This is a genomic window from Parabacteroides sp. HGS0025, assembly GCF_000969845.1.
In the GTDB taxonomy this organism is placed as follows: Bacteria; Bacteroidota; Bacteroidia; order Bacteroidales; family Tannerellaceae; genus Parabacteroides; species Parabacteroides gordonii.
In genome coordinates this window covers 1,102,428-1,160,098 of record NZ_KQ033902.1, presented here as the reverse complement: position 1 = coordinate 1,160,098, position 57,671 = coordinate 1,102,428, and the positions used below count along the sequence as shown (strand labels likewise).

The following is a 57,671-nucleotide window of genomic DNA, read 5'->3' as shown; positions in this document are numbered from 1 at the left end:
GAAGTGGATGTCGAAGAAGACGGTTCGGCCATGTTTACCATCCCAGCCAATACGGCCGTATTCGTACAACCGCTGGATGCAGAAGGAAAAGCATTGCAAATCATGAGAAGCTGGTTCACCGGCATGCCAGGCGAAACAGTCTCTTGTATCGGTTGCCATGAAGAAAAATCGACTATCGCCATTCCGAAGCGGACAAAAGCATCCTTGCAAAAACCGCAGGATATCAAAGAATGGTATGGAAAAGAAAGAGGATTCAGCTACCGCCACGAAGTACAGCCCGTTCTAGACAAATATTGCATCTCTTGCCACAATCAGGACAAACCCGGAAAGCCTTACCTGAAAGGGGACAAATGGATCGATGACTGGACTTCGAACATATCGGGAAGAGCCTGGAAGAACGGCGGACACTTTACACTCTCGTATGCCAACCTGCACCGTTACGTACGCCGGCCGGGTATCGAAAGTGATATGCACATGCTCGTTCCGATGGACGTGCATGCCGATCAGACCGAACTGATGCAGATTCTCCAGAAAGGCCACTACGGTGTCAAGCTGGACAAAGAATCTGTGGAAAAGCTCTCCTGCTGGATAGACTTCAACGCTCCTTTCCACGGACGTCGTTCCGACATTCCAAAGTTTGAAGATGCAGAACAGAGCAACGAACTGCGGAAACTATACCGCGAAATGTTCGGTGCTCCTAAGTCGACTACCGAATGGTTGCCGGAAATCCCGCAGAATATCGAACCGGTCCGGTTTGAAAAGGAACAAAAAGCAATAGGCGATACCTTACTGGAGAAATGGCCGATCTACAACCCGACAGAAAAGCCTTACGACCAATGGAACGACACCCAATGGAAGCAACTGGCTCTGGGTAACTTCCAGAAAAGCATCCCATTGGGTAACGGCCTGACACTCGAACTGGTAAAAGTACCGGCCGGCTCCTTTATCATGGGTAGCGACCGTCACCCGGACGAATTGCCACAGACCATCGTACAGGTGGACAAACCGTTCTGGATGGGACGTTTTGAAGTCACCAACGCACAATTCAGAGCCTACGACCCGGAACACGACAGCCGCGACGAACACCGTCATGGTTACCAGTTCGGACGCAAAGGCTACTCGATGAACCATCCCGACCAGCCGGCTGTCCGTATCTCCTGGCAGGAAGCGATGGATTATTGCAAGTGGCTGTCGGAAAAGACAGGTATGAAGTTCTCGCTCCCCACCGAAGCACAGTGGGAATGGGCTTGCCGCGCCGGAAGCGATACGCCGTTCTGGTATGGTAATATGTCCGCCGACTTCTCCGGCTATGCCAACCTGGGCGATATCAAGCTGAAAGAGTTTGCCGCCTGTACCGCTTATAAGTTCTACGAGAGCGCGATGGTCATCGAAAACCCGAATAAGTATGACGACTGGATTCCGCGCGACACCACGTACAACGACGGCGGCTTTATCTCCGAACCGGTGGGACGCTACATCCGTAACCCGTGGGATCTGTTCGATATGCACGGAAACGTATGGGAGTGGACATTATCGAGCTACCAACCTTATCCGTACAACGAGAACGACGGCCGCAACGGGATCACCTCCGAAAACGGCAAGCGTGTCGTACGCGGCAGTTCCTGGTACGACCGCCCTTACTGGGCGACCTCTTCTTTCCGTCTGCCCTATCGCGAATACCAGAAAGTATATAATGTAGGATTCCGTGTAGTAATGACTGAAGAATGACAAAGTGCTGTTTAAAATATTTGTTTTGTATAGTAGTAGTAATTAGCACCTGTTGCTCGTGCAGCAACACCAGAGAGAAGTTACTTGTTTCCGGCTGCGGCTGGAAACAGGTAGCGATCCTGGACAAAGCGACAGGCACGATCGAGTGGAGCCATCCGCTCACCCCCGGGGAAGATTGCAACGACGTAGAGATTACACCGGATGGTCATATCCTCTATGCCTATACTTCCGGCGCCCGTCTCATCACCCGCGACCAGCAAACCGTCTGGGACTTCAAAGCTCAAAAAGGTGAAGAACTGTTTACCGCCACGCATCTGCCTTCCGGCAATTACATGCTGGCAATCTGCGGCAACCCTTCCCGTATCGTGGAACTCGATGCCAGCGGCCAGCCGGTAGACGAACTGCAATTCGACACCAGCATCACCGGTGTGCACGACCAGTTCCGGCAGATCGTGAAGACTCCGCAAAATACCTACCTGATACCGCTTATGGGGAAAGGGGAAGTCGTTGAAATGAACAAAAACAAGGAAATAGTCAACCGGGCCGAATGCGGTGGCAATCCGTTTGCCATCCAGATACTGCCTAACGGAAACTGGCTGGTATCCTGTGGCGACGCGCATAACTTCGTGGAGATCGATCCCGCCGGAAAACAAATCATCCGGAATGTCGGTGACGACGACCTGCCGGATATCTCCCTCCTGTTCGTGGCCGAACTCGTCCGTTACAAAAACGGCAACACATTGATAAGCAACTGGAACGGACACAGCCAGGATAAATCGCAACCGCTATTGGTAGAGGTAGATCCCGACAACCGGGTCGTATGGACGCTTCCCCTGCATCCGGATATAGTCAATATCTCGACGGTCTATTCATTTCAGGAATAACAGGCCTTAACTACCATACTTTTACACTATAGTGCTGACAGCCTTAACACTACTATGCTAATACAGTTAACACTATAGTATGAGTTGTACTGACACTACTATTCAAAAAGGATACGGAAACGGGTCAACCCGTCTGCATACGTACGCAGGGAGAAAGAGCAGTTCTGTTTCTGCAAGACTTCGCGGATAAAGATCAGGCCGATCCCCTGCCCGTTCGGTTTGGTGGAGAAGAAAGGGCTGAATAGCTTGGCTTCGGTTTCCTTGTCTATCCCTTTACCTGTATCGGCTATTTCCAGGCAGACCGGATGATGCGAAGTGCGGATGTAAATCTGCCCGTCATGGTCGATCGACTCCGCTGCATTCTTTATGATATTGACCAGCACCTGCTCGAAGAGGGCACTGTCGAGCTTTACGACAGGCGAAACGTCGTCGAGTTCCATGATGATCCGGATATTACGGTTCCGGCAAATCGTCTCCATAAACCGCTTGCAGGAAGTAACGACCGCATTCAGTTTATGGTTTATCGCCTGCGGCTCGGGAATACGCACCACATCCGCAAAGTTCGTAATGAAATGGCTCATGCTGTAACAACGTTCGATGGAGACACGCAAGACCTCGCATATATCTTCCGTATTTTCCAGTTCGCTGAAGGTCGATTCGAGCGTATCCAGAGTAGAAGTTATGCCGGCTGTCGTATTATTCACTTCATGGGCGATCATGCGGATCACCTTTTCATACGCCTTCTTTTCTGCCTTGAATACTTCCTGCGTCAGCACTTCCACCAGGTAGAAAGAATGATGAAACCCACGGTCTACGAAAGAGGAATGGGTACATTTATAGATATTGGCATCATTCAGGCGGATGGTCTGCGACTCGTACAAAGGGATATTCACCAGTTCCGCTGCCAACGGCGAGTCTATATCGGTCAGGGATTTACCGGCAAAACCGACGGTGGACGGCTGTCCGAACATTTTATGTGCCGCCGGATTGACAGACAGGATCACATTATCCAGATTCAGCATGATAACGCCCATCGGAGAAGCATTGATCAGCAGATCGAGGAAATGGTTCTGCTCCCTCAGATGCAGACGCTCGTTCTTAAGCTGCTCCATCATCTTATTGAAGATGTCGACAATACGGTCGGCCTCTTTCTGCCCTACCCGGCTCAGGCGGGAACTGAAGTCCTGCTCCTTCAGAAGCTCCATACCGTTTCCGATAATATCCAGCGGTTTGATGATACGGCGGTAGAAAAGGATCAGATAAAGAACGGAAATGAACACCAGTCCCTCCACGACAAAAAACATGACGGAGGAGTAATTGTAGAATACGTGATAGGTCATCACCCCCATCACGGTCAGCAACAACCCGGTCAATATCCAGAACAGTCCTTTTACCCTCATCCGTCTGTCATTTATTTATCTGTGGGAATATCATATTTCTCCAAACGGCGGTACAGGGCAGCCCGGCTGATACCGAGCGCAGAGGCCACATGCGATAGGTTGCCGTTATGCGTTTCAAGCGCCTGAAGGATCGTTTGCCGTTCTATTTCATCCAGCGTCATGCCTTCAAAGCTGGGAGCACTTCCTTTCGTAACTGCCTGGGTATTTCCCAGGTTCAGGCACTGGCTTTCAAAATCAGCCACGTCCAGCAACGATTTGCCGGAGACGAGCATCGTCCTTTCCACCAGGTTCTTCAGTTCGCGGATATTGCCCGGATAAGGAAGACGTTGCAAGAAAGCCTTTGCATCGGCAGAGAAATCGACACGAGGCAAACCGTTCACCTCCGATTGCTTATCCGCAAAATAACGCGCCAGCAAAGGGATATCGTCTTTCCGTTCCCGCAAAGCAGGCAGATGGATCGTGATCAGGTTAATACGATAGAACAAATCTTCGCGGAACGTACGGGTGGCTACCATTTCCGGCAGGTTACAGTTCGTAGCGCTCACCACACGGATATCCACCTTCCGGGGGCGACTGTCGCCCAATACCTCGAAAGTCTGATCCTGCAATACACGCAACAGTTTCACCTGGCAGGACAATTCCAGATCGCCTATCTCGTCCAGAAAGATCGTACCTTTGTTAGCCATCTCGAAACGCCCGGTACGGTCGATATAGGCATCCGTAAAGGCACCCTTCTTATGTCCGAACATTTCACTTTCAAAAAGGCTTTGGGACAATCCGCCCAGGTTGACCTTCACAAAAGCCTCCTTCACACGCGGGCTGTTTGCATGGATAGCTTCAGCAATCAGTTCCTTCCCGGTTCCGCTTTCGCCGGTGATCAGTACCGAAGCATTGGTCGGGGCTATCCGTGAAACCGTGCCCAGCACGTCCATCAGTGCGTCGCTCTGTCCGATGATCTTGGCAAAATGGAATTTATTATCCGCATCGTTCCGGTTGAGCGGAGCCTTCTCTATTTTCTTCTGCTCGTTCAGTTCGAGAGCCGTACGGATCGATTTGAGCAGTACCAGGTTGTTCCAGGGCTTGGTTATAAAATCGAAAGCGCCGGCTTGCATACCCTGCACAGCCAGCGAAATTGAACCCCAGGCAGTCATCAGGATAACCGGCACATCGGGTTGAAATATCTTTACCTGTTTCAATAATTGAATTCCTTCTTCTCCCGTCGTAGTCAAGGTAAAGTTCATATCCATAAGGATCAGCTGCGGCGTCTCTTTGCGCACGATCGCCAACGCTTCTTCAGGCCCCGGAACAGCTTCCGGTTCAAAGCCTGCCCGCTTCAGCAAAAAGGATAGCGAAGAACGAACAACTGCATCATCATCTACAATTAATATCATATCGGTGTCTTTTTGGGTTTGTAAAGATACGAATTATCTCCTTACTATTTCTTCAAAATCGGCATCCAGATTACGATCATTGAGGAAATCATAGAGGGTGACGCTGCGCACATTATAGAAATAATTCCAGAAACCGTACAACTCGCGGATATGCTTTTGCTTGGCATCGTCTTTGGATTGCTGGGCGTCGTTCAGGTCGAGGATATTGATCTTACCGATCATAAAGGTTTCTATCGAAGTCTGATAACGCTTCTGTGCAATCTCGTCGGCTTCGGCTGCAATCTCCAGCTGGGCGGCCTGGTTGTTGAAGTTCTCCACCAGCAGGAAGATATTCTGGTTGAATGTCATCTGGTTCTGGCGGTTTTTGGAAAGTACCACTTCGCGGTTCGACTCAGCCACTTTTACCTTCCCTTTCCGTTTGCCCCAGTCGAGGAGCGGGATACTGAAACCAACCTCTACCACCTGGTTATCCTTCAGCGGATTGTAAGCTCCGGCAAAATCATAGTCTTTTCCAGTATACCCCACGGAAGCAAACAGGTTTATATCGCGACGCTTCCCTTTGGCGGTGGCAACGGCATAATCGGCTTCCAGTTGTTCGCGCAGGATACGTTTCGCAAACGAGTTATTTTCCTGCGCCTTTTCCAATACATCCTGGTAAACCAGACGCATATCGGGTACAGACTCGGGGATAACCGGCTCTATCACATCTTCTTCGCTCAACCCCAGGAAAGAACGGAGCTGGAACATATTTGCGTTCAGGTTCGACTGTGCTTCCGTTAGTTTGCCTTTCGCCTGCAAAGCGGATAGTTTGAGTTGCATCAACTCACTTTCGGAGATATGACCGATCTTACGTTTAGCGACAGCTATCTCATATAGTTTATTGGCATTCTCGAGGTTTTGCTCCGAAGTGAGCAGGTTCTCTTTTGCCAGCAGAAGGTTAAAGAAATAGGCGATCGTGGAGATGGTAACCTCTTCCACACTCTCGATATAGGCGGCTTTCGCCTCCTGATAACGTACGGGCTCGATACGGCGTTTCCATTTCTGGTCGTTCACCCCGAAGATAGGCTGTGTCAGGGTCAGCCCGATCGGGACGCTCATAAATTCATTGTAGGCACCGTGTCCGAGCTGACGCGAGAAGTTGAGCGACGTATTCAGCGAGATCTTACCTCCGGTTAGCGCAATGTTCTGATCGATGGAGATAGCCCCGTCCATAGATAGGTTATTGTCCTGCACGAACGCATAGGTACCATCTGGCTGTTGGTTACGGCTGTATTGCTTGCTGTAGCTGGGGATCGTTCCTTTGAAATTCATTTCCGGCAACTGGTCTGCTATGTGGGTGCGGTATTCCCAGTAAGACGTTTTCAGTTCGTTGAGGGCTACAGCGGCATCCACCGACTGGAGTTGTGCCAGGCTAATCGCCTCTTTCAGGGTCAGTTTCACTATATTCTCCTGTCCTTCCGCATGCAAGCCGGATACGGTCAGCAACAAAGATGCGATAGCTATATATATCTTTTTCATTGTTATAAATGTTTTTGCCTTTCCACAGGCAAAAGCTATGCCAAAAAGATATACAACTGATTTACTGAATCATAGCCACCTTCGATAGTGTCCGATAATGAACAGTGTGTCCGATATCGTTTCTTCTCCTTTCGTATACCTATTATATTTCGATATATTCTGCTGCGATTGATCTGTATGAAATACAGATTTATTACCTTTGGTGGTCTTAGAAAACAACTTACACTTATGTGAAACCATAACAAAGATAAAATGAAAAGCTTATTGGTATTTTTGATGATCGGTGTATCATCCGTAATGGCCCAGACTGAAAAGATCGACCTGACTGTCGCCCAAAAGATCAAGCAGGAAGAACAACTGAATTCCGACATAGAGCGGTTATCTTACCGTTTGCTGGATTATGCCGGCCCCCGCCTGACTGGGTCTGACGGGATGGAGAGAGGTTATAAAGTAGCCAAAGAAATGATGGAGGAATACAAGCTGTCTAATCCCCGCATCGAATTTGCCCGTGACTGGCCGCGTGGCGGATGGGATATCGAAAAGGCTTACGCCGCAATGACGTTACCTTATTATATACCCATCTTTCCGGCTCCGGTAGCCTGGACAAACGGCACAAACGGGCCGGTAAAAGGGGATGTTGTACTGATCACTGCCACAAACGACAAAGAATTGCAGGCATTGAAAGGGACACTGAAAGGAAAGATCGTACTGATGCCGTCTGTTACGGATTATAAGATCAGTTTCGAACCTATGGCCCGCCGGCATACGGAAGAGTCTTTAAGGCAAACAGCCGAATATCCGATCACTAAAGTACAGCCCCGTCGCCGCAGACCCGCCCAGGCCATCGAAGGAAGCGAGTTGTCTTATGCCGAAATACTGAGTTTTGTACACAAGGAGAATCCGGCCGTCATTATCCATGAATCGGGGAATTACAGTGTTCCGGGATTGAACTTCCATAAATTAGAAGAAGCCGGCCCCGTACCTTGCGAACTAAATATTGCCTGCGAAAACCACGGCTTGATGGAACGCTTGATCAGGAACGGTGAAAAGGTAGAAATGGAAGTCGATATCGCCGTTAAATTCGAGTCTGACCGCAAGATATATAACGTCATAGCCGAGATACCCGGCACCGACCCCAAACTGAAGGACGAACTGGTCATTATCGGCGGCCATCTGGATTGTTATCATATGAGTCCGGGAGCCGGTGACGATGGTGCCGGATTTATTGCCATGCTTGAAGCCATGCGTATACTGAAAGCCATCGGTGTACAACCGAGACGTACGATCCGTGTCGCTTTCTGGGGTGGTGAAGAAGTGGGCCTGCATGGTTCGAGCGGTTATGTGGAGCAGTTTGTGCAAGACCCGGTAACCAAAGAGAAAAAGAAGGAATACAATAAGATATCCGCTTACTTTAATTCCGATTATGGCCCAGGGAAATTCAGGGGTATATTTACCCAGGATAACCTACAGGTCTATCCGATCTTTACAGAGTGGATGCAACCTTTCCTGGATACAGGCTTTACGACTGTTTCCAACCGGAGCGTCGGCAGTACGGATCATATACCTTTCGACAATGCGGGTATTCCTGCTTTCCAGTTTATCCAGGATCCTATGGAGTGGGGACGCCATTCGCATCGCACACAGGATTTCTCCGACCGCCTGGTACTGGACGATATACGCCACAATGCAGTTATCGTCGCCTGGTTCGCTTATAATGCAGCAATGAGGGATGAGATGATGCCCAGGAAATAATAGCCAAGTTTGTAGGGGCAGGGTTGCCCCTACAAACTTCATATATCCCTTACAACAAACACATAATCTCCCGATCCGACTTCGACACAATAGAAACCATCTGCAAACCCGGCTGCTTTTACATCCTGTACAGTATCCAGCGGACGACCGCTTTCCGTTATTTCCGAACCGGTCGATGAAGGGAGACAGATACTGGCTGTTGCATTGACCGGGATCGTTACCCGGAGTTCAAAGGTATTGCCTTCTTTCTTCCAATTGCTTACAATCGGGCCGTTCACTGAGCGATAAGTACAGTTTACCCATGTCAGGTCACCGGCAGGTTGCGGTTTGATCCGGATTTTACTGAAACCGGGAGCCATCGGGTTTATTCCGGCCAACGACTGATAGAACCACTCTCCTACACTACCGAACATCGGGTGGTTTTGAGAATATACATTATCCGAATACTTCCAGGTTTCCCATAAGGTTGTTGCTCCGGATTCGAGCATATGCCCCCAGCCGGGGAAATCCTTTTTCGTGACCATTTCATAGGCAATATCATTCCGGTTATTCTGACGCAATACTTCCAGAATAGCGGGAACACCGAAAATGCCGGAAGCGATATGTCCGTCCCATTTCCCGATAGCTTTCAGAAAGACGGCAAAGACAGCTTCCTTTTCACTTTCCGGAATCAGATCATAAAACAAGGCGAATGCCTGGGCTGCCTGTGTGGCATTTGCCACTTCCCCTGTTCCGGGTTTCACGAATTCTTTTATAAATGATTCCTTTATATCCGCTGCCAACAGGGAATATTCCTGTGCATCCTTCGGCCGGCCTGTCAATGAGGCAAACTCAGCCAGTAAAATCACATGATGATAATAATGCGCGGTAGCGAACAAGGCGGGAACGCGTTCTTCCAGGCTCTCATGATCGTTGATACAAGTCCCGATCCGGTTCTCTTTCGCTTTTGAACGAAGGAATTCAACTTGTTTGCGCAAGGTCGGATAAAAGGCTTTTATTGTCCGCAGGTCACCATAATATTCATACAACTGCTTCTGCATGAAAGCGAAAGCCAGTTGCCACCCGATCGGGCCGGAGTCGTTCCCCAGTCCCATATCGGCTATCCCGTTATAAGGGGCCGTTTCGGTCATTCCCCCTTCAGGGCGCTGGTCGTTGGCAAAATCATGGAGCGCCTTCCGGTAGAAGTTCTCCATGTCGTAGAACCAACAGAACGTACGGGCAGTCCCGACAATATCGCCACCATAACCGAACTTCTCACGTGCCGGACAGTCGGATTGCACACTGAAAAGATTACTGCGGAACGTATAATCCAGCACTTTATCCAAACGGTTCAGCATCGGATCGGAACATTCGAAAGACCCGGTTCTTTGCAGATCCGCACTCAGCCGGATCCCTTCCACATCCGATAAAGACGGGCGACCCGGCCATCCCGTTATCTCCACATACCGGAAACCGTGGAACGTAAAGCGGGGCGACCATATCTCTTCCCCCTCTCCTTTCAACGTATAGACATCTTCCTGCCAGGCAGTCTGCGGTTGACCGGCGGTTTCCCAATCGGCATCCCAGACCCTTTTCTGCTGTCCGGCAACGGAAGTCATCACATTCAGGCTTCCGTCCGAATAAATATCTTCCCCGTAACGGATCCTGACAGTCGAGCCTTTCTCCCCTCTAACCCTGATACGCGCTACACCGGCAAAGTTTTGCCCCATATCGAAGACAAACTCTCCCGGACGCGTTTCCGTCATCCTCACGGGGTTGATCACTTCTATCTCCCGGATAGGTGGTTGCATTTGAGCCGTCAGCTGTCCGGCCGGGGCATCAGCAACCGGCACGGCCTGTTTCCAGCGGCTGTCGTCGAATGGGCAAGTGTTCCAACCGGATATTTCATTGCGGGCATCATACTGTTCACCGAGATAGACGTTGTTACGCATAACCGGGCCGGTAGTTGTTTTCCAGCTTTCATCCGTACAGATTGTTTCCACCGACCCGTCGGTATACCGGATGCGAAGCTGTGCTTTCAGGCAAGGGCGGCCGATCGTCAGGTACTCCCGTAAGGGTTTGAAAATACGCATAGGCAGCGGGTTGTAATATCCGTTGCCGAGCATGACCCCGATCGCGTTTTCTCCCGAGCCGATCAACGGGGTTACGTCATAGGTACTGTATAATATTTGTTTACCGTAATTCGTCCAGCCCGGATCAAGGACATGGTTGCCGATACGTTTACCGTTCAGGCTGGCCTCATAATATCCAATACCGGCAATATACAGACGCGCTTCCTGCACCGTTTTAGCGGGACGGAACGTTTTACGGAAAAGCGGGGACGGATCGTCTTTATAGAAATCTTCCTCTTTCTCCGGTGCCTTCGAACCATCACCGATCCAGACGGCTTTCCAGTCTGCCGGAGACAGCATGGAAGTTTCCCAAAAGGCCGGCTCACTCCAAGCGGACACTTCCCCTTCCCGGTCATAGGCACGGACACGCCAGTAGTAGCGGGTAAAAGGCTTCAACTTCCTACCGGAGTAAACGATATTTACATTTTGCCGGCTGTTGACTTTCCCGCTTTTCCAGACCAACCCTTTCCCGTTCCGAAGATCATCTTCCTTCAAAGCGACTTGTATCTCATAGGCTGATTGCAGTTGGTTACGGGCCTGTGACTCCAATTGCCATCCCAGCACGGGATTAAGTGCATCCACTCCCAGCGGGTTTTCCACATACTCGCAGGTCAACCCCTTTAGTTGTAAGGACTCGGCTCCGGCAAAAAGTGCGATACCTGCCAGGAGGCAGATAAGTATTCCTATTCTTCTCATAATCATACTAATTTAACAGGGCCAATCATTCCTGTCGGCAGCCATTTCTGATGGCGAGTCCACGACTGTCCGGTTTTATTCTCCGGGGTAGCTTTCAGATAGTTACCTACCGTAGTCGTGATCTTCACCTGCAATGTCTTGACAGGCGCCTTTGCCAGATGTTCCGGCAACTGATACACACGATTGCCATACCATTTACATCCCAGACTTTCCCCGTTCAGGATCACTTCCGAAACACCGTAGACCTTTCCCAGATCCAGATAATAGAACCCGGCTGCATCTTCCACCGTCTTTTCATAATACAGCACACCGGCAAATCCCTGCGTAGCCGGATCGACCGACCAATCTACCAGGGTATCGATCTCCAGTTTTTTCGTATCTCCGTTGATATGTTCCATCCGGACATTCCAGCCGTTCAGGTTGACGGGAGATGAGCTTTGTAACGGTATGGCAGGAATAGCCATCTTGTTTGCCTTGGCTTCCTCAAATACGATCAGTTGGGAAGCGGCAGGCCCCAGATTGATATTCAAGACGGAACCGGATGCAGAAGGATAAGGTGACCGTTCGCCTGTTTCCGGACTCCAGAGCCAGGGCGTTTTACCGTTGTCAGCAAATGTGGCTTGTATGCGGATCTCATCATCCGGGTTACAGTTCGTGATAAAATAGATATCCTTGTCCCCCGCCTGATGGCGTATCTGGCTGACATAAGGACTCGGAGTATCAATTTTCATATAAGGGACAATATCGCATTGCTGTTGTACCCCTCGGAACCAGGATACCGGCTCGACCGGAGCTTCCACCGTAAAGAGCTGTGACGAATAAGCTTCCCTGATCCTGCCGATCGTCTGTTTCACCTTTTCGTCGTTCGTTTGATGATCTTTATATCCCGGTGATTTATAAGGTTCTTTTCCTACAAAGATCAGTTTGCCACCCGCCTTCACAAAGGCAAGCAAGGCCTCTGCCGTGGCCGGCATCATCGACTCGACTTCGAGCAATATCAGGGTATGATACTTCCTTTTATTGAAAACCAGATTGCCCTTTTTAAAGCTGCTCTGCTGAATGATCCCTTCACTGATATAATCGCAACTGTTTCCGTTCCGGTGGATCGCCTCCCATACCTTATATTGATAGGACGGATAATGCAGTCCGGGGAACGGGTCACGCTGCGGCCCGTGTATCGTCCACATATCCGCCAACGGATGCATCACGGCGATGTCGGCAAAGAAATCGGACTCCTGAAGCACGGTCGATATGCGGGTTTTGTACGTCGCCCACAGATTAAAATAAGGCCACCAGGTATTGCGTTCGTTCAGGAACGTGCCGTACATGACCCATCCGGGGAACGGTACTTCCAGCGGACTATAATTAAATCCGTGCAGGATAGAATGGGTCACGCCGGAAAGGTTACTCTGGTCGCCCGTCATCTTGATCTTTTCGAGCGTGGCGTTAAAGACATTTCCGGTATTGGTTATTTCTTCGCAACTGACTAACCTTTTCCCCGAATAATGGGCGGCCGATGCGACAAATTTATTCACATTCGTATCGGTGGGCGATTTAATAAAGACATCTTTCTCGCAACCGTCCGCATTCCAGAACCATGTTTCGCATTCGGGAATATCCACTTCCAGGGATGCTTCCAGCGGATGGAACTCACGGCCATAGGTTTGTATCCTCGACTTGAAACCGTATTTATTGCACCACTCCGTATAGGGCTTCAGGAAACGATCCCGGACAATATCCATACAGGTAACAAAGAAGTCATACCTTACACGGTCTACCTCTTCCTTGGCCTCGCCGGACAAGGTCGTTGCCAGTGCCCCCTCGACGGCATGCCCCATATGGCCGACTTTATAGAGGATAAAAGGCAGATAAGGCTCAACATCATATCCCCGGCGAGTCTGAAACTCTTCCAGGAAATCATGGCACCAGTTGGCCCCTTCCAGTTCCATGCTGTCGCAGAACAAAGCACGGAACCCTTTCAGGTTGCCGATAGCGGGGAAGAGTTTATCCGACATCCTGTTGAGGAACTTCTCCACTGCTTGCTGGTTGTAATGGTTCAGCACTGGCCCGGCAGCACCGGGAGCACCGTTGATAACGGCCTGGAAACCGGTCACTTTCACCAGTGCATACAGGATATGTTCACCTTCCGGCAGATCGATGGAGATTACGTCCGCCCCTTTCTCAAAAGGAAGGTCTATGGCGGGGGTGAATGCCGACATTTCCACCGGAGCCAGGCAGAGGGAGTATAACTCGCTGGTTGCCCCTTCGTATTTGGATGCGACCTGCGGAGAGGCTTCCGCCAGCAGGTCGGCTGTTTTCAGTTCTATCTTTCCCGGCCCTTTTACTTTCAGGGCGGTCTGTGTCATTAGCTGGGTCTGTTCTTCCGGTTGCAGGAACTCGCCCCCGAAAGGCCAGCCCGAACCGACGATGATATCGCATATCATGCCCCGTTCTTCCGCTCCCTTGAGTGCGGTCTTTACCATTTCGATCCATTCGGGGCTTAGCCATTCCAGAGAAGGTATTCCCAGATCATCCCCTCCCGGAAAACGGATCGGGTTGATCTCGACACCTCCTATACCGGCGGTCTTCATTATGTCGAGTTCGCGCAGGATCTCTTTTGCCGTTACTTTATCGCCGTTCCACCACCAACGAACAAAAGGTTTTGAAGTGACAGGCGGGTTCTGAAACAACATAAACAGCCTGTCGCTTTCGTCATTTTCACTGTCAACAAAGCGGCATCCTTGCATAAAAGGTAAGCTAAGAGCTGAAATCACACTGGACTTGATAAAGGTTCTTCTTGAAAGAGTCATATTCATGGATTATTGATTTGCAAAAAGTTAACTTCGTAAATGTAGATAAAAACTTTATAACAGGAACTAGCTGAAGCACAGAAAATAACAAAATAACGCAACTTTGAATGCAGTGTCATTATTGTAACATTTAATATCATTTATGCAACGTTTGTTCCCAGGAGAAAGAGTAGTTTTACCAACTATTTATACCCTGATCTACCTATACGTTATATTCAGTCTGCATCATCCCATCCACGAATTTAAAAGCGTTTCTATTGTGTCGATCAATTATTGTCCTATAAATGAAGTTATATTGATTAATATCACTACATTTGCGATTAACAATATATTAACTATCATCTTAAATAAACCTGCTATGAATGAAATATTAATTATTCAAAGTAAAATCTACGAAATTCGGGGACATAAGGTAATGCTGGACTTTGATTTGGCAGAAATGTATGGTACAGAAACAAAGTACTTAAAGCGGTCTGTAAAAAGAAATATTGAAAGATTTGAAGGTGATGACTTCATGTTTGAACTAACCAAAGATGAACTTTCAAGGTGCATTTTTGGCACCTTGAATAATCAAAGAGGGCACAACTTCAAATATATGCCTTTTGCATTCACTGAGCTAGGCGTTGCAATGCTTAGCAGTGTACTTAATTCAAAGATGGCAATAGAGGTAAACAGAGGTATTATGAGGGCATTTGTTGCTGTTCGTCAATTAATAACTATACCTTCAGTTGATAGAATAGAGCAATTGGATAATCAAATGAAGGAACTCAAAGAATACATCGAAGAGGTATTTACCGATTACAATGATATTAATGAAGATACCCGGATACAATTGGATTTGATCAATAAAACATTAGCAGAATTACAGGTACAAAAGAAGCTATCGAGTAAACCACGTAACCCGGTAGGCTTTGTGAAGCCAAAGTAATTATGTTATTAACAAATATCTATTTAATTCATAAACAAATACATCATGAAAGTCAAAAACTCTACAATCCCTGCGGACAGCCTGATAAACAAATACCTCCCGGCAAACTATTCGGATGCATTCGAATGTGAGATAACGACGGAGAAGGAGATTACTGCGGATGATATTCTGATCTCGTTATGGACAGATATGCCGGATTGGGTAAACAAACTCTTCAAACTGCGTAATTTATTGGTAAAACCATTCGGCCTACAAGCCGGAGAAAAGGAAAAGCCGGACATTGAAAGATGTATCCGGACAGGAGAAAAGACTCCTTTAGCCAACATCACCGACAAATCACCCAACGAAACCATTATGCAGTTGGACGACAAACACCTCTGTGCTTACCTCTCCATCCATATGGAAGATCTCGGAGAAAACCGTAAAAAGATCCGGACGATTACCGTCGTACATTTTCATTACTGGTTGGGATATGCCTACTTCTATGCCATATGCCCATTCCATTACCTGGTAGTAAGAGGGATGTTGAAACACATACTGAGACCAAGCGCCTTAAAAACGAATAAATAGCAGATTTACAGCTTCTCTGATTGATATTTGAAAGCTTTTGACCGATTACTGTAACCCGGTCAGAGCGAATTTATGTTCTTTTGCCTACGAAAAAATGATTAAAATGTCGTACTCGTTTAAGGGGTACCTTCCCTTTTTGAGTCTGACTAATTAAATCGACCTTGTCTAACGGTAAGGACATAAATGAAAAACTATATATCATGAGAAATGTATCTTTAATGTGTATCTTGTTTTCGTGGCTGCTTTGCGCTTGTAGCGGCCCTTCAAACTATTTTGAACCCGAAAAGCAAAATGCACTCCGCGCCCCCTCCTATCCGTTGGTAACGATCGACCCGTACACAAGCGTATGGTCGTTTACCGATCAGTTGAATGAAGATGCTACCCGTCACTGGACAGGTAAAAAACACCCGTTGCTGGGTGTTGTCCGGGTAGATGGTAAACCGTACCGCTTTATGGGTGTGGAAGATCTGCCGCTTAAGGTCATCCTTCCCACAGCCGCCAAAGAGAAATGGGAAGCCGCCTATACTGAAAAAGAACCGGCTGCCAACTGGATCAAGCCCGACTTCAACGATGCTTCCTGGACAAAAGGACAGGCAGCCTTCGGTACCCCCGACATGCCGGATCTGTCTACCCCCTGGAACAGCAAGGATATCTGGGTACGGAGAACATTCGACCTCACCGAAGATTACACGTCACAACCTCTATATCTCGAATATTCGCACGATGATATTTTTGAATTATATATTAACGGCATACAGATGATCTCGACAGGCTATGTCTGGAAAAACAATGTACTGTCCGAACTCCCCGCAGAAGTGAAAGCGACCCTGAAACCCGGAAAGAACGTTATTGCCGCCCATTGCCACAACAAGACCGGAGGCGGTTATGTGGACTTCGGCCTGTTCAGAAAGGAAGAGAACAAAATATTCTTCCAGGAAGCCGCCGTTCAGAAATCTGTTAACGTGCTGCCAACCCAGACATTCTACACATTCGAATGCGGCCCGGTCGAACTGGATATTATCTTCACTTCTCCTTTATTAATGGACGATCTGGACTTGATGACAAGGCCGGTCAACTATATCTCTTACCAGGCCAAATCGCTGGACGGACAGAAACATGACGTACAGATCTATATGGAAGCCACCCCGCAACTGGCCGTCAACTCCGACAACCAGCGTGTATCCTTCGACCGGGAAGAGAAGAACAATATCACTTACCTGAAGACAGGAACCACCGAACAGCAGGTACTTGCCCGGAAAGGGGACGATGTACGTATCGACTGGGGATATTTCTACCTTGCAGCCGGCACGGATGCCAACACGACAATGACGATGGGCCCGTATCATGCCACCAAACAGGACTTTGCCGCCAACGGTAAACTGCCCGTAAACACCAACCTCGAAGGACTCTCATCCGATATGCAGGAAGAGATGAGCGTATTGGCCTACAGCCACGACCTGGGTAGCGTATCGTCACCCGTCGGCAGCTTCCTGATGATCGGATACGACGACCTGTATGCTATCCAGTATTTCAACGACAACCGGATGGCCTACTGGAAACACAACGGGCAGAAGAATATCGAACAGGCTTTTGAAGAAGCGAACAACGACTATGCTTCCGTTATGAAACGCTGCCGCCAGTTCGATACGCAACTGATGAACGATGCGGAAAAAGCCGGAGGTAAAGAGTATGCCGAACTGTGTGCAATCGCTTACCGCCAGGCAATTGCCGCCCATAAACTGGTAGAGGACAAAGACGGCAACCTGTTGTTCCTTTCCAAAGAGAACTTCAGCAACGGCTCTATCGGTACGGTCGATATTACTTACCCCTCGTCACCGCTGTTCCTGATCTATAACCCCGAATTGTTGAAAGGGATGATGAACCCTATTTTCCATTACAGCGAAAGCGGCATGTGGAACAAGCCGTTCGCAGCCCACGACGTGGGTACTTACCCGCAGGCCAACGGCCAGACATACGGGGGTGACATGCCCGTGGAAGAAAGCGGTAACATGTTGATCCTGACAACCGCCATTGCCCTGCGCGAAGGGAATGCCGAATATGCGAAGAAGCATTGGGAAACACTGACTACCTGGGCAAACTACCTGCTAAAGGAAGGGCTCGATCCGGAGAACCAGCTTTGTACGGACGACTTCGCCGGACACTTTGCACACAATGCAAACCTCTCCATCAAAGCGATCATCGGTATAGCCGGATACGGTAAACTGGCCGATATGCTGGGCGATAAGGCGACTGCCGAAAAATATATTTCCGCCGCCAAGGAAATGGCGATGAAATGGTCGTCTATGGCCAATGCAGGCGATCATTACCGCCTGACTTTCGACCAGCCTGCCACCTGGAGCCAGAAGTATAACCTGGTATGGGACAAACTGTTCGGAATGGGTATCTTCCCGCAGGAAATAGCAGGCAAGGAAATGGCTTACTACCTGACCAAGCAGAACACCTACGGCCTGCCGCTCGACAGCCGCAAGACATATACCAAATCGGACTGGATCATGTGGTCGGCCTGCCTTACAGACAATATGAACGATTTCAGCCAGCTGGTATCGCCCATATATAAATATGCGAACGAGACGACTACCCGTATGCCGTTATGCGACTGGCATGAAACGACGAATGCCAACTCGGTAGGTTTCCGTGCCCGTTCCGTGGTAGGCGGTTACTTTATGAAGATGCTTGAAAAACAAATGTATAAGGGAGCTCCTGCGGCGGCTCCTTCTTTGACCAATGCACCTGCCATGCAGAAAAGCGAACTATTTATGGAATTACCGGACGATTGCCCTACCCCCGACGGGATGGCAATCGCACCGAACGGTGACCTGATCCTGGCCTGTCCCAACTTTGCCGACCTGACAAAGCCGGCTTGCCTGATGCGGATCACCCGGGACGGAAAGATCAGCAAATGGCTGGATGTCCCGGTATTACCGGAGACAGGATGGGCTGCTCCGATGGGTATCACGTTCGATGATGAAGGAAACTTATTCATCTGTGACAACCAGGGATGGAGCGGCGCAGAGAAAGCCAGGAATAAGGGAAGATTGTTGTGTTTAAGGCTGAAAGATGGCAGGTTGGACGAAACCATTGTGGTCGCTTCAGGAATGGAGCACCCCAATGGGGTTCGTTTCCATAACGGCAAACTGTATGTGACGCAAAGCTCCCTGTCCGCCATCCAGGATCCGTCGGGCTTACTGGTAAGCGGGGTGTATTGTTTCGACAAGAACGACAAGAACATAAAAGTGACCAATACGAAAGCGGATAAGAACCTCATCACCACCGTCATTACGAAGAACAAAGCTGTTCAGTACGGACTGGACGGCATCGTATTCGATAAAGAAGGTAATTTATATGTAGGTAACTTCGGCGACGGCACTATCCACCGGATCACATTCGACGGCACCGGCAAAGTTATCGGAAACGATATCTGGGCACAGGATCCTTCACAACTGCGCACCACCGACGGGATGTGCATCGACGACAACGGCAATATCTGGGTAGCCGACTTCTCCGAAAATGCCGTTGCCCGTATCGACAAGAACGGCCGCATACAGCGTATCGCCCAGAGTCCCGACTGCGACGGTAGCGACGGTGGACTGGATCAGCCGGGTGAACCGATCGTATGGAACGGCCAGGTGATCGTCTCCTGCTTCGATATCGTAACAGGGCCGGACAAGGTAAACACCGGACACGACAAGCCTTTTACACTAGCTAAATTACAACTTAACTAATAGATTATAACCTACTAACATCATGAAACACTACTTATCTACATTCGCCGGATCGGCCATATGCGGAGGCTTTGCCTTCGGTATCTGGCCGGAACTCTGGAAAACTTACGGACTGATGGGCGGCTGGCTGGCGGCCACGCTTATCATCGGAATCATGTGGTATATGAACCATTACAACGGGGCGATATTGAATCCGGAAGGAAAGATATGGCTGGATCAGGGATGGTGTATCGGCTCTGCCGGTATCGCCTGGGGGATCGTCCGCTTTCAGGGCGACTTCGGAGGCTTCTTCTTGGCTGCCCCTACCCTGGTTTGTTGTCTTATCGGAGGTGCGCTGGCCGGACTCACCATCTGGGTGATGCGTTCGTGCGGTAACCGCCTGTCAAAAGAAGAGGAGACTACGGTATGAGCGAGTGGTTACAGACTTACAACGAACTGTTCGGCATGTACAATGCCGGTATCATAACCAGTATATTCGGTTCGTTCGCCGTCACTTTCACGGTGATATTCTGCTGGCCTAAACTGGTCAGGGACTTCGGGGCAAAAGGTGGATTTATCGCCGCCGCATTGATCATCGGAACGTTCTGGCTGGTCAACCATAAATTGCCAGGTTTCGGTTTCTCCACCGGCCTGGCCACGGATGCAAACGGCTTGCCGATGCAGTTCAGCCTGATCCATCAGGGCGCGCGGGGCAGTGCACCGTGGGTAGATATGGGCTGGGCCATTGCTATGGGGTTTGTGGTGTGCGATACGCTCTGCGGCCCCAAAGGCAAACGGTGGGGCTTATTGAAAGAGGCTTTCCCGCGCTGGATGGTTATCATTGCCGGAGGGATCGTCGGAGGTATTCTGGTCGGGCTGACCGGATATACGAATGCTGCATTATAAATAATATTCTATAGACCATGTCAAAATACGTTATTGCACACGACTTAGGTACGAGTGGCAACAAGGCGACTTTGTTCGACGAAGAGGGCAAGCTCATTGCTTCCCATGTGGCCGCCTACCGTACCGATTACGCTGCCGGCAACCGGGCGGAACAGAATCCGGACGATTGGTGGAAAGCGATCGTTGAAACAACAAATGCTTTACTGCAAATCGTCTCGCCCGCCGATATCGCGGGGGTTGCCCTGAGCGGCCAGATGATGGGCTGCTTATGTATCGATAAAAAAGGGAATCCGCTTTACCCTCACCTGCTCTATTGCGACCAGCGTTCGCAGGAAGAAGAAGCCTTCCTGACGGAAAAGATCGATCCGCTTCATTTCTATGAAATAACAGGCCATCGCATCAGCGCTTCTTATTCCATAGAGAAACTGATGTGGATACGGAAACACCTGCCGGAAGTATTCGCTAATACCTATAAGATGCTCAACGCAAAGGATTACATCAACTTCCGTCTTTGCGGCACGATTGCCACCGATCCCTCGGATGCATCCGGTACGAATGCCTACGACCTGAACCGCTGGGCATGGAGCGAGGAGATTATCGACGCTGTCGGACTGGATATGTCGCTATTTCCGGAAGTTCGTTCCTCTATCGACGTGATAGGCGAAGTAACGGAAGAGGCTTCGAAAGCGACCGGACTCCGTAAAGGCACCCCGGTGATCTGCGGGGGTGGCGACGGTAGCTGTGCCGGAGTAGGCGTAGGCTGTGTAGCCCCGGGTACTTCCTACAATTACCTGGGTTCGTCTTCCTGGGTAGCCCTGACCGTAGAAAAACCCGTCGTAGACGAACTGCGGCGCACCATGAACTGGGCACACGTCGTCCCCGGAATGCTGCACCCGTCGGGAACCATGCAGACGGCAGGCGCTTCCTACAACTGGATGGTACAGCAACTCTGCCAGCTGGAACAGGAAGAAGCCAGGCTACGGAAAGGAAATGTATATGAACTCATCGACGAGCAGATACGGCAATCCCCGATTGGAGCCAACAAGCTGTTGTTTCTCCCCTACCTGATGGGCGAACGCTCGCCGCGTTGGAACGTGAATGCCAAAGGTGCCTTTATCGGCCTGACGGTAGGACATACGCACGGCGATATGCTCCGCTCGGTGATGGAAGGTATCACCCTCAACCTCGGACTGATCGTCAACATCTTCCGCAACCACGTCCCCGTTGAAAACATGACGGTGATAGGCGGTTGTGCCAAGAACCCGATCTGGCAGCAGATGATGGCCGACATCTACCAGACGGAAATAAAGATACCGAACTACCTGGAGGAAGCCACCTCTATGGGCGCCGCTATCCTGGCCGGTATCGGAGCCGGATTGTTCAAAGACTTCAGCGTGACCGACCGTTTTATCCATATCGATAAGAAGATCAGTCCCATCCCGGCCAACGTAGAGAAATACAAAGAATTAATTGCCGTTTTCGACCGGACGTACGATCACTTGAAAGAAGTGTACACCGACCTCTCGGAAGTAAACCTATAAGAACTGAATATGAAAGGACAAATGAAAAGCGTAATCGCAACAGCTCCCGGCGTAGTAGAGATCCGGGAAATAGATATACCCGTTATCACGCCTTACCAGGCCTTGGTAAAAACGGAAATGGTAGCCCTGTGCAATGCCACCGACAGCAAACTGATAGCCGGACATTTCCCCGGTGCAGACCAGTTCCCGATGGCTCTGGGACACGAGAACGTCGGCATAGTAGTCGAAGTAGGAGCCAAAGTACGCAACTTCAAGGTGGGCGACAGAGCCATCGGCGGACTGAATGCCACCTTTACAACACCGGGGCTGAACAGTGCCTGGGGCGGCTTCAGCGAATATGTCGTCGTAAACGACTTCGAGGTATTGCAGGAAGAAGGCCTGGCCACACCCGAGCAGGGTTGTTGGGACAGCTTCGAGATCCAGAATGCCGTACCCGCCGACATACAACCGGAAGAAGCCGTTATTGCCTGCACCTGGCGCGAAATAGTCGGTGCCTTCAAAGACTTCCGCCTCGAACCGGGAAAGAAGGTGATGGTATTCGGTGCGGGCCCTGTGGGACTGAGCTTCGTCAAGCTCGGCAAACTGTTCGGACTGGCGCAGGTGGATATCGTAGACATGCTTCCCGCCAAACTGGAACTGGCGAAACGGATGGGAGCCGACAACGGCTATACCCCGGCAGAGATCGCCACGCCCGAATTTATCGCCGCCGCCAACCGTTCGTACGATACGATCATCGACGCGGTAGGCCTTCCTTCCATCGTCAATTCGGCCTTGCCACTTATCAAGATGGCCGGCGACATCTGCGTATATGGAGTCATGACGAAGAACCCGACGATCGATCTCGACCAGGCACCTTACAACTTCAACCTCTTCATCCACCGCTGGCCAACCCGCTCGGAAGAGAAACGGGCCATGACCGCACTGGCCGGATGGATACGCGAAGGCCGCCTGTCGGCATCCGACTTCATCTCCCATCGCTTTAAGATAGAACAAATAAACGAGGCGCTCGAAGCCGTCAAACGTAACGAAGTAATAAAAACAGTATTAACATTCTAAACATCATTTATCATGAACGAAATAACAGCAAACTTATCAGCAGAACAACTGGCAGGAATGATCGACCATACTTTCCTGAAGCCTTTCGGCACAGCGGAAAATATCGAGAAGCTATGTGCCGAAGCACGGAAATACAATTTCGCAATGGTTGCCATCAATCCGGCAGAAGTAGAAACCTGCGTTAAGTTACTGGAAGGCTCACCTGTCCGCGTGGGGGCGGCTATCGGTTTCCCGTTAGGCCAGACAACCACCGAATGCAAGGCGTTCGAAACACGCGACGCCATCGAAAAAGGGGCTACGGAGATCGACACCGTGATCAATGTGCGTGCCCTGCAGAAAGGCCGCCTGGACATTGTAAAGAAAGAAATCGAAGATATGGTTGCCATCTGCAAGCCCGCCGGCGTGATCTGCAAGGTTATTCTGGAGACTTGCTATCTGTCGGATGCCGAAAAGGAAACAGTCTGCCGGATCGCCAAAGAGGCCGGCGTGGATTTTGTAAAGACCTCGACCGGTTTCGGTACAGCCGGTGCAACGGTAGAAGACGTGGCACTGATGCGCCGCGTGGTCGGCCCGGAGATCGGCGTGAAAGCAGCAGGCGGCATCCGCGACCTGGATACGGCTTTAGCCATGATCAAGGCAGGTGCCACCCGCATCGGTACGTCCAGCGGAGTCTCTATTGTAGAAGCGTATAAAGTTTCACAGCAATGAATAACTTACACAAAATAGGAATGGGACTTATATGCCTTGTCCTGGCTGCCTGCCAGAACAAGGCATATAAGGATCATCATCCTGTCGACAAACAGGAATTTATAACAGATATACAAGACCGATTTAATAAGATAAAGGCAACCGAAGGGATTGTCTCGAAAGACAGTACGGCTTCCCTCATCCGGGAGGCGCATCTGCATCTATATCATCACTATCCGGTTTACTACGACTGGTGGCTACAGGACGGAAGCGATATCAAATGGTTCGACCGGTCACTGCCCGAACAGATCAGCGAGCGCCTGCACAAATTGCAGCAGGAAACAAAAGTAACCGACACGCCCGAAAGCATCACACAGGCTATCTCCTCTTACCTGGACGCCTGCCAGGCACGAAGGGAACAACGGTTGGCTTCCTTTGTAAAAAGCACGCCCGAAGTGGTGTTTACAAAGTTCCGTACCTTACGCCCGTCTTTCTTCGCTTATACGGAAGGTTTGTCGGATGCCCGCGCAGAATGCAATTTCTTTGCAGGAGGTGAGTTGGCTTACTTCAAAATGGAGGGTATCTGGGCGAAGGAAGAGACTTTATTGAAGGATACAGCCGGCGTTTTCCGTGATCCGGATGTACATTTCGACGGCAAACATGTCCTTTTCTCCTGGAAGAAATCCCAAAAGGAGGATGACTTCCATCTATATGAAATGGAAATGCCATCCCGGAAACTGAAACAGATCACTTCCGGACTGGGATTTGCAGATATAGAACCCATCTACCTGCCGGACGAAAATATCATGTTCAACTCCACCCGCAACGGCAGCTCGGTAGATTGCTGGACAGTGGAAGTCAGCAACCTGTATCTTTGCGACCGTGAAGGGCGTTATATGCGGCAGGTCGGTTTCGACCAGGTGCATACGTCCAACCCGACACTGCTCGACGACGGCCGCGTGGTCTATACCCGCTGGGAATACAACGACCGTGGACAGGTATTCATGCAACCGCTCTGCCAGATGAACCCGGACGGTACCGGACAGGCGGAGTATTACGGAGGAAACAGCTTCTTCCCGACCACCGTCACCCATACCCGCCAGATCCCCGGAACGCGTAAGGTGATGGCTACGATCCTCGGACACCATACGCCGCAGCACGGTAAACTGTGTATTATCGACCCGGAGGCGGGACGCGACGAAAACGAAGGCGTCATGCTGGTCGCTCCGCTTCACCGCCCGGAAGCCGTCAAAGTAGATACCTACGGACAGTTCGGCGACCAGTTCCAGCATCCTTACCCCCTGAATGAAAACGAGTTCCTGATCTCCTATACCCCGCTCGGTTACCATGTAGGCCACCCGATGGAGTTCGGTATCTACTGGATGACACCGTCCGGCGAACGTGAACTGTTGGTTTCGGATGCAAGCATCTCCTGTAATCAGCCGGTCTTGCTGGCCGAACGCGAACGTCCTTTCGAACGTGTAAACAATGTAGACTATACGAAAGAGGAAGGCGTTTACTATATGCAAAACATCTACGAAGGAAACGGCCTGAAAGGTATCGAGCCCGGAACAATCAAGAAGCTGCGTATTGTAGAGCCGATCTACCGCGTGGCCAGTATCGGTGCCGCTTACGGCTTCGATGCAGGGGGTGGAGGCCACGCCTTCTCTCCGGTAGGTGTAGGAAACGCCAGCTGGGACGTAAAGCGGATACTCGGCACGGTCGACGTGCAGCCGGACGGTTCGGCCTTCTTCAAAGTGCCTTGCCGCACTCCGTTGTATTTCCAGGCGTTGGATGAGAATAACCGGGTGGTGCAGACCATGCGTAGCTGGTCGACCTTGCAACCGGGTGAAACACAGAGCTGCGTAGGATGCCATGAGCATAAGAACACGGTTCCGGTGGCTTCGCATCCGGTATCGATGGCAATGAACACTGGTATCCAGAAGATCGAGCCGGAAGGTATCGGCGACCGCTCCTTCAGTTATATCAAAGAGGTACAGCCTATCTGGGATGCCCATTGTATCTCCTGTCACGACGGTGTAAAAAGTAAACTGAGCCTGAAAGGTGAACTGAAAGTGGTAGACCAGCAGACCAAGCGCAAATTCTCGGACTCTTATCTCAACCTGACCCATGCCCGCCGTATGACCGAAGGTAACGACTCCTGGCAAGGAGACGCCCATCACCCGGAAGTGAACTGGATCAGCAACCTGTCCGAACCGACCTTGCTTGCCCCCTATTTTGCAGGTTCCAATACAAGCAACCTGATCAAAAGGCTTGAGAACGGGCACGGCGGATGCCGGTTAAGCAAGGAAGAAATGGAAACGATCGCGCTCTGGATCGACCTCTGCGTTCCTTTCATCGGCGATTACCGGGAAGCGAACAACTGGACACAGGAGGAAAAGGATTACTATAGGTATTATGAGAAGAAACGGGAGACATCCCGTGCTGCCGAGAAAGAGAATATCCGTCAGTATCTCCAATCGTTAAAAGCAAAGAAGTAATGATCATGAAAATAAACTGGACTTATATAGCCTGTCTCTCTTTAGCCTTCCTTGCCGGATGTAACAGGCAGGAAGTTTTTGCTCCGGATCATATCTGGAGTAGCGGAGAGAGCGGCAATCTCCTGGTGGCGAACCGGGACAAAAAGGAAGTATGCCTTATCGATGCCAATTTCAACAAGACCGGGATAAAGGCGGCATTACCCTCCCCGGCAAACGACCTGGTGCAAACACCCGACCGGCATATCTGGGTGGTTTGCGACGGTGCCGGCGGTTCCCTCTGCGAGTTGGACGGGAAAGACCTGTCCGTCCTGTCAGAGACCAAGCTGGGGCATACACCTTCTGCCGTACTGTTCAACCCGCAAACGGGTTCTTTATGGACTACCCAACGTTTCAACAACGAGTTGTGGGAAGTATCTCCCGATACAAAAGAAGTTACGAACCGGATCACCGTCGGCCGCGAACCGGTGGATCTGGTGGCTTTTGCCAACGATAGCTTATTGCTCGTCGCCAACAACCTGCCGGAAATGTCTTCGCTCGCCTATCCGATTGCCTGCCAGTTGGATATCGTGGATGTAAACAGTAAAAAGGTGGTAAAGCGGTTACAATTACCCAACGGCTCGACGGATGTCAAGGCACTGGCTACCGACAGCAAGGGCGATTATGCCTATGCCGTTCACTTACTGGCGCGTTACCAGCTTCCTACCAACCAGGTAGACAGGGGATGGATGAGTACCAACGTGCTGTCCGTTATCAACCTGCATTCACAGGAGGTGGAAAATACGGTTCTGCTGGATACACCGCAGAAAGGTGCATCCAATCCCTGGAATGTAGTTGTCTCGCCGGACGACAGTAAGATATGGATTTCACTTTCCGGCACACACGAACTGGCTTCGGTGGATAGAATATCGCTGCACGACCGCCTGGCACGTGTCAAAGCCGGGGAGAAAGTGACTCCTTCGACCAAAGATGCTACCCATGTACAGGATGATGCAGGTTTCTTATATGGCATCCGCAACTTTTACAAGACAAAAGGCAAAGGCCCCCGCGCCTTGTATGTCACTCCGGAGAAAGTATATACGGCTAATTATTATACCGGAGAAATGGTCGCCTTCAACGCTGGCGGCAAAGAAATGACCGCAACTGTATTAGGCAGTCCGCTCGCTTCCACCCAAAAAGGGAAAGGGGATATGTATTTCCATGATGCGAGCATCGGTTTCCAAGAATGGCAGAGCTGTGCCAGTTGCCACCCGAACGATGCACGTATGGACGGATTGAACTGGGATCTGATGAATGACGGGATGGGGAATCCGAAGAATACCAAGACATTGGTTTTATCGCATCAGACTCCCCCTTGCATGATCTCCGGAATCCGTAAAGATGCGGAGACGGCGGTTATCTCTGGTATCAAGTATATCTTATTTGCAGCCAATACAGAGGAGATTGCTCCGGCTATCGATACATATCTGAAGTCGTTATCCCCGGTACCAAGCCCTTACCTGGTGAACGGGAACTTATCGGAAGCCGCCCAACGAGGGAAAGAACACTTTGAGAAAGATTGCGCCTCCTGCCATGCCGGTACTTATTATACGGATATGAAGCAATATAAGGTCAGTTGGACAAACGGAGCGGACAAGAATACGAAAATGGATGTCCCCGCCCTGAATGAAGTCTGGAGAACCGCTCCTTACCTGTATGACGGACGCAGTTACACGATGCAGGAGATGCTGAAAGTTCATGGCCCCGTTGAAGCGCTGACGGAGAATGAGCTGAATGACCTCGCAGAATATGTATTATCTCTATAAATAAGAATCATGAAATATTTCGCTTATATATTTGTGTTTTCCTGCATGCATTGCCTGAGCGTACTGGCACAATGCGGGAACTTTGCCGGAGCCGATTATTCCCAGGGGATCGTTTTCATCATGGAAAACAACAAGATCGTCTGGCAACATGAGGCTCCGGAATCGAATGATCTCTGGGTGCTTCCAAACGGCAACTTACTGTTCTCGATAGGCAAAGGCGTATTGGAAGTGACCCGTCAAAATGATACCGTTTTTCATTACGCCTCAGCAAGTCCAGTCTTTGCCTGCCAGCGTCTGAAAAACGGCAATACGTTTATCGGTGAGTGTAATGCAGGCCGCCTGCTGGAAGTCTCCCCCGCAGGGAAGATCGTCAGCGAGGTTTGCATCCTTCCGGAAGGCGTTACCGACGGCTCGTTCGCTTTTATGCGCAACGCCCGCAAACTGGACAACGGACATTATCTGGTAGCGCATTACGGCGATGAGTATGTAAAAGAATATAATTCAAAGGGTAAAGTCGTCTGGCAGGTACAGGTACCGGGCGGCCCCCACTCAGTGATCCGTCTACCTAACGGGCATACGCTGGTAGCCGTAGCCGACAAGACGCAGAATCCCCGTATCATAGAACTGGATAAGAAAGGGGATACCGTATGGGAGATCTCCAACAAGGATATTCCGGGAGAACCGCTGAAGTTCCTGGGGGGTATGCAGTATTTCCCCGATGGACGCTTACTTTTCACTAACTGGGTCGGACACGTAAATCCGGAGAAACGGGATCATCTGTTCCTGGTAGACCGGGACAAGAACATCCTTTGCACATTAAAGGACTTTGAAGGGATACAAACCATGTCTTCCGTATTCAGTATGGACAACAACGGCAAGTCTTATCATTAAACGATAAAAACTTCATTAAAAATAAGAGACTGCGCCAAATGCCTTTTGTGAGGCTATCTCCAGCAGGTAAAACAAAAGGCTATCTCAAAATGAAGTACACTTCAATGAGATAGCCTCTTTTACTTTTCATCTTACGCTAAGTCAGATAACAGAAATTATTTCAATCGTACAACCGTTGAATAAATGGCTTGATCAGCTCCATTAGCCAAAACACCGACACGAGCATATAACGCTTTCGCTTTGGCTATTTCAGCATTATCACTAATGTCTGCACTCAGATTTACTGCACCGGCTGATACTTCGGTTATATCTTTACGAAATACATTATTTACATCATCAGCAAACTGTGTCTTGCTTAAAATCAACATCACCTTGTTGATCGTTGCAGTTGAAACAATTTGGTTGATTGTAAAAGAAGCCGTCATCGTCGTACCGGATACGGCTAACTGTTCGTTAGATATCATGAAATAAGGAGTGACTTCAATATTCACTTCCGAATGTCCGTTCAAATTAACCGTTACCGTATCATGCCGATTCATCCACGGTCCGTTACCGTCTCTAGTTACCAGTTTGTATTCCCCATTAAACAAAAGAGCGGAAAATTCCCCCTCCTGTCCGACAAAAACAGAAATCGGATCATGTTTTTCATAACCATCCTGATACAATTGCAATTGAATTGCTTCACCGGTACCACGTAAATTCAACGCTTGTCCTTGATAAGTTACTTTTCCGACCAATTTGGATTCCGGTGCATCATAATTATCTTTTCCACAACCAGTAAACAGAACCAGTAGTAACACTAACGAAAAAATATTTGATATAATCTTCATATTCAATTTGTTTTAATTATTGATACGGATTCTTCACCAATTTGGGATTATTATTGATCCAACCCAAATCAAGGAAGTTGTAATAGTTCTGCATTCTAAAATAACGTGCATTCGGGGACATAAATAAAAAGTCTTCTATGAATACCCACTTTCCGTCATTCGGGTCACCCGGTGCAACTACACGATAAGGCCACAAACGACGATGACGGGCCTGTTCATCATTGTTATTGCCATTCCAGACTTTATCCGCCAAACGCCAGCGTTTCATATCCCAATAACGGTGATCCTCAAAAGCAAATTCAACCCGGTTCTCGTGCACGATATTATCGAATGTTACTTTTGTCAAAGGTTGTACACCGGCTCTTTCACGTACGGCATTTATATAACCTTCGGTTTTGCCATTATTCAATTCAAACGATGCTTCTGCTGCAATCATATATGCTTCCGCTACACGAAAACGAGGCATCCACATCTCAGAACCACGTCCACGAGTTCCGGCAGACGGAGTTTCATCCAAATACTTACGTACATAAAAGCCCGTTTTATTGATATACTGTTCGTTCGATTCTTTAGGACCGTTCATAGCAGTCAACAGATTCCCCTGCCCATCCTTTGAATCCAAATCACCTGTTAAAAACTCCCAATTTCCATTATTCTGAACCAACTGTCCGGCTTGAAGAATTACAGGTATGCTCTTAAATTCTGCACCCGGATAAATAATAGTTCCCCACAAACGCGGATCACGGTCTTTGAAAGGCTCATCAGCCGTATTATAAAATTTGTATGTTCCATTTTCCATCGTTTGTACCAAGCTCTTTTGCCCGGGAGTCTGAGTATTGATCAATTCATAATCCTCCACCAAATTTAATACAGCCCCCAAATAACTATTATCAATATCCTCTGCATGAGACTTTGGAGCATTGTTAGTAGTAAAGCCATGTGTTTGTCCCGGGTATTTATAATCGCGTGCCCAAATAACTTCCGTATTATTGTCTTTTACACAAACTGCTTCATAAAAATTCTTGCCTCTATCATCAGGGCGCTTATTCTGCAGCTCATACGGACTGTTATTAATTACATCTTCTGCAGCAGCCAAAGCCATCTGATAATAACCAGATGCCTTATCAGCCGGGATACCGACCTCGCCACCATCCGTACGGATCGGTTGCGCCATTTTATTATTATAATTGGCAATAGATGCCGCATACAAAGCCGCACGGGCTTCCAACATTCTGGCTGCCCATTTATTGGCACGAGCCGAGTTGATTTGCTTATCGGCCGGAAGCATCGAATAAACAGCCTGACATTCAGAGATGACATAATCGTACGTAGCAGCTTCTGTTGAACGGGGATACTGCATAGTCGTAACATCCATGCCCGGTTGATAATCGAAAATCTCGTCCCCTACTATCGGCATGCCTCCCAAACTACGACACACATTAAAATAATACCATGCCCGCAAAAAACGAGCTTCTCCTTCCAACGGAGTTTTTTCATCAGTAGTCAAAGCAGTCGTTTCACGAACTCCCTTTAAAAACTGATTGATATCACGAACGAGTGTATAATCGTACACACGCCAACGATCATCTTCAAAAGTAGAACGATGATCCGGTCCACCATTACAAAAAGCAGCTTCATCCAAAACCGTCATTGCCCCCCAATCAGCAACATGTTGTCCCCATGTTACCCGGCCATAATAATTTGCCAAAACAGATTTAATCATAACCGCATCGGCAAATATCTGATCGTTCGTCATAATCCGATCCGGTTCACGATCCAGAAAATCACTACAAGCAGTTATCGATAACATGCAAGCAACGATTGCCGCCATTATATATTTCTTCTTCATACCACTTAAAATTTAAGGTTTACACCAATATTTATAATTCGCGTCGTCGGATATGCCAATCCATTCCCCTCAGAGGTTTCAGGATCAATGCCAGGAGCATTCGTTAATGTAAACAAGTTTGTTCCGGCGACATAAAAACGTAAATCCGAAATCAATGCTTTTTCCACAATATGTTTCGGTAACGTATATCCTAACTCCAAATTTCGTAGCTTGACATAACGCACATTCTTTTTCCAGAAAGTACTGTTCCAATAATTACTATGCGAACTATTACCGATCAACAACATCGGATATTTTCCTGGTATTAATTCACTGTCAGCATCCCAAATATCAGCCAAGTGCCATGTATCCTCCATATAATACTGCGGGTTATTACCTCCGTCATGGAATGGGTTACGCTGTTCCCAATCCTGATACCAAGAAGCCATAGCTCCACCGGTCAAATCAAATGCCAGGTCAAAACCTTTCCAACCAAAAGCAAAATTCAAACCGAAGTTCAATACCGGAGTAGCTCCTTCTCTATAACCAACCGGACGTTCATCCATACTATTGATTACACCATCACCATTCACATCTTTATATTTTATATCACCCGGACGAAGCGTTTTATTACCCTGACGGTCATTATCGATTGGATAAGTAGCGATTTCTTCCCAGCTTTGGAACTGTCCGATAGCTTCCAATCCCCAGTTTACATATCCAAAACGATGGTTGATTGAATTACGATACACATCCCAAGAGTTGGAGAAACGAGGTTTATACTGCTCCCAATCATAAAAACGAGAATAAGTGATATTACCACCAATAGAGTAAGTGAAATCTTCCACACGGTCTGACCAACGTACAGCAGCATCATACCCCATATGTACATCTGAGTTCAGATTTTCTTTCGGCAAACTGAATCCTACTTCCGATGGTAACAAAACATCATAACGGGAAGCTGGTAACCCATCACGCTGACGACGGAAAAAATCAAACTGTCCGGTCAAACGATTATCCAGAAAAGCAACATCAAGGCCAATGTCCAGTATTTTTACTTTCAACCAGGAAATTGTCGTTACCGGCAGACCACGAGGAACAGAACCTATTGTATAAACACCATCGATGACAGAGCCTCCGTTCTTATAATTATAACCACTCATATAGTCAAAAGGACGATATAAATCTCTATTAGGGTCACCCGATGTCTCCATATCATCTCCCACCATACCATAAGAACCACGAATCTTCAAATCACTGAAAATATTCGCTAACTTACTTTCTTTCCAAAAAACTTCTTCAGATATCCTCCAACCAACAGAAGCTGAAGGGAAAAATCCCCAACGCTGATTAGGCGGGAATTTCCAAGAACCATCATAACGGGCAGAAAACTCAACCAAGTATTTGTTTGCATAATCATAATTTCCACGAAACATCCAGCCTAAACGAGCCTGTGTTTCATTCCCATAATCATCATAGGTATCCATTGTCGGATAATCAATCAAGTGTAAAGAATTTGCAGTAGGTACGGAATGCAACCAGGAATGTGGAGTATCACGTTTGATCGCTTCAAAACCAACAATTGCTGCAACAGAATGATCTCCGAATTTCTTATTATAAGATAATTGAATATTCGAGCTTAATTCTTCCTCATGTCCAACTTCACGTTCTCTCCACGGATTGGTATTCTCAAACATTACGGGATACGTGTCTGTTGCTTCGTCATAACTATACAATTTATACGTATACTCCTGGTTATTCTTTACATGGTAGTTCAAAAAATAACCAACCATTGCTTTAGCTTTTAAACCATCCCAAATATCATATTCTGCCGTAGCCTGTAACTGGGCCACACGCCAGGTTTCCTGAAATTCTCCGGACAAATCATAATTCAACCATGCAAAATTCGTAGCTGCATTTGAAGAGGTCATTGTTGGGTAATTTGGATTATCATTTGCATAGGGACGTTTGGTCGGTAAATTCCGATAAGTTCCAAAACGTGGCATCCAATAATCATCAACTTCAGGAACACCCGGATTCTTTATATCTTCTATACGCCCATTCATTGTTGCCCCAACTTTCAGACGATTATTAATTTGTGCATCAATACTCATCTGCACATTCGTACGCTTAAATCCACCATAATTTACAATCATGGCATCTTGATTCAAATGACCGACAGATAAATAATAATTAATTTTGTCTGATCCCCCGGATATATTAGCATTCAGATAATATTGCGGATTAGTTTCCCAAATAAAATCATACCAGTCAAAAGGAACATATCCTTTTTCTTTGCCTGCTAACCATTTTTGATAAACCTCTTTACTATATGTATAATCTGTCTTTCCCTGAACAGTCTCGGACTGAACATAATTAGTAAGATAAGTAGCTGCATCCGCTGGTTTTGGGAAAGTTGAAGGGTTCTGCCAACCGTAATAAGCATTCAAAGAAACCGTATTTTTAGTATTCCTTTTACCCTTCTTGGTCGTAACGACAATAACACCATTTGCCGCACGTACTCCATAAATAGCAGCAGAAGCATCTTTCAATACGGAAATACTCTCGATATCGTTAAAATCGATATTATTGAATTGCTTTGAATCAGACTGAATACCATCGATTACATACAACGGATTACCCATATTACGAATCTGAATGCTGGTCGTTGCTCCCGGACGTCCGTCTGTCTGACGGGTATTCAAACCGGCAATCTTACCGACCAATGCCCCGGAAGCTGTAGAAGCAACAGAGCGGCTGATATCTTCAGAACCGACTTGTGTGATAGCTCCTGTCAACGTAGCTTTCTTTTGGGCTAAACCGAAACCGGTAACCACGACTTCCTCCAACGCTTGAGAATCTTCACGCAACGTCACACTGACCACCGATTTCCCTTTTACCGGGACCGTCTGAGTGACGTATCCTATATATGAGATTTCCAATACGGCATCAGGAGAGACATGTAAGGTAAATGTACCGTCCAGGTCGGTAATAATACCGTTCGTCGTTCCTTTCTCTACAACATTTGCCCCGATAACAGGTTCCCCCAAAGGATCGAGCACGGTACCCTTCACCACTTTTTGTTGTTGCTGTGGTTGAGGAGTCGAAGGTACTATAGATTTAACCGTATTACCTTTTTCACTTTCCGGTACTAATACAATCTGGTCGTTTGAGATTTCAAAAGTCATCCCCGTAGAATCAAGAATATTAGCCAGCACATCTTTTACTGATTTATTATCAGCATTTACACTTACACGATGTGACAAATCAACTTTATTCTCATCATAAAAAAATGAATAACCGCTTACCTCTTCGATCTGATTAAGCACTTCACTTAATGATGCATTTTCTAAATGAAGAGATATAGAACGAAGCTGCATCTTTGCTTCGATCATTCCAGGGTAACTAACCCATAATAAAAAAACAGTTAACAAAAGTGGCATTCTCCATTTTAAAATACCACTGGTACTAAAGAACTTTCGTTTCTTCATAACTTTTTAAGATTTAATAATTTACTAATCACTTATTCAATGCTAAAAAATTGTATTTCTCTTGTGTTCTATTCCATAGGCATTACGATTTTAATTGTTACTACTTATTTGTTATTCTCACTGCATTGTTTTCATCGAAGCTGTATTGTATCGGATTTATCCTGGCAATCAACCGAAGTACCTCTTCTAATGATTCGTGTTTGATCGAAAACGTATATGCCTGGTCAGTCGGAACCTGGGGATCCAACACAATCTTCACACCATACCATTTCGATAAATATTCGGTTAACTCACGGATTGATTTTCTTTCAAAACGAATAGATTCATGAGCCCAAATGGAAGAGAAAGCGACATCAAATCGTTCTGTTCGGATACTGGGCTTATTTTTAAGACAGACTGCAACATCCCCGGGTGTAAGCATTTGAGATGCTCCTGCATTTTCAACAAGGATCGATCCGGACAACAGGCTTACATTTACATTCTTGTCATTCTCTCTCGCTTCCACATTAAAAACCGTACCATACACTTTTACAGCTACTCCCCCTCCATTAACGACAAAGAGACGCTCCGAATCTTTTGCTACTTCAAAATAAGCTTCACCTTTCAAAAACACATTACGTTTTTTGGACCATAAAGAAGTCGAATATTCAAGCGTAGATTCTGCATTCAACCAGACCTTCGTTCCATCAGGTAAAATCACTTTCGATTTACCGTTTAATGAAGAATAAGTCAAAACAGCAGAACTGGTTTGATACCATTCACTGATCACATAACTTGTTGCAGAAAATAATAAAAGCAGAAAAACAGAAGCAACTCCCAACAACCAACGAAAAGAAGACAAGGACATCTTTACTATTTTAGGTTCCTTTTCTTTTATACAAAGTTCCATCCTCTTCCATAAAGCATCGACCTCCGAAACGTAATTTGTACCTTCCGCCATAAGAGACAACCATACGGATTGCAATTCAAGAAACAGGGTATGATTCGCTTTGTCTGCAAACCACACCTCCAGTTCAGTCTGCTCCTCAGCCGAAATCTCATGCTTGAATCTCCGTATAATTAAATCCCATGGTATGTTTCTATCCATTTTTGCTCTATATTATACAGCGTGAGACTCAAAAAAGGCCGGCATCCCCTAAAACAAAATGATTTTTTTTCACTTTTTGTGTAGAGACATAACAGACAGCAACATTACTATGCTAGTTATCCTAACACTACTATGCTATTCCAACCAACACTACTGTATCACCTCTACCAGCACTATAGTGCTGGCTATGTTAGTCTCATGTCTTGTGTCTATTCTGATTTTGGTACAGATCTCCTGCTATATTTCACCGCAACTCCTCCCCGTTCGGCTTTTTTACGTATCTTAAAAGAATTATTATCGACTTTTCCTGTAATAAATTCAGGTATATTATAAGATTTCATCAAGAGATCGTAATAACCGGTATCCTTTTGAGGAAGTACAAAAGGCTTGGCAATAACACCGGTTTCAGCTACATAAGCCAAAAAAGGACGCGTATATAAGCCATCCATACGCCGGCTGCTAAATACAATCCAACGGCTATTTGACGACCAGGAATGATAACTCTCAGTATCATCACTATTTACAGCGTCCGGATAAAAACTTCTCTTTGTTCGTAAATCGATCATATACAAATCGGCATCTTTATGCCAAACAGGGAAAGTTCCGTAAGCGGACAACGTGCAAAGCATAAACTTGCCATCAGGAGAAACACGTGGAAATGAAACGCTCTTCCCATCGGTGCAGGCATTATAAAGAGTATCTGCTGTATTTCCGAAGGTTCCTGTTTCCGGATCAAAGGATAAATAACATAAACTATATGAAAGTTTTCTTATTGAATCGGGCATGGGACAAGCCGGAGCACTACAATAAAACAATGTCTTACCGTCTGGAGAAAATGTAGGAAACGTTTCGAAATTATTTCTAGAAGTAGTTAAGGGAGTTGATAAGATTGTATGTTTCTCTATATCGTAAACAACCACATCGGAAGCTGTATCATATACTTCCGTACGTTGAGTCGGATGCAAATCCTGGGTTGTTTTATTCACGGAAAAAGCAATATATTTGCCGGAAGGATGCCAGTAAGGGTATACCAATGCAGAAATCGTTTCTTCAACTTTTGTTTCCAAAAATTCAATCTCTCCTTCATCGATCAAGACTGTCCCGCCCATTTTGGCCCTCATATGGAAAAGCATTTTATCCGGACTATACTGACAAAACGAATGGCAATTCACACAATTATAATTCGTTATCTTATTTTCATAGACAGAAGTTTCTTCATACGATTCCAAATTCCGCTGGAAGATTCCCATTTTGTTCCATAATGAATATCCGGGATCTATCAAACGATAAGCGAGATAAGGATCTACCGCTTCTTTCGTCACATACATCGAAAAAGGGGAATAGGCAATCCATTTGTCTTGTTCTTTTTTTGCAATCGTTATCTCTATTGAATCGCCTTTAGCTTGGATCAGTAAGTCTTTCCACTTCTTTTCGGGAATACAAACTTCTCCATTTCTTCCTTCTACTTGAAACTCTTCGTCTCCATATCTGAACAAGGCAAGAATAGGCTGGCCTGAGGATTGAACAGAGAAATTTAACGGAGCTATATTATAAGGGATTGTCACATTTACATAATCCGGAAATATAGTAGGTAAACTTTCCATATTACCTGATATTTGTCTATCTTTTGCACAAGCCCAGAAAAAAAACAATAGAATAATAAAATAGAACTGTTTCATCTCACCATTATTTATTTTTTAAATACCAAGTAAAACCAATATGTATCTCCAAAAGAAGCAGCCATTACATCCCGATAGTTTAGATAGCCGCGCTTGTCATTCATGTCTTGGTTGAATGCTCCATACCTCTGTTCCACTTTCAGACCTACTCCCTTCTGTGCCCACACGGCCGGCTGATCTTGAAACAAAGCTACAATTGCCTCCTGATGGCTAATAGACAAAGATGGCCAAACCTCTGTGTGATAATATTTTTCATATAAAGCATTAAACTTTTTCAGTGTTTTACCCAATATATGATATCCCAATAAATATTGAAAAGCGATCTGGTTATTCGGGTTATTTACAGCCAGTTGTTCCAACGTTTTCAATATCGTAGAAGAAACGGCATATGTGCCTTTTCCTATCAAAGCCTTTCTTTTTCCTCCCAGCAATACATCTTCATTCACTAACTTATCATTATACAAATATTTTCGTTGTTCATTAGCCCATTGGCGATAAAACAAAGTACGTTCCAAGATATTAATATATTTTTCTGCTACCGGATAAGCGCCAAATATCAGATTAGTTTGTACTAAACGTTTTAGGAAATAAGAACTTCCGGTTATCGATGATACATATCCTTCAAATGCAAATTTCTGTGCCGAAGCAATATCTCCTACATGAAAACAGATTTCAGTCAATACGATTGCACAAGGTAAAGAGCTGTCCCAATTTGGTAATAAACAGTCTTTACTAAATTGAGGATAATGAAATAGTTTATCCCCTAGCTCACCTTTACTGGCCAATGCCAGATTTAAAACATTTATCGTTTGCAGATTTGCCTTTTCTGCTGAAAACATAGCTATTATTTTATCCCATTGCTCAGTTTTCAAATAATAATCTTGCTTCATATTCTCTTGCCACACCGGCTTTCTTTGGCTTTGCATCCAAAACAAGAAGAGTAAAATCGGAAGTAACTGACAGGCGACAACTACAAAGTCTTTCACTCCCGATAAATTGTTTTTCTTTCTCAAGTAACCGATTAAAACGATACAGACAGGAAAAGCAATCCATGAATAATAGATCGTTCCGGTAGTCAAAAGCGGTTCGTAATAAAAATCCGGTAATAAAATCATCCGGTATTCTCCTTGCCAAGCCAGATAAACAGACAAATAAAATAGGAAAATCAATTCCGACAATATCAAGAATATATAATACCAATACATTTTACGATATAGGAGTTCCCAAAGAAGTATACTCATTCCCAATAAAAACACAACTGATCCTGCCATTCCCAATAAAACCGGTAACAAAAGACAACCTATGAGAAACCGGAACCTAAAATCCTGTACATTTATATACAAAAGAAAAAAAACGAGCATTAAGAGGTAAGACACCGTACCTTGCAATCGATAATTTATGTCCAGGTGTAAAGGTAGAAGTGATAAAACAGGCAATAAAGAAATCAAATAAGAAAAATTAGTCGGAGCAATTTGCCTGCAAATTCGTTGCATCAACAACCCCACTATTAATAATAAAAAAGTCGTAATCAATGCACCGACATACGGTAATCTATAAAACTGAGAAAGAAAACCAGATAGATAAAAAGCGAATCCACCAGGTTGACCTGACGTATCCCAAAAATAGTCCCATGTGAATGGAAATATTTGCAATTGTTCTATATAATAGAAATAGAACTGGTAGTTATACTGCAAAAAAAAGAATAAACTACAGCATACAATTCCCCAAACAGTAATATCTTTATATTTCATAATAATATTCGTTAGCTTAAATCTTTATTATTAATAAAGACTCAAAACCAACGAATACCCCTTAAACAAGGGGGATAAATTTATTCGGTCATAGGGGACAAAGTAATCCTAAGGCGTACTACTCCTGTCGGATAAGACTAATCCTCCTAAAAAATAATTTTTACCACAGATATGAGTACGAGTCTCCCAGATAAACCCTGATCTTCTTAAGTGCGATCGTTATCTGCCCCTCTACTGTCTTTTCCGAGATGTGAAGCAGCTGTGCTATTTCCTTATTAGTAAGATTCTCTTCACGGCTTTTCTTAAATATCTCCCTGCATTTCTCAGGCAAAAGACATACTGCTTCTTCTATCAAACGGTACAGTTCCTGCAATTCCAAGTCTGTATTATAGTCTTGTCCTATTTCCAGAGAAGAAACATCCTCTAAATAAACAGGGATTTTTTTATCACGGATATAGGTAAAAGCCTTATTGCGAGCTGCCTGAAAGAGATAAGCCTTTAACGTTAACTTTATCTCAAAATGTTTACGATTTTCCCATATATAGGTAAAGATATCCAAAACTAACTCCTGTGATTTTTCCCGGTCATGGATATAATAGGTAATGAAACGCTCCAATGAATCAGTATACTGATAAAACAAATGCTTAAAAGCAATTTGGTCACCCTGCTTTATCAGTTTCAGCAATAATATATCGTCGTTGTTACTGCTCATCCCTAAATTCATTGATTGTTTTTACAGGTTTCAAAGATACATAAAGATTCAATCTTTCCTTAACAAAAGATTCTTTTATTTAATATTTACGCTTTAAAACGTAATATTTGTTCCTAAAGACGTTCCAATAGAAAATAAAAAAGTCTCATAAACTTATAGCTTATAAGACTTTTTATATTCAAATTGTGATTCCGGAGCGATTCGAACGCTCGACCCACGCCTTAGAAGGGCGTTGCTCTATCCAGCTGAGCTACGGAACCATCCTTATTTGCGGTGCAAAGGTAGTATTATTATTTTAATCTGCAAACCTTAAAGCCTTTTTTTTCATTAGAAGGGATAACCTACTGCAAAATGCCAGGCAAAATTACCTTTCAGATTCGGATCCAGGACAGCCCAACGCTTTTTCCCACGCATCTGAGGATCATATGCTTTCATACCCGTATCAAAACGCAGGAGGAAAAAGTCGAAATCGAGACGTAACCCCAAACCATACGATACTGCGATCTCTTTATAAAAACGGGCAAAGTCAAAATTAGCATTCTCACGGTCTTTATCCTTATGCATTGTCCAGATATTTCCCGCATCCACATAAGCTGCCATTTCAAACTTCCAGAACATCTTTGTCCGATATTCCACATTCAGATCCAAACGGATATCCCCCACCTGATCGGCAAATGTGCCTTCCGAACCGATCTGCATACTTCCCGGTCCCAACGAACGGACAGACCATCCTCGGACACTGTTTGCCCCTCCTGAAAAGTAACTGCGTTCAAACGGCAACATCTTGGCATTACCATAAGGGTAACCCACTCCTACTCCCGCATGAAATGCCAGTTTATTCCGGCTGTCCAACACGATACTTTTACTAAAGTCGATGTCTCCCTTTACAAATTGGGCATAATTGATTCCAAACAAACGATACAAACCTGCTTTATCTTTATCCGCATGTGATAATTTGGATATTGCATAAAGCATATTACCTGCCATTTCAAACGAAACACGTAAGGAATGAGTATTCCTCAAACGGTTCTGGGGATTATAATTAGAGAATGAATAAGTATATCCGGAACCGACTACAAACTGATCGGTGAAATTATAAAGTTTCATCGACTCAGGTAGATCCGCCTCAAAATCAGCATCTATCTTTGGCAAATGCACGTAATCTATATCCAGTAATTTGAATGTATGCCGTGCCTGCATATTTGAACGATCCTGCCAAATGTAACTCCATCCGCCGGAAAGAATGGCACGACGGTATTCGGGACGCGTCTGAATGCCATAACTCACTTTGAATTCAGTAGATGCACGAATCTTCCGTTTAAAATTATCACTTACGAAAGGAAACAGGAAGCGCGGAAACAAAATAGAAGACTCCGCCCCCAACTCCCAGTAACTGCTCCCGTCCGATTGCGAAGACAAAGCCTCATAAGCCCCCCGCACCTTGGCTGAAAACACTTCCGACCCTTTGAACAGATTCCTGTGCTGATAGTTCAAACTGGAGGCAAAGCCGAAATCACCGGCCGAGTTCGTCCCTTCCAGGTCGACACCAAACCCTTGCAACTTGGCAGGAGAAGTCAGGATAGTGCAATTCAGCTTCATGGTATCCCCTTCCTCCACTTCCGAAAAGCGTATATTTACATTTCGCAATGCACGAAGAGCAGCAAAAGAAGAATAGGTTTGCTCTACAGCACGCTCATTAAACAAACGTCCCGGAGTAATGTAAGTACTCTTCGATAAAATACTCGGCCGGATACTTTTCCCGTTCTTTCCATATAATATCTGCAAATCACCAACTTTTATCGTATCCGACGAAGCCAGCGTTAAATCGCTCTGTACCTGATTCAGCGGATCATAATCCGTTACGATGGTTACATCCTTTATATAAAACTGACGGTGCAACGTATCGATTACCGAACCGTCCGGCTTAAGCTGACGATAAGGTTTCAATACCATATCCAGATCCACAATATTCCGATTATAAGAGCTGTCTGCCAGATAAGCCAGATAGTCGCGGTTAAAAGCATAATATCCCCTTCGACGAAGCAATGTCGTGATCCGCTGACGTTCCTTATCCAATATATCCCTGTCAAACAAAGCACTGTCTTTTATCAGAGAATTATAATCTTCCGGAGAAACACGGAAAGCCGATGATACGGCAGAACGGCGGGGTGCCTTCAAATGAGCGATACTGTCGATCTTCGGATCATCCAGATTCATTGTATAATCATGTATCCGGTAAGGCTCATTGGAGTTAATCCGGTAAGTAACAATTGCCTTCTTCTGCCTGGATGTATCCAATACAGCAGACACTTCGGCATTCACATAGCCTTTGTTGATAAAGAAACGCCGCAACTCATCCGTCGATTGGTCTACCAACGTAGTATCGAGGATAACAGGAGGTTCGCCAATACGGCGAAGCTGTTTACTAAGCCATCGTTTCTCGTTTCGTCCCGACCAGTCGTAGACGAAAAGCTGCCATTTCATCAGTCCGAACACCTTAAAGTTGGGTTGCTGCCTGAGATAAGGCTTCAACTCATTCGCTTTATAGGATTTATTATCGGAGACGATTACCACTTTATCCAGCAGATATTCTCCGTCACCGACATATTTCGTCGTACTGCAGGCGGCCAGCACCCAAACAAGGCATAGGAAATATAGTATATGGAGGATTCCCTTCATCATTCAACCTTTTACGATCGCAAATGTAGCTGAATTTAAATAAAATCCTGTACTTTTGCTTTGTAAAAAGAGTAAAGATGCTGAGTAAGTCTAAAGTAAAACAGATCCGTTCGCTGGAATTAAAGAAGTTTCGTAACGAGTTGAATGCATTTGTGGCAGAGGGAAATAAACTGGTTGCCGACATGTTGCACGCATTCGAATGTGACCTGCTGATCGCCAAACCATCCTGGATGGCAACACAGGGAGACATTCCGGCCAAAGAATTATTGGAAGCCGACGATGAAGATATCCGCAAAGCCAGTTTCCTAAAAAACCCGCAGGATGTGCTTGCCGTCTTTAAACGCCCCGCCTGGACGCTGGAAGAAGCAGACCCGGCAAAGCAACTGATCATTGCCCTCGACGGGATACAAGACCCCGGCAACCTCGGTACGATCATACGCCTGGCCGATTGGTTCGGAATCGAACATATCGTATGCAGCCAGGATACGGCAGACGTATTCAGCCCTAAGACCGTGCAGGCCACTATGGGAGCCCTGGTTCACGTAAAAGTACATTATACGGATCTACCGGCTTACCTGCAGGCACAAGCCGGGAAGAAAATACCATTATACGGCACCTTCCTCGACGGAGAAAATATGTACACGAAAGAATTATCCGAGACAGGCATTATCATCATGGGAAATGAAGGAAACGGTATCCGTCCGGATATAGAAGCGCTTGTCAATGAGAAATTGTATATCCCCAACTATCCACAGGAACGGGAGACATCAGAGTCGCTGAATGTGGCAATCGCCACTGCCGTTATCTGTGCCGAGTTCAGACGTCGCGGGGGTAAAGCCGGTTAACCGGTATACTGATACCGGAGTCCCCTTTGTTACCGTATCAGCAGCAGAAATCCATTGAGCCGGGACGAAACCTTCCCCGGCCGGAAAGACTATATCCGCCGGAACCGGTATCAACGTTCCATCATAAAATTCAGTGCCGGCTATCTCCTGCTCCAAAGGATATACACCGATAAAGCATCCTTCCGCATCCAACTCCAGGTAATGCATACGATACCATTTCCGCCAGTATATATAATGTGAAGCTATCCGGCGCATACAAGATTTATTTTACTGAATCTTTGCCCGCTATATTGACAGAATCCTTAGCGATACCCGGAAGTCGTCCGTAGTTGTAACGCATCAGGTTCAGGCTATCCACATAGACCTTGAAATAAGAAGTCGAGTCATCTTTTCCATCCAGACGGATAAAACCATAGATACTCTTAACCTGTTTGGTCGGCAACGTACGTAAAGTCGTTTCGTGATAGCCGTCTTTCAATATTTTATCATTAACGGTAATGACCGTATCGCCCTGATTAGCACTCAGACGGATTTCCGGACGGTTCTTCATACTGTCATTCAATCCCCAGACACGCAATCCCAGGACAAAGGAACTACCGGAAGGATAATTCGTCTCCGGCTTGATATCGATCGTTACTCCGTTAAACAGAGCTTTCGGCTCAAAGGTGAGATAAGTCAGGCGCGGCCAGATATCTACCGAGTCCTGCTTGGAAACAGGGGCGGCGCTAGCCTGCACATCGCCCAACGCTTTTTGGCGTTCATTCAGTTCCGCCAGTACCAGATCGTACACCTGCATATAGATATCCAGGTTGCGTCCATACCAAACCAGGGAACTATCATAAACAGCCTGTTCTATTTTATGCTTACGGAACACAGCCTGATAAAGCGCCTCCTTCTGTGCATCATCACTGTACGCCTTATAATCCGTATTGATCACCGCCTCTGCCAACTGCATATCGATCAATACAGCCTTCATCTCCTTTTCGGAGAGAATACCGTCAGGAACCTTACTGCATGAAAACAGCAAAGCAGCACCAAACAAAACGACGCCATATCTGCGCAAACTATTCCGCATTTATTTCTTTTCCTTTTCTTTCGAGAGACTGTCCGACAAGGTATGCCGGTAAAAAATCAGCAACAGAAAAACACCTACACAGATCGCAGAATCTGCCAGGTTGAAGATCGGACGGAAGAAGACAAACTCCTCTCCTCCCCAGATCGGGAACCAATCGGGAAACTCCGTCTGGATTAACGGGAAGTAGAACATATCCACCACCTTACCATGCAGCCAGGTAGCATACCCGCCATCGGCAGGCATAAAAGTAGCCAGCTGGCCATAGCTATGATCAAATACGACCCCGTAAAATATTGAATCAATTATATTACCGATAGCTCCTGCAAAAATCAACGCGACACACGCTATAAAGCCAAATTTGTACTTCTCCTTCACGAGCTTATACAGGTAGTACCCGATAAAGCCAACCGCAACGATACGGAATACAGATAAGAACAGTTTACCAATCACCTCGATCCCGAAAGCCATTCCCGGATTTTCAGTAAAGTACAGATAGAACCACGGAGTGATCTCTATACTTTCGTGCAACTGCATATGTGTCTTGATCCAAATTTTAAGAGCCTGGTCAAGAAGAAGGAGCAGCATTACAATCAACACTGCTCCCCAGCCTTTGGAAAATTTCATTTATCTTTTGCCTCCTTGTTTTGCTTCGATACTCAAAGTTGCATGAGGTACGGCACGTAATCTTTCTTTCGGGATCAGCTTGCCTGTTTCACGGCAAACGCCGTAAGTTTTGTTTTCGATACGGATCAGAGCCGCCTGCAAGTTCTGGATGAACTTCATCTGGCGTTGTGCCAGACGTCCGGCCTCTTCCTTCGATAAAGTAGCAGCACCCTCTTCCAACACTTTAAAAGTCGGAGACGTATCAGCCACATCATTCCCATCAGAGTTGGTCACACCTGACCGCAGCAAATCGTAATCCTTCTTCGCCTTATCCAACTTCTCTAAAATTATGGCGCGGAACTCCTCGAGTTCTGCATCCGAATATCTTGTCTTTTCTGCCATGGTTCAATAATTTTAGGTTCAACATTCATAATATAACATCAGGCGATCCAAAGTCGCAGTCCAAATATACGACAATATTTATATGCGGCAAGGGACGCCTTTCTTTTTTAATAAAAAATCATTCTTTCTCGATACGAACCGACAGATTGAAGTCTTCAAAATCAAGCACGGTGGCATCGCTTATCGCATGATCTGTTATTTCAACAGATACAGCCAGCACCTGGTTTGCAATATATTCATTATATTCTTTAATCGCTTCATCCATTTCGTCGGAAGAAAGAACCGTAACAGTGATCTTATCGGTTATATCAAACCCATTGCTCTTACGCAGGTTCTGGATACGGTTCACCAGTTCGCGGGCCAATCCTTCCTTACGCAATTCTTCTGTTACCGTGATATCCAATGCAACAGTCAGGCGGCCTTCGTTGGCAACCAGCCATCCCGGGATATCTTCCGAAATGATTTCCACATCCGCCCGTTCGATAGTCGCTTCCTGTCCTTCCACATTCAGCGTGAATGTACCGGCAGCTTCAAAAGCCATGATATCTTCCTGGTTCATGCCCTGGATAGCGGCAGCCAGGCTCTTCATAATCTTACCGTAACGCGGGCCTAACTTCTTGAAGTCCGGCTTGATACGTTTCACCAGAATACCGGCGGCGTTATCGACAAACTTCAGATCCTTCACATTCACTTCGTTCAGGATCAGGTTCTTCACCGCTTCGATGCTTTCCTGCTGGTGGGCATCCACAACCGGCACCATGATCGTTTGCAGCGGCTGACGCACCTTGATATTTACTTTACGACGCAGAGCCAATACCATAGAAGAAACATCCTGTGCCATCTTCATACGTTCTTCGAGATCTTTGTCGATCAATGCTTCATCATATTTCGGGAAGTCCGACAGGTGTACGGACTCTACCGTTTCACGTCCGGTAACGGCAATCAGGTCGCAGAACAGCTGATCCCCGTAGAACGGAGCGATCGGCGACATCAATTTGGCTACAGTTTCCAGACAAGTATATAAAGTCTGATAAGCAGACAACTTATCGGTCGTCATGCCCCCACCCCAGAAACGGCGGCGGTTCAGGCGTACATACCAGTTACTCAGGTTATCGTTTACGAATTCGGAGATAGCACGTCCGGCGCGTGTCGGCTCGTATGTCTCATAATATCCGTCCACATCCTTCACCAGTGTATTCAGCAACGACAAGATCCAGCGGTCGATTTCCGGACGCTCGTTCAATGCCACATCCGGCTGCGAGTAATCGAAGCCGTCTACATTTGCATACAGGGCAAAGAAAGAATAGGTATTATATAATGTACCGAAGAACTTACGGCGTACTTCGTCCATACCTTCGATATCGAATTTGATATTATCCCAAGGTGATGCATTCGTAATCATATACCAACGCAACGGGTCGGAACCATACTGTTCGATCGTTGAGAACGGATCGACGGCATTTCCCAGACGTTTGGACATCTTGTTACCGTTCTTATCCAGCACCAGACCGTTGGAAACAACCGCTTTGTAAGCCACGCTGTCGAACACCATCGTTGCCAGCGCATGCAGGGTAAAGAACCATCCGCGAGTCTGGTCTACCCCTTCGGCGATAAAGTCGGCCGGATAAACCGTACGGTTATCCAGTACTTCCTTATTCTCAAACGGATAATGGATCTGAGCATACGGCATCGCACCCGAGTCGAACCAAACGTCGATCAGGTCTGTCTCACGTTTCATCGGCTTACCGCTTTCAGAAACAAGGATCACCTCATCCACATACGGACGGTGCAAGTCTATCTTCTCGTAATTATCCTTATTGTATTCACCCGGATTGAAGCCATTCACCTTATAAGGATTGCTTTCCATAAATCCGGCCTTAACAGCTTTCTCTATTTCGTTGTACAGTTCTTCCACCGAACCGATACATATTTCTTCCGTTCCGTCTTCCGTACGCCAGATAGGTAACGGGGTACCCCAATAACGGCTACGGCTCAGGTTCCAGTCCTGCAGGTTTTCCAACCATTTACCGAAACGGCCCGTACCGGTACTCTGTGGCTTCCAGTTGATCGTATTGTTCAGTTCGATCATACGGTCGCGGCAAGCAGTAGTACGGATAAACCAGCTATCCAGCGGATAATATAATACCGGTTTGTCGGTACGCCAGCAGTGCGGGTAGTTGTGTACATGCTTTTCGATACGGAACACGCGGTTCTGCACCTTCAGCATCATACATATCTCGATATCCAATGTTTCGTCTTTGTCGGTCTTTTCCGGATCGTACGCATTCTTTACGAACTTACCCTGCCACGGATCGTAATCGGCAGCGTTCATATGAGCCTGTACATACTCCGGATCCAGATCTTCCAGCAGATAGAACTTACCGGTCATATCCACCATCGGACGTCTGTTGCCATCCTTGTCGATCATCATCAACGGCGGGACACCGGCAACCTTAGCCACACGGTCGTCATCCGCACCGAAAGTCGGGGCGATATGTACGATACCCGTACCGTCTTCAGTAGTCACAAAGTCACCATTGATTACCCGGAAAGCACCTTCGCCCGGGTTTACCCACGGGATCAGCTGTTCGTAATGCATACCTGCCAGTTCCGAACCTTTCCACTCGCCGACAACCTTAAACGGGATCAGCTTATCACCTATCTTGTAATCAGATAACTCCAGATCGGCAGCTTTCGGATTGAAATGTGCCCCCATCAAATCCTTCGCCAGTACGACCGTCATTGGCATACCGGTGTACGGGTTGTAGGTCTGAACAGCCACATACGTGATGTTCGGCCCCATACAAAGAGCTGTATTTGAAGGCAATGTCCACGGAGTAGTCGTCCAGGCCAGGAAGAACGGGTCACCGAACTGTGCCATTTCGGGCTTCGGATCGAGGATATGGAATTGAGCCGTACAGGTCGTATCCTTCACGTCGCGGTAGCAACCCGGCTGGTTCAACTCATGCGAGCTCAAACCTGTTCCGGCTGCCGGCGAATACGGTTGGATCGTATATCCCTTGTACAGCAAACCTTTCTTATATAATTCTTTCAGCAGATACCACAGCGTTTCGATGTAACGGTTATCGTAGGTGATATACGGATTTTCCATATCTACCCAATAACCCATTTTGTCGGTGAGGTCTTCCCATTCTTTGGTAAACTTCATCACATCGCGTCGGCAAGCTGCATTATAGTCAGCGACAGAAATCTTCTTGCCGATATCTTCCTTGGTTATACCCATGGATTTCTCCACACCCAACTCAACCGGCAGGCCGTGCGTATCCCATCCCGCCTTACGGTTGACCAGGAATCCTTTCATGGTCTTGTAACGGCAGAAAATGTCCTTAATCGAACGGGCAATAACGTGGTGAATACCCGGCATACCATTTGCAGAAGGCGGTCCTTCGTAAAATACAAATGAGGGGTATCCTTCGCGGATTTCAAGACTCTTGTGGAAGATGTCTCCATCCTGCCACTTCTTCAGCACCTCTTTATTGACATTCGATAAGTCAAACTTAGAATATTCGGCAAATTTCTTACTCATTTCGCGTTATATTTATCTTTCTTCTAAAAATGCCGCAAAGTTAGTGATTTAATTCTAATTAGGCAATAAAGAAATTCGCAGAACCTGATTGGATTTTACAAAGCTAAGTAATCTCCTTTTCAAAAAAATATAACTATCTTTGACCGCATAATAAGGTAACTGCTATGAAATCGACAAATGAATACTTGACACTATTACGGCAATATATGGATTCCCATGCCGGTAAATATGGTATTGTCCGCATGGGGATTTTCGGCAGTGTTGCCCGTGGCGAGCAAACAGAAAATAGCGATGTGGATATTTGTTTTGAAGCCCCTGCTCCCAATCTTCTCACATTAGCCCGTATCAAATTTGAACTTGAAGCTTTGCTAGGATCCAAGGTCGATCTGGTAAGATTGCGTGATCGTATGGATGAGTATCTGAAACGAAATATCGAAAAGGAAGCTTTGTATGTTTGACAAAAACAGGATAGTATTAATTCATTCGTGTATAATTGATCTTTTCCAGACTAAATTAGGAGAAAGATCAGGAATAATATTTATCTTTGCATTGGATTTATAAACTATAAATAATTATTACGATGGCCAAACCGATTAAAGAGACTCCGATCTTATTTGGAGAAGATGCAAAGCGTTTTAATCAATCCATTAAGGATGTGAAACCTGCTTCTGACGATGAAAAAAGACGTATAAAGGAAGCTTACGAGAATATAAAGAAAATAGCAACCTTTATGATGTGAATATGAATAATCATACAATCAGTAAAAAGGATTACTTTAAACACTCGATCGTATCTCTGGTAAAAGCTTTACAGCTATTCTATTACTGAATGGAAATAAAATAACATTCAGTTAGGCTATGTTACTGCTTTATTGTAACTTTGTAATATCCGTAAACTGATAAAATAAGACTTGCATTATGACAACGATAGAACTTGAAGCCAGCAAAGTAGAATTGGTTCGTGAAATATTAAACATCGATAATAGCGAAACCATCGGAAAACTTAGAAAATATCTAAGTAAGCTCCGGAACAACAAACAGGAGACAAGCCCTTGTGAATACACTCTTGAAGAAGTTCGCCAGCGATTGTCCATTACGGGTAAAGACGCTATTGCCGGAATAGGTATCAGCGGAGAAGAGATGGAACAGCGAATGAAAAATATAATATGATGGATATAATATGGCATCCATTCGCAGCAAACGACTTCGACCAGATTATATTTTATTATCGGGATACTTTTGGTACTAAAACAGCACAAAAAGTCCGTGATACGCTTCATCACGATATATATCATTTGCTCAGTTCGCATCCCCTCCTAGGATTTTGTGAAACCAGCCTGGAAAATATTGATCAACTCACCTATCGTTCGCTAGTCTCCGGTCACATTAAAATAATTTATACCATTCACGATAAATATCTATATATTCATATGCTTTGGGATTGCCGACGTAACCCGGAACTTCTTCAAAGCGAAATAAAAGGCCGTAAGTAATATACAACTCATGATTTCTAAGTCAACGAGGCATTTTTTCGTTATAAACAGTTGTTTATTTAATCGTATCCACTATCTTTGCAGTATTACAGAAAGTGCAGAAGCTATAGCGTTAGGTTCTGTTCTGTAGAAATATTTAGAATAAGGCATTTTAAAATATTATCTCAGTTCCTTGTAAACATCCAATATATGCACAACTGAGATAGTAGCAACAAAATGCCCATGTTATTTGTATATATGTAATTATATATGATATGACGTGGGCTGTTGCTTACTATCAGTGTGCAAGGGAGGGATACCCACAAGGGCTGAGATGTAGCAATAGCGCCACGTTTTTTTATGTCTTTTTCAAGCTATACTTTTTACAGCCCATACACTAGATAATATATTAAACAATCATACAATTCAGTAAAAGGTATAGTGAAGAGGGGACTCTACAACTGTCCGGTTCGGGAGAATAGGATAGTATCTATTATATAGCAAATAATATGTATCAGATAAAACGATTTATTCTATGATTAACCTGTTGACTAAAATACGCGATTATGTAAAACTTCTCCTCCCAAACGATCAGAAGCCACTCCTTTTGAGCAATATACAACCCGATCAGAAAGAAGTAGCAAGCGAAAACACCGGCTTTGTATCCCCATCCGAAAACATTCCGGCAGAAAATAAACAATCTTCGCAAACATATACTGATAAAGAATGTGACTTCATCATTGAAGCACTTAAAAGCCTGTCGCCCGAATATTTATTGATCATATCGGAAATGAGAAACTTACTGAACTCCGATCTGAAGAAAATAGTATTCCATGCACTGGCCACAAAGTTAAGCATCGAAGAGGTTGCGGGACATTTAGGCCTTACTCCCCGGAAAGTTAAATGTATATTCCAGGAAGCAATTATGGATATAAGTATCCAATCCGGATTTGTAAGAGGCTACCTCGATAATGGCGTTCAAAAAGACATAGAAATCGACACATTACACTCAAAGATACAATTGCTGAAAGATCAGTTAATGGCGGAAGGGTGGAAAGCGAATTGACCTACCACCCAGAAGTAACTTAACAAAACAACTTCACCGTCGCCGCGCCGATCAGCAGCCATCCCAGCAGGTTGCCGGGAGTTAATGGGGGCGGTTGTTTTTCCGGTTCGCGGCTTCCGGACGGATGATCGACAGGATCGCCCCGATGGCCGCCAGGGCAACTTCCGTTTGCGACAAGAGGATCGACAACAGTGCTGTCAGCCCCAACCACGGGATCGCCTGGCTGGCAGTGCCTCCCTTTCAGCCCTTGCGGGAAAAGGGTATGCACCAATGACAACAGGAATTTACAAACAATACGAAGAGCATTCATACACTATTGATTTTTTTAGGGATAAAACAAAAGATATTCAACACACCGGTGTCTTGATCAACTTACCGATCGCCGACGAAAGGTTGTCGAGCAAGCGGCAGTAAACGGCCCGGTTATCGCCGTTCACCTCACTGATATATTTGCTGTACGCAATTTCACGGGCAAAAGCAGCGGGATAATAACTAGCCGCGGCAGCCACCGGATAAGCCGTAGCAATGAGCCGGGCATAATCGAAAAAGCTACTCTGCGTATCGGCATACTTACGGAACGGCAATCCACCCTCCGACAGTATTACCTGGTAACCGTGCCAGAATTCGTTGGACGGCCCATATCCGGTGATACCGAACAAATTGCGATGCTGTTTCGCCAGATCGCTCTCCCCCCAACCCGACTCGATAGCCGCCTGTGCAAGCATGATTACCGGATTGATACGGAACCGTTTCTCCGCCGCTTCGGCTTCAGGAAGAAAACGTTTTACAAATTCATATTTTGTCATAAGATAGTATGATTTTATATAGCACAAATATCACAAAACACTTGACTTTCATCCGATATTTCACTATATTTGGGTATAGTAAACATCAAAAAGACATCGTATGAAAACAGAAGAACAAACCGTCGGATCCGACTACGGAATAGAACGTTCATGGGGATACCAGGAACTAGCCATTCTCTATTTTCCTCATATCAAACCGGAGAGTGCCACCCGTCAACTCGGCCGCTGGATCAGCGTCAGCCGGGAACTGATGTCCCAGCTGACTGCCAACGGATGGAAACCCGGCCGTAAGTTACTGACCCCGAAACAAGCCGCCTGTATCTTCCGCCATCTGGGCCCTCCCGGATGCTGACAGGCGGCCTCCGCCGCTACTCGATTACCGGACGGTCGTCTTCGCCACCACCACCGGACGAACCACTGTCCTCCTTATCGAGCATCATACGCTCGACCTTCAGCTTCTTGGCCAGCTCCAGCAACGCTTTCCCCGGACGGAACGTGATCCTCGGCCGCCTTACCATATCCGGAGTAAACTCCTTCTTGGTACTCGACCCCTTACTTCCCAATACCGCCTGGAAATATCCCAGGTCACCCAGTTGGATGGTCTGCCCATCCTGCAATTTCTGTTTCACCACAAACAAAAGACCATCCAGCACCAGCTTCACATCCCCTGCGGTTGCCGCCGAACGGTCGGCGATAATGTCACAAAGCATTGTCAAATCGCACATCCCGTTCGAACTGCTCGCCGCATAAAACAACTTCGCATCAGCCGCAGCGTCTTTGCTCATATCACGCCTTAATACCAATCGATACTTTACCGACATAATCCTTTCAATTAAAAAGTTACTGACTCCGTTTCTTACTCTCTCTTGTAATATTACACTGTAAAGGTACGGCAGCCCGGAAAGCCTCTGTCCGCCATTGTCGGCGGTTGTACTTCCCTGTCGGTATTTGTCGGTATTTGCCGGGTAAATAAGGCTATTTACATAACAGCCAGCGTTCGTCGAGCACCGGCGTACGCGACAAGGAAGCCGTTAAACCGGCCTGTACGGAGAGGTGGCGGGAAAGGCGTTCCAACAGTTCCGTATGCGATCCGTGCGTTTCCTTCAGCAGCCCCGTCAGCCGGGATGTTTCGGCCAGGATACGTTCTTCGTAATATTCCAGGCGGAAATACTCGACCAGGTCGTGGCAAACGGCCTCCTCCGTTTCGCTCAGCAAAGAGGGCGGAACGCCTGCCGGCAAGGGTAAATCCGGTAAGACGGCGGAGAGTATACCGGTCAACAGCCGCTCTGTGGACGGTATCATAGAAGACGACAAGCCCATAGCCGTAAAATGCAGCAGATTGCGGTAGACCTCCGACGTGAACGGCAGGTCATCCTCCGCAAGCATACGTTCCACATGCCGGGCCGTCTCAGGATGTTTCAGGCAGAAAGCCAACAGGCGCTTCTCGCCGATCCCCACCCGCTCTGTCAATAATTGCATATACCGGTAAAAGCCGACACATCCCAGCCTGCGGAACAACTCGTCGGGGTCTTTCGCCGTAGGCAACCGCAGGCTGCCCAATTGCAATCCTCCGGGCGGTTCTTCCAGCAGACGAACCGTTGCCGCCTGCCCTGCCGTGTCGTTGTCGAGCAAAAGCACCGCCCGGTTGCAGAAACTATGCAACAGCGCCGCCTGCCCCGATGTAAAAGCCGTCCCGCCCAAGGCCACCGTATTGGTAAAACCGGCGGCATGCATGGCCAATGCATCCTTATACCCTTCGGTCAGGTAAGCAAAACCTTCCAACCGGATAGCCGCTGCCGCCCGGTGGATACCGTACAACATCCGGCTCTTGTCGAACAACCCGTTATTCGCCGAATTCAGATACTTGGGAGTGTCGGAAAGCTCCCCGGCCTCCACACTGCTATCCACCCGCCGTGCACCAAACCCGGTAAGTATTCCGTCGGCATCGTACACCGGGAAGATGATCCGTCCGCGCATCGCCCTGAACGGCTCCGGAACGAAGGCCGGGGCAAGTCCCACCCCGAAGTCGAGCCAGGTGGGAGACAGTTCGCAGTGTCCGGATGCAACGGGAAGCAACAAGCGCAGGAAATCGTTATTTTCTTTGATGATAACAGACCGTTTCCGATCATCAACCGGAGTAACCTTTCCCTTCTCGGAAGGGGAAAGGGGGTGTGTCGACGGCTTACCGACAGCCTCCTGCGGTGCCAGAATTTTCACCGCCTCCGCAAACAGACAATGCTCGAACCCCATCACCAGCCCGATCACATCGCCCCCCGCCCCGCAGGCATGGCATTTGAAATACTGGCCGCCTACATGAATGCCCAGCGAAGGATGATGGTCGTCGTGAAACGGACAAAGCATCTTATAATTCACCCCGGAACGATGTAACGTCCCATAACGCGCAGCCACCTTCTCTATCGGGTTGGCCGCTTTCAATCGTTTTATATCCATGATTTTACTTTTTATACGGATAGATCTGTGTCAGGCTGTCGTTGTAGCGGAAACGAACCTCGCCCGTACCGCCGTTACGGTTTTTGATGATGAAAAGACGGCCTACGCGATGGTAGGACTCGTGGGTCACGTTGTCGTAAAGCTCGTTGTACTGCTCCGGGCGGTACACCATCGCGATACTGTCGGCAATCTGTTCGATCTCGCCGGAGTTGCGCAGGTCGCTCATCACCGGGATATGGTCGGTACGCGTCTCGCAGTTGCGGTTCAACTGGGCCAATGTCAGGCAAGAGACATCCAGCTCCATAGCCAGCGTCTTGAGTTTTCCGGCCGCCTCGCCCAGCGCCAGATCCATCGTGTCCTTCACTTCGGCACGGTCGGAACTGACATTGATCAGGTTCAGGTAATCGATAATGACCAGATCCAGTTTATGCTTACGGTTCAGGATCATGCAACGCGCCCGTATCTCCGTCAGCCCGCTGCCGCTGCAATAATTGAGGAAGAGCGGCAAGCGGTGAAGCTCGTCAGCCGCCTTGTCCAACCGTCGGCGGTCGTCGTCATCCAGCAGCTTGAAACGCAGCTTATCGGGCTCCACACCGCTCAGCGTGCAGAGCAGGCGGCTGATCAGCTGGCGTTCGGTCATCTCCAGGCTGAACAGGCAAACCTTCTTCCCTTGCCGGGCGGCCGACAGAGCCATGTGAAGCGCCAGTGCCGTCTTTCCCATTGAAGGGCGGCCGGCCAGCACAAGCAATTCCCCTTTATAGAGACCTCCCAGGTAATGGTCGAACTCGTCCAGCCCCGTGCTGATCTGCAACTGTTCGCCGGCCCGCCGCCGTTCCTGTTCGTGATAGATCTCCGCCAGCACCCGTTCGCCCACTTCGGCCACCGTACGGGTCGTGCTATGCACGGCAAATTCTTCTTCCAGCTTCTCCAGATCCTTGTGCGAGGCATTGAGCAGGGCCGTCACGTCCACCCCCGGTTCGTGCGCTTCGGCAATACGGGCGGTCATCCGCATGATCGCCTGGCGCAACACCCAGCAGCGGATCACCCAGGCGGCATAGGTTTTGATGAATGCGGCATTACGCACCTTCAACAGTCCGTCGGCAATGAAAGCCAGGCCGTTCAGCTTCGCGGTATAGTCCGGATCGAGCCGGCGCATTTCGCGTTCCACGCTCAGCATGTCGATATCCGCCTCATGCTGGTAAAGTGCCAGCATCGCCCGGTAGACCAGGCAGTAATCGGGATTGGTAAACATTTCCGGACGCAGGCGGTCGCCCACCTCGCAGATGGCGGCACTCTGTGCCAGGATAGCTAATACAACAGCCTGCTCCATCTCTTCGGAAGAAGGCATACGGCCCGCGTTGTTCGCGTAATTCCCGGCAGCCACACTGACAGTCGCCGGCGGGACTGTGTTTTTCGTTTGTTCGTTTTTCATGACACTTACTCTTTAAATCGTTTATAATTCGGCCGTTCTACAGAGCGTCCCCCGAAGGCGGCATCTCCGGGGCGGGGAACTTCTTCCTTCGGAACCGCCGTTGCATCCGTCCCCATCTCCACCCGGAGGGATCGTACGAATGTGAACCGTCCTTCATGGCGTATTTCAAAATCCCCTTCTTCCTCCAGGCGTTTGAGCACTCGGCCGATGGTTGTCCGGGGGATGCCTGTTTTCTGCTCCAACTGCCTGACGGTGGTTATCCACTCCCCTTTGCGACAGGTCATCCGCCGCCTGTTCACCACCACCACCCCGTCGGCAAAATAGAGATGCCTCAGCAAACAGAGATAAACACCGGCCTTGCTCCGCCGCACCGGGTCGTCGGAGTAAAGGTCATCCAGTAAAAAATGAGGGACACGCAAAAAGCCGTTGCGCCTGCTCCCTCTCCCGTTCTTTTGTAGTTCCTGACATTTCATTTTACCCGTATTTAAGTTGAACAATAGGCTACGTATAGGTGGGACAATCGGCGGAATAATCGCGGGACGATCTCAGCTATGAATAAGAGATTTATTTCCAATCATTTAAACCATGCAAAAAGAGAACTGCGGGACAATCATGGGACGATCGGCGGGACGCCTTATATAATATAATAAGAATATGTAAATAAGATTACCTTCCGAGGTTTTCTCTTTTTCCGTTTTAAATAAAGATCACAGAGGCAAAGGTAATGAACCGGGGAAGGCGAAAGAGTATGATTTTATCGCAGGGAAGGGCCGTAAAACAAGAGGTATCCGGAAGAAAGGCAGCCGGAATTCATATTCTTATTTATTATAGAAACTGAGGTAAAGGCGTGTTACCAATCTTTGTAATGCTTCAACTTTTCGTGAAGTCTATTCGTCAGGCGCGTATCTGCACGCAACTTTCTCTGTAGCGTAGACAGCGCAAACCCTACATCGAAAACGGCCTGAAGATTTCTTGCCAGATGATCTGAATGACAATCCATTACCCCTAACGAGAGCGAGGCA

The 57,671-nt window shown here is 47.0% G+C and carries 45 protein-coding genes, 1 tRNA gene and 1 pseudogene (2 of these 47 cut by a window edge); 21 read left to right on the top strand and 26 right to left on the bottom strand.

Annotated elements, in window-relative coordinates; translation table 11 throughout:
* Both HMPREF1212_RS04100 and HMPREF1212_RS04095 read left to right on the top strand, forming a co-directional pair.
* Positions 1-1,728: the 3' portion of an SUMF1/EgtB/PvdO family nonheme iron enzyme gene (locus HMPREF1212_RS04100; protein WP_046148523.1), read on the top strand. Its footprint begins 1,599 nt before the window's first position; only the last 1,728 of its 3,327 coding nucleotides appear in the window; its start codon lies off the left edge, out of view; its stop codon occupies positions 1,726-1,728.
* A gap of 20 nt (positions 1,729-1,748) precedes the next feature.
* Positions 1,749-2,612, top strand: a complete 864-nt coding sequence (locus tag HMPREF1212_RS04095) for a beta-propeller domain-containing protein (RefSeq protein WP_232430043.1) — start codon at positions 1,749-1,751, stop codon at positions 2,610-2,612.
* A 98-nt stretch (positions 2,613-2,710) separates the two neighbouring features.
* On the opposite strand, the gene HMPREF1212_RS04090 is transcribed toward HMPREF1212_RS04095, so the two are convergent.
* Genes HMPREF1212_RS04090 through HMPREF1212_RS04080 form a run of 3 tightly spaced genes read right to left on the bottom strand, consistent with a single transcriptional unit; the run spans position 2,711 to position 6,921 of the window.
* Entirely contained in the window at positions 2,711-4,012 is a 1,302-nt protein-coding gene (locus HMPREF1212_RS04090) for a sensor histidine kinase (protein WP_028726217.1), read from the bottom strand.
* Between the two features lie 11 nt (positions 4,013-4,023).
* Complete coding sequence (locus HMPREF1212_RS04085; RefSeq protein ID WP_046148521.1) at positions 4,024-5,403, bottom strand: sigma-54-dependent transcriptional regulator; 1,380 nt, start codon at positions 5,401-5,403, stop codon at positions 4,024-4,026.
* 33 nt (positions 5,404-5,436) lie between these two features.
* Complete coding sequence (locus HMPREF1212_RS04080; protein ID WP_046148520.1) at positions 5,437-6,921, bottom strand: TolC family protein; 1,485 nt, start codon at positions 6,919-6,921, stop codon at positions 5,437-5,439.
* Between the two features lie 252 nt (positions 6,922-7,173).
* Here HMPREF1212_RS04080 and HMPREF1212_RS04075 point away from each other — a divergent pair, with 252 nt between their 5' ends.
* Complete coding sequence (locus HMPREF1212_RS04075; RefSeq protein WP_046148519.1) at positions 7,174-8,673, top strand: M20/M25/M40 family metallo-hydrolase; 1,500 nt, start codon at positions 7,174-7,176, stop codon at positions 8,671-8,673.
* Between the two features lie 38 nt (positions 8,674-8,711).
* Here HMPREF1212_RS04075 and HMPREF1212_RS04070 read toward each other — a convergent pair whose 3' ends face one another.
* Complete coding sequence (locus HMPREF1212_RS04070; RefSeq protein WP_198293250.1) at positions 8,712-11,480, bottom strand: family 78 glycoside hydrolase catalytic domain; 2,769 nt, start codon at positions 11,478-11,480, stop codon at positions 8,712-8,714.
* Between the two features lie 2 nt (positions 11,481-11,482).
* Positions 11,483-14,296 carry a glycosyl hydrolase gene (locus tag HMPREF1212_RS04065; RefSeq protein ID WP_082099818.1) on the bottom strand — a complete coding sequence of 938 codons (2,814 nt, stop codon included), beginning with the start codon at positions 14,294-14,296 and terminating at the stop codon, positions 11,483-11,485.
* Between the two features lie 352 nt (positions 14,297-14,648).
* On the opposite strand from HMPREF1212_RS04065, the gene HMPREF1212_RS04060 reads away from it, so the two are divergent.
* From HMPREF1212_RS04060 to HMPREF1212_RS04010, 11 genes and pseudogenes are all read left to right on the top strand, one after another.
* The gene (locus HMPREF1212_RS04060) at positions 14,649-15,218 is read left to right on the top strand and encodes an ORF6N domain-containing protein (protein ID WP_028726211.1); all 570 of its coding nucleotides are present in this window, start codon (positions 14,649-14,651) and stop codon (positions 15,216-15,218) included.
* 45 nt (positions 15,219-15,263) lie between these two features.
* A complete protein-coding gene (locus tag HMPREF1212_RS04055) occupies positions 15,264-15,788 on the top strand; it encodes a DUF2867 domain-containing protein (protein ID WP_046148517.1) in 525 nt (174 codons plus the stop codon).
* 200 nt (positions 15,789-15,988) lie between these two features.
* A pseudogene (locus HMPREF1212_RS04050) lies at positions 15,989-19,360 on the top strand (glutaminase domain-containing protein); the annotation flags it as partial.
* Between the two features lie 193 nt (positions 19,361-19,553).
* Entirely contained in the window at positions 19,554-19,940 is a 387-nt protein-coding gene (locus HMPREF1212_RS04045; RefSeq protein WP_028726209.1) for a Lin0368 family putative glycerol transporter subunit, read from the top strand.
* Entirely contained in the window at positions 19,937-20,416 is a 480-nt protein-coding gene (locus HMPREF1212_RS04040) for a Lin0368 family putative glycerol transporter subunit (protein WP_046148516.1), read from the top strand. Before HMPREF1212_RS04045 ends, HMPREF1212_RS04040 begins: the two co-directional genes overlap by 4 nt.
* Positions 20,417-20,433: 17 nt before the next feature.
* Positions 20,434-21,957 (top strand): xylulokinase, encoded by a 1,524-nt coding sequence (gene xylB / locus HMPREF1212_RS04035; RefSeq protein ID WP_046148515.1) that lies wholly within the window; start codon positions 20,434-20,436, stop codon positions 21,955-21,957.
* 21 nt (positions 21,958-21,978) lie between these two features.
* Entirely contained in the window at positions 21,979-23,013 is a 1,035-nt protein-coding gene (locus tag HMPREF1212_RS04030) for a zinc-dependent alcohol dehydrogenase (protein ID WP_028726206.1), read from the top strand.
* Between the two features lie 12 nt (positions 23,014-23,025).
* Complete coding sequence (gene deoC / locus HMPREF1212_RS04025; protein ID WP_046148514.1) at positions 23,026-23,721, top strand: deoxyribose-phosphate aldolase; 696 nt, start codon at positions 23,026-23,028, stop codon at positions 23,719-23,721.
* Positions 23,718-26,201 (top strand): HzsA-related protein, encoded by a 2,484-nt coding sequence (locus HMPREF1212_RS04020; protein WP_046148513.1) that lies wholly within the window; start codon positions 23,718-23,720, stop codon positions 26,199-26,201. The genes deoC and HMPREF1212_RS04020 overlap by 4 nt, the downstream gene beginning before the upstream one ends.
* On the top strand, positions 26,201-28,003 hold the full coding sequence (locus HMPREF1212_RS04015; RefSeq protein WP_046148512.1) for a c-type cytochrome: 1,803 nt from the start codon (positions 26,201-26,203) through the stop codon (positions 28,001-28,003). Before HMPREF1212_RS04020 ends, HMPREF1212_RS04015 begins: the two co-directional genes overlap by 1 nt.
* Before the next feature lie 9 nt (positions 28,004-28,012).
* Positions 28,013-28,894 carry a beta-propeller domain-containing protein gene (locus HMPREF1212_RS04010; RefSeq protein ID WP_046148511.1) on the top strand — a complete coding sequence of 294 codons (882 nt, stop codon included), beginning with the start codon at positions 28,013-28,015 and terminating at the stop codon, positions 28,892-28,894.
* A gap of 155 nt (positions 28,895-29,049) precedes the next feature.
* Here HMPREF1212_RS04010 and HMPREF1212_RS04005 read toward each other — a convergent pair whose 3' ends face one another.
* From HMPREF1212_RS04005 to HMPREF1212_RS03965, 9 genes are all read right to left on the bottom strand, one after another.
* Positions 29,050-29,724, bottom strand: a complete 675-nt coding sequence (locus tag HMPREF1212_RS04005) for a DUF3823 domain-containing protein (protein ID WP_046148510.1) — start codon at positions 29,722-29,724, stop codon at positions 29,050-29,052.
* A 16-nt stretch (positions 29,725-29,740) separates the two neighbouring features.
* Positions 29,741-31,573 (bottom strand): RagB/SusD family nutrient uptake outer membrane protein, encoded by a 1,833-nt coding sequence (locus HMPREF1212_RS04000; RefSeq protein ID WP_046148509.1) that lies wholly within the window; start codon positions 31,571-31,573, stop codon positions 29,741-29,743.
* Positions 31,574-31,578: 5 nt separating this feature from the next.
* Entirely contained in the window at positions 31,579-35,043 is a 3,465-nt protein-coding gene (locus HMPREF1212_RS03995; protein ID WP_046148508.1) for a TonB-dependent receptor, read from the bottom strand.
* Between the two features lie 100 nt (positions 35,044-35,143).
* The gene (locus HMPREF1212_RS03990) at positions 35,144-36,130 is read right to left on the bottom strand and encodes a FecR family protein (protein ID WP_046148507.1); all 987 of its coding nucleotides are present in this window, start codon (positions 36,128-36,130) and stop codon (positions 35,144-35,146) included.
* Between the two features lie 209 nt (positions 36,131-36,339).
* Positions 36,340-37,809, bottom strand: coding sequence for a TolB family protein (locus HMPREF1212_RS03985; RefSeq protein ID WP_046148506.1), 1,470 nt, complete (start codon positions 37,807-37,809; stop codon positions 36,340-36,342).
* Between the two features lie 11 nt (positions 37,810-37,820).
* Positions 37,821-39,560 carry a DUF6057 family protein gene (locus HMPREF1212_RS03980; protein ID WP_046148505.1) on the bottom strand — a complete coding sequence of 580 codons (1,740 nt, stop codon included), beginning with the start codon at positions 39,558-39,560 and terminating at the stop codon, positions 37,821-37,823.
* A gap of 160 nt (positions 39,561-39,720) precedes the next feature.
* Positions 39,721-40,272 carry an RNA polymerase sigma-70 factor gene (locus HMPREF1212_RS03975; RefSeq protein WP_046148504.1) on the bottom strand — a complete coding sequence of 184 codons (552 nt, stop codon included), beginning with the start codon at positions 40,270-40,272 and terminating at the stop codon, positions 39,721-39,723.
* A gap of 186 nt (positions 40,273-40,458) precedes the next feature.
* Positions 40,459-40,532: transfer RNA gene (locus tag HMPREF1212_RS03970), tRNA-Arg, on the bottom strand.
* A gap of 67 nt (positions 40,533-40,599) precedes the next feature.
* Positions 40,600-42,954: a translocation and assembly module lipoprotein TamL gene (locus tag HMPREF1212_RS03965; RefSeq protein ID WP_028726192.1), complete on the bottom strand. Its 2,355-nt coding sequence runs from the start codon at positions 42,952-42,954 to the stop codon at positions 40,600-40,602.
* Between the two features lie 74 nt (positions 42,955-43,028).
* Between HMPREF1212_RS03965 and HMPREF1212_RS03960 the strand changes: the two genes are divergently transcribed.
* Positions 43,029-43,796, top strand: a complete 768-nt coding sequence (locus HMPREF1212_RS03960; protein WP_046148503.1) for an RNA methyltransferase — start codon at positions 43,029-43,031, stop codon at positions 43,794-43,796.
* Here HMPREF1212_RS03960 and HMPREF1212_RS26540 read toward each other — a convergent pair.
* The 5 genes from HMPREF1212_RS26540 to ileS all read right to left on the bottom strand — a co-directional run bounded on the left by HMPREF1212_RS26540 (position 43,719) and on the right by ileS (position 49,423).
* Positions 43,719-44,051, bottom strand: coding sequence for a hypothetical protein (locus HMPREF1212_RS26540; protein ID WP_082099816.1), 333 nt, complete (start codon positions 44,049-44,051; stop codon positions 43,719-43,721). The genes HMPREF1212_RS03960 and HMPREF1212_RS26540 overlap by 78 nt on opposite strands.
* A 7-nt stretch (positions 44,052-44,058) precedes the next feature.
* On the bottom strand, positions 44,059-44,871 hold the full coding sequence (locus HMPREF1212_RS03955; RefSeq protein WP_046148502.1) for a DUF4296 domain-containing protein: 813 nt from the start codon (positions 44,869-44,871) through the stop codon (positions 44,059-44,061).
* Positions 44,872-45,495 (bottom strand): lipoprotein signal peptidase, encoded by a 624-nt coding sequence (locus HMPREF1212_RS03950; protein ID WP_028726188.1) that lies wholly within the window; start codon positions 45,493-45,495, stop codon positions 44,872-44,874.
* Positions 45,496-45,876, bottom strand: coding sequence for a TraR/DksA family transcriptional regulator (locus tag HMPREF1212_RS03945; RefSeq protein WP_028726187.1), 381 nt, complete (start codon positions 45,874-45,876; stop codon positions 45,496-45,498).
* A 118-nt stretch (positions 45,877-45,994) separates the two neighbouring features.
* Complete coding sequence (gene ileS, locus HMPREF1212_RS03940) at positions 45,995-49,423, bottom strand: isoleucine--tRNA ligase (RefSeq protein ID WP_046148501.1); 3,429 nt, start codon at positions 49,421-49,423, stop codon at positions 45,995-45,997.
* A 164-nt stretch (positions 49,424-49,587) separates the two neighbouring features.
* On the opposite strand from ileS, the gene HMPREF1212_RS03935 reads away from it, so the two are divergent.
* The 5 genes from HMPREF1212_RS03935 to HMPREF1212_RS03920 all read left to right on the top strand — a co-directional run bounded on the left by HMPREF1212_RS03935 (position 49,588) and on the right by HMPREF1212_RS03920 (position 51,960).
* Positions 49,588-49,881, top strand: coding sequence for a nucleotidyltransferase family protein (locus HMPREF1212_RS03935; RefSeq protein ID WP_028726185.1), 294 nt, complete (start codon positions 49,588-49,590; stop codon positions 49,879-49,881).
* 122 nt (positions 49,882-50,003) lie between these two features.
* Positions 50,004-50,162 (top strand): hypothetical protein, encoded by a 159-nt coding sequence (locus HMPREF1212_RS27090; RefSeq protein WP_181988922.1) that lies wholly within the window; start codon positions 50,004-50,006, stop codon positions 50,160-50,162.
* 178 nt (positions 50,163-50,340) lie between these two features.
* Positions 50,341-50,592, top strand: a complete 252-nt coding sequence (locus HMPREF1212_RS03930) for a hypothetical protein (RefSeq protein WP_046148500.1) — start codon at positions 50,341-50,343, stop codon at positions 50,590-50,592.
* Positions 50,589-50,915, top strand: a complete 327-nt coding sequence (locus HMPREF1212_RS03925) for a type II toxin-antitoxin system RelE/ParE family toxin (RefSeq protein ID WP_052724912.1) — start codon at positions 50,589-50,591, stop codon at positions 50,913-50,915. Before HMPREF1212_RS03930 ends, HMPREF1212_RS03925 begins: the two co-directional genes overlap by 4 nt.
* 514 nt (positions 50,916-51,429) lie before the next feature.
* Positions 51,430-51,960 carry a hypothetical protein gene (locus HMPREF1212_RS03920; RefSeq protein WP_052724911.1) on the top strand — a complete coding sequence of 177 codons (531 nt, stop codon included), beginning with the start codon at positions 51,430-51,432 and terminating at the stop codon, positions 51,958-51,960.
* A gap of 19 nt (positions 51,961-51,979) precedes the next feature.
* On the opposite strand, the gene HMPREF1212_RS03915 is transcribed toward HMPREF1212_RS03920, so the two are convergent.
* Positions 51,980-52,270, bottom strand: coding sequence for a hypothetical protein (locus HMPREF1212_RS03915; protein ID WP_046148499.1), 291 nt, complete (start codon positions 52,268-52,270; stop codon positions 51,980-51,982).
* A gap of 37 nt (positions 52,271-52,307) precedes the next feature.
* Positions 52,308-52,766: a glucosaminidase domain-containing protein gene (locus HMPREF1212_RS03910; RefSeq protein ID WP_028726181.1), complete on the bottom strand. Its 459-nt coding sequence runs from the start codon at positions 52,764-52,766 to the stop codon at positions 52,308-52,310.
* 100 nt (positions 52,767-52,866) lie between these two features.
* On the opposite strand from HMPREF1212_RS03910, the gene HMPREF1212_RS03905 reads away from it, so the two are divergent.
* Positions 52,867-53,118, top strand: coding sequence for a DUF4248 domain-containing protein (locus HMPREF1212_RS03905; RefSeq protein WP_044191296.1), 252 nt, complete (start codon positions 52,867-52,869; stop codon positions 53,116-53,118).
* Between the two features lie 16 nt (positions 53,119-53,134).
* On the opposite strand, the gene HMPREF1212_RS03900 is transcribed toward HMPREF1212_RS03905, so the two are convergent.
* From HMPREF1212_RS03900 to HMPREF1212_RS03880, 5 genes are all read right to left on the bottom strand, one after another.
* A complete protein-coding gene (locus tag HMPREF1212_RS03900; protein ID WP_028726179.1) occupies positions 53,135-53,587 on the bottom strand; it encodes an HU family DNA-binding protein in 453 nt (150 codons plus the stop codon).
* 154 nt (positions 53,588-53,741) lie between these two features.
* Positions 53,742-55,217, bottom strand: a complete 1,476-nt coding sequence (locus HMPREF1212_RS03895; protein WP_046148498.1) for a CHC2 zinc finger domain-containing protein — start codon at positions 55,215-55,217, stop codon at positions 53,742-53,744.
* Between the two features lie 4 nt (positions 55,218-55,221).
* Positions 55,222-56,649 carry a replicative DNA helicase gene (locus HMPREF1212_RS03890; protein ID WP_046148497.1) on the bottom strand — a complete coding sequence of 476 codons (1,428 nt, stop codon included), beginning with the start codon at positions 56,647-56,649 and terminating at the stop codon, positions 55,222-55,224.
* Positions 56,650-56,654: 5 nt separating this feature from the next.
* Positions 56,655-57,122, bottom strand: coding sequence for a hypothetical protein (locus HMPREF1212_RS03885; protein WP_147337514.1), 468 nt, complete (start codon positions 57,120-57,122; stop codon positions 56,655-56,657).
* Positions 57,123-57,499: 377 nt separating this feature from the next.
* Positions 57,500-57,671, bottom strand: partial view of a hypothetical protein gene (locus HMPREF1212_RS03880; protein WP_225607919.1) — the 3' portion only. It continues 212 nt past the right edge of the window; only the last 172 of its 384 coding nucleotides appear in the window; its start codon lies beyond the right edge, outside the window; its stop codon occupies positions 57,500-57,502.

What these genes read in the sequence shown, in the direction of transcription:
- HMPREF1212_RS04090 (WP_028726217.1), bottom strand. Translation starts at nt 4,012, where the DNA reads ATGAGGGTAAAAGGACTGTTCTGGATATTGACCGGGTTGTTGCTGACC.
- HMPREF1212_RS04085 (WP_046148521.1), bottom strand. Translation starts at nt 5,403, where the DNA reads ATGATATTAATTGTAGATGATGATGCAGTTGTTCGTTCTTCGCTATCC.
- HMPREF1212_RS04080 (WP_046148520.1), bottom strand. Translation starts at nt 6,921, where the DNA reads ATGAAAAAGATATATATAGCTATCGCATCTTTGTTGCTGACCGTATCC.
- HMPREF1212_RS04075 (WP_046148519.1), top strand. Translation starts at nt 7,174, where the DNA reads ATGAAAAGCTTATTGGTATTTTTGATGATCGGTGTATCATCCGTAATG.
- HMPREF1212_RS04070 (WP_198293250.1), bottom strand. Translation starts at nt 11,480, where the DNA reads ATGAGAAGAATAGGAATACTTATCTGCCTCCTGGCAGGTATCGCACTT.
- HMPREF1212_RS04065 (WP_082099818.1), bottom strand. Translation starts at nt 14,296, where the DNA reads ATGAATATGACTCTTTCAAGAAGAACCTTTATCAAGTCCAGTGTGATT.
- HMPREF1212_RS04060 (WP_028726211.1), top strand. Translation starts at nt 14,649, where the DNA reads ATGAATGAAATATTAATTATTCAAAGTAAAATCTACGAAATTCGGGGA.
- HMPREF1212_RS04055 (WP_046148517.1), top strand. Translation starts at nt 15,264, where the DNA reads ATGAAAGTCAAAAACTCTACAATCCCTGCGGACAGCCTGATAAACAAA.
- HMPREF1212_RS04045 (WP_028726209.1), top strand. Translation starts at nt 19,554, where the DNA reads ATGAAACACTACTTATCTACATTCGCCGGATCGGCCATATGCGGAGGC.
- HMPREF1212_RS04040 (WP_046148516.1), top strand. Translation starts at nt 19,937, where the DNA reads ATGAGCGAGTGGTTACAGACTTACAACGAACTGTTCGGCATGTACAAT.
- xylB (WP_046148515.1), top strand. Translation starts at nt 20,434, where the DNA reads ATGTCAAAATACGTTATTGCACACGACTTAGGTACGAGTGGCAACAAG.
- HMPREF1212_RS04030 (WP_028726206.1), top strand. Translation starts at nt 21,979, where the DNA reads ATGAAAAGCGTAATCGCAACAGCTCCCGGCGTAGTAGAGATCCGGGAA.
- deoC (WP_046148514.1), top strand. Translation starts at nt 23,026, where the DNA reads ATGAACGAAATAACAGCAAACTTATCAGCAGAACAACTGGCAGGAATG.
- HMPREF1212_RS04020 (WP_046148513.1), top strand. Translation starts at nt 23,718, where the DNA reads ATGAATAACTTACACAAAATAGGAATGGGACTTATATGCCTTGTCCTG.
- HMPREF1212_RS04015 (WP_046148512.1), top strand. Translation starts at nt 26,201, where the DNA reads ATGATCATGAAAATAAACTGGACTTATATAGCCTGTCTCTCTTTAGCC.
- HMPREF1212_RS04010 (WP_046148511.1), top strand. Translation starts at nt 28,013, where the DNA reads ATGAAATATTTCGCTTATATATTTGTGTTTTCCTGCATGCATTGCCTG.
- HMPREF1212_RS04005 (WP_046148510.1), bottom strand. Translation starts at nt 29,724, where the DNA reads ATGAAGATTATATCAAATATTTTTTCGTTAGTGTTACTACTGGTTCTG.
- HMPREF1212_RS04000 (WP_046148509.1), bottom strand. Translation starts at nt 31,573, where the DNA reads ATGAAGAAGAAATATATAATGGCGGCAATCGTTGCTTGCATGTTATCG.
- HMPREF1212_RS03995 (WP_046148508.1), bottom strand. Translation starts at nt 35,043, where the DNA reads ATGAAGAAACGAAAGTTCTTTAGTACCAGTGGTATTTTAAAATGGAGA.
- HMPREF1212_RS03990 (WP_046148507.1), bottom strand. Translation starts at nt 36,130, where the DNA reads ATGGATAGAAACATACCATGGGATTTAATTATACGGAGATTCAAGCAT.
- HMPREF1212_RS03985 (WP_046148506.1), bottom strand. Translation starts at nt 37,809, where the DNA reads ATGAAACAGTTCTATTTTATTATTCTATTGTTTTTTTTCTGGGCTTGT.
- HMPREF1212_RS03980 (WP_046148505.1), bottom strand. Translation starts at nt 39,560, where the DNA reads ATGAAATATAAAGATATTACTGTTTGGGGAATTGTATGCTGTAGTTTA.
- HMPREF1212_RS03975 (WP_046148504.1), bottom strand. Translation starts at nt 40,272, where the DNA reads ATGAGCAGTAACAACGACGATATATTATTGCTGAAACTGATAAAGCAG.
- HMPREF1212_RS03965 (WP_028726192.1), bottom strand. Translation starts at nt 42,954, where the DNA reads ATGATGAAGGGAATCCTCCATATACTATATTTCCTATGCCTTGTTTGG.
- HMPREF1212_RS03960 (WP_046148503.1), top strand. Translation starts at nt 43,029, where the DNA reads ATGCTGAGTAAGTCTAAAGTAAAACAGATCCGTTCGCTGGAATTAAAG.
- HMPREF1212_RS26540 (WP_082099816.1), bottom strand. Translation starts at nt 44,051, where the DNA reads ATGCGCCGGATAGCTTCACATTATATATACTGGCGGAAATGGTATCGT.
- HMPREF1212_RS03955 (WP_046148502.1), bottom strand. Translation starts at nt 44,871, where the DNA reads ATGCGGAATAGTTTGCGCAGATATGGCGTCGTTTTGTTTGGTGCTGCT.
- HMPREF1212_RS03950 (WP_028726188.1), bottom strand. Translation starts at nt 45,495, where the DNA reads ATGAAATTTTCCAAAGGCTGGGGAGCAGTGTTGATTGTAATGCTGCTC.
- HMPREF1212_RS03945 (WP_028726187.1), bottom strand. Translation starts at nt 45,876, where the DNA reads ATGGCAGAAAAGACAAGATATTCGGATGCAGAACTCGAGGAGTTCCGC.
- ileS (WP_046148501.1), bottom strand. Translation starts at nt 49,423, where the DNA reads ATGAGTAAGAAATTTGCCGAATATTCTAAGTTTGACTTATCGAATGTC.
- HMPREF1212_RS03935 (WP_028726185.1), top strand. Translation starts at nt 49,588, where the DNA reads ATGAAATCGACAAATGAATACTTGACACTATTACGGCAATATATGGAT.
- HMPREF1212_RS27090 (WP_181988922.1), top strand. Translation starts at nt 50,004, where the DNA reads ATGGCCAAACCGATTAAAGAGACTCCGATCTTATTTGGAGAAGATGCA.
- HMPREF1212_RS03930 (WP_046148500.1), top strand. Translation starts at nt 50,341, where the DNA reads ATGACAACGATAGAACTTGAAGCCAGCAAAGTAGAATTGGTTCGTGAA.
- HMPREF1212_RS03925 (WP_052724912.1), top strand. Translation starts at nt 50,589, where the DNA reads ATGATGGATATAATATGGCATCCATTCGCAGCAAACGACTTCGACCAG.
- HMPREF1212_RS03920 (WP_052724911.1), top strand. Translation starts at nt 51,430, where the DNA reads ATGATTAACCTGTTGACTAAAATACGCGATTATGTAAAACTTCTCCTC.
- HMPREF1212_RS03915 (WP_046148499.1), bottom strand. Translation starts at nt 52,270, where the DNA reads ATGAATGCTCTTCGTATTGTTTGTAAATTCCTGTTGTCATTGGTGCAT.
- HMPREF1212_RS03910 (WP_028726181.1), bottom strand. Translation starts at nt 52,766, where the DNA reads ATGACAAAATATGAATTTGTAAAACGTTTTCTTCCTGAAGCCGAAGCG.
- HMPREF1212_RS03905 (WP_044191296.1), top strand. Translation starts at nt 52,867, where the DNA reads ATGAAAACAGAAGAACAAACCGTCGGATCCGACTACGGAATAGAACGT.
- HMPREF1212_RS03900 (WP_028726179.1), bottom strand. Translation starts at nt 53,587, where the DNA reads ATGTCGGTAAAGTATCGATTGGTATTAAGGCGTGATATGAGCAAAGAC.
- HMPREF1212_RS03895 (WP_046148498.1), bottom strand. Translation starts at nt 55,217, where the DNA reads ATGGATATAAAACGATTGAAAGCGGCCAACCCGATAGAGAAGGTGGCT.
- HMPREF1212_RS03890 (WP_046148497.1), bottom strand. Translation starts at nt 56,649, where the DNA reads ATGAAAAACGAACAAACGAAAAACACAGTCCCGCCGGCGACTGTCAGT.
- HMPREF1212_RS03885 (WP_147337514.1), bottom strand. Translation starts at nt 57,122, where the DNA reads ATGAAATGTCAGGAACTACAAAAGAACGGGAGAGGGAGCAGGCGCAAC.